Annotated in this window: 53 protein-coding genes and 1 tRNA gene (2 of these 54 running past the window's edge); 24 read left to right on the plus strand and 30 right to left on the minus strand. The window is 64.7% G+C overall.

Annotation, left to right across the window (positions count from 1 at the left end; genetic code table 11):
* On the plus strand, positions 1 to 931 hold the 3' portion of the coding sequence (locus J4G43_RS00755; RefSeq protein WP_208083775.1) for a PepSY-associated TM helix domain-containing protein. It extends 254 nt beyond the left edge of the window; only the last 931 of its 1185 coding nucleotides appear in the window; its start codon lies off the left edge, out of view; its stop codon occupies positions 929 to 931.
* Between the two features lie 190 nt (positions 932 to 1121).
* On the opposite strand, the gene J4G43_RS00760 is transcribed toward J4G43_RS00755, so the two are convergent.
* Positions 1122 to 1208, minus strand: a tRNA-Leu gene (locus J4G43_RS00760).
* Between the two features lie 163 nt (positions 1209 to 1371).
* Here J4G43_RS00760 and J4G43_RS00765 point away from each other — a divergent pair.
* A complete protein-coding gene (locus J4G43_RS00765) occupies positions 1372 to 2337 on the plus strand; it encodes a complex I NDUFA9 subunit family protein (protein ID WP_208083776.1) in 966 nt (321 codons plus the stop codon).
* A 184-nt stretch (positions 2338 to 2521) separates the two neighbouring features.
* Here the strand turns inward: J4G43_RS00765 and J4G43_RS00770 are convergent, their stop codons facing one another.
* The 3 genes from J4G43_RS00770 to J4G43_RS00780 form a co-directional block, all read right to left on the minus strand.
* Complete coding sequence (locus J4G43_RS00770; RefSeq protein ID WP_208083777.1) at positions 2522 to 3262, minus strand: SDR family oxidoreductase; 741 nt, start codon at positions 3260 to 3262, stop codon at positions 2522 to 2524.
* 3 nt (positions 3263 to 3265) lie between these two features.
* Entirely contained in the window at positions 3266 to 4591 is a 1326-nt protein-coding gene (locus tag J4G43_RS00775; protein WP_208083778.1) for an FAD-binding oxidoreductase, read from the minus strand.
* Positions 4592 to 4692: 101 nt separating this feature from the next.
* Positions 4693 to 5499: an undecaprenyl-diphosphate phosphatase gene (locus J4G43_RS00780; RefSeq protein ID WP_063980219.1), complete on the minus strand. Its 807-nt coding sequence runs from the start codon at positions 5497 to 5499 to the stop codon at positions 4693 to 4695.
* Positions 5500 to 5668: 169 nt separating this feature from the next.
* On the opposite strand from J4G43_RS00780, the gene J4G43_RS00785 reads away from it, so the two are divergent.
* From J4G43_RS00785 to J4G43_RS00795, 3 genes are all read left to right on the plus strand, one after another.
* Positions 5669 to 6361, plus strand: coding sequence for a glutathione S-transferase family protein (locus J4G43_RS00785; protein ID WP_063980220.1), 693 nt, complete (start codon positions 5669 to 5671; stop codon positions 6359 to 6361).
* The gene (gene queG / locus J4G43_RS00790; RefSeq protein ID WP_208083779.1) at positions 6310 to 7485 is read left to right on the plus strand and encodes a tRNA epoxyqueuosine(34) reductase QueG; all 1176 of its coding nucleotides are present in this window, start codon (positions 6310 to 6312) and stop codon (positions 7483 to 7485) included. The genes J4G43_RS00785 and queG overlap by 52 nt, the downstream gene beginning before the upstream one ends.
* A 204-nt stretch (positions 7486 to 7689) precedes the next feature.
* The gene (locus tag J4G43_RS00795; RefSeq protein WP_208083780.1) at positions 7690 to 8487 is read left to right on the plus strand and encodes an acyl-CoA thioesterase domain-containing protein; all 798 of its coding nucleotides are present in this window, start codon (positions 7690 to 7692) and stop codon (positions 8485 to 8487) included.
* 67 nt (positions 8488 to 8554) lie between these two features.
* Here J4G43_RS00795 and J4G43_RS00800 read toward each other — a convergent pair whose 3' ends face one another.
* Both J4G43_RS00800 and J4G43_RS00805 read right to left on the minus strand, forming a co-directional pair.
* Entirely contained in the window at positions 8555 to 9022 is a 468-nt protein-coding gene (locus tag J4G43_RS00800) for a nuclear transport factor 2 family protein (RefSeq protein WP_208083781.1), read from the minus strand.
* A gap of 193 nt (positions 9023 to 9215) precedes the next feature.
* A complete protein-coding gene (locus J4G43_RS00805; protein ID WP_208083782.1) occupies positions 9216 to 10004 on the minus strand; it encodes an alpha/beta hydrolase in 789 nt (262 codons plus the stop codon).
* Positions 10005 to 10252: 248 nt separating this feature from the next.
* Here J4G43_RS00805 and infC point away from each other — a divergent pair, with 248 nt between their 5' ends.
* Entirely contained in the window at positions 10253 to 10792 is a 540-nt protein-coding gene (gene infC, locus J4G43_RS00810; RefSeq protein WP_071917037.1) for a translation initiation factor IF-3, read from the plus strand.
* 63 nt (positions 10793 to 10855) lie between these two features.
* Here the strand turns inward: infC and J4G43_RS00815 are convergent, their stop codons facing one another.
* Positions 10856 to 11260: a hypothetical protein gene (locus J4G43_RS00815; RefSeq protein ID WP_085404991.1), complete on the minus strand. Its 405-nt coding sequence runs from the start codon at positions 11258 to 11260 to the stop codon at positions 10856 to 10858.
* 271 nt (positions 11261 to 11531) lie between these two features.
* Between J4G43_RS00815 and rpmI the strand changes: the two genes are divergently transcribed.
* On the plus strand, positions 11532 to 11732 hold the full coding sequence (gene rpmI / locus J4G43_RS00820; RefSeq protein ID WP_008539890.1) for a 50S ribosomal protein L35: 201 nt from the start codon (positions 11532 to 11534) through the stop codon (positions 11730 to 11732).
* 88 nt (positions 11733 to 11820) lie between these two features.
* Complete coding sequence (gene rplT / locus J4G43_RS00825; protein WP_014490867.1) at positions 11821 to 12180, plus strand: 50S ribosomal protein L20; 360 nt, start codon at positions 11821 to 11823, stop codon at positions 12178 to 12180.
* Positions 12181 to 12206: 26 nt separating this feature from the next.
* Here rplT and J4G43_RS00830 read toward each other — a convergent pair whose 3' ends face one another.
* Positions 12207 to 12614 (minus strand): hypothetical protein, encoded by a 408-nt coding sequence (locus J4G43_RS00830; protein WP_028148823.1) that lies wholly within the window; start codon positions 12612 to 12614, stop codon positions 12207 to 12209.
* Between the two features lie 136 nt (positions 12615 to 12750).
* On the opposite strand from J4G43_RS00830, the gene pheS reads away from it, so the two are divergent.
* From pheS to J4G43_RS00845, 3 genes are read left to right on the plus strand one after another with little or no spacing between them, the layout of a single operon-like run.
* Positions 12751 to 13833: a phenylalanine--tRNA ligase subunit alpha gene (gene pheS, locus J4G43_RS00835; RefSeq protein ID WP_038932708.1), complete on the plus strand. Its 1083-nt coding sequence runs from the start codon at positions 12751 to 12753 to the stop codon at positions 13831 to 13833.
* Positions 13830 to 16238, plus strand: a complete 2409-nt coding sequence (gene pheT, locus J4G43_RS00840) for a phenylalanine--tRNA ligase subunit beta (RefSeq protein ID WP_208083783.1) — start codon at positions 13830 to 13832, stop codon at positions 16236 to 16238. Before pheS ends, pheT begins: the two co-directional genes overlap by 4 nt.
* On the plus strand, positions 16235 to 17005 hold the full coding sequence (locus J4G43_RS00845) for a sulfite exporter TauE/SafE family protein (RefSeq protein WP_208083784.1): 771 nt from the start codon (positions 16235 to 16237) through the stop codon (positions 17003 to 17005). The genes pheT and J4G43_RS00845 overlap by 4 nt, the downstream gene beginning before the upstream one ends.
* Before the next feature lie 170 nt (positions 17006 to 17175).
* On the opposite strand, the gene J4G43_RS00850 is transcribed toward J4G43_RS00845, so the two are convergent.
* Complete coding sequence (locus tag J4G43_RS00850) at positions 17176 to 18564, minus strand: flavin monoamine oxidase family protein (RefSeq protein ID WP_208083785.1); 1389 nt, start codon at positions 18562 to 18564, stop codon at positions 17176 to 17178.
* A gap of 192 nt (positions 18565 to 18756) precedes the next feature.
* Between J4G43_RS00850 and J4G43_RS00855 the strand changes: the two genes are divergently transcribed.
* Positions 18757 to 19728, plus strand: a complete 972-nt coding sequence (locus tag J4G43_RS00855) for a YiiX/YebB-like N1pC/P60 family cysteine hydrolase (RefSeq protein WP_208083786.1) — start codon at positions 18757 to 18759, stop codon at positions 19726 to 19728.
* Positions 19729 to 19944: 216 nt separating this feature from the next.
* Here the strand turns inward: J4G43_RS00855 and J4G43_RS00860 are convergent, their stop codons facing one another.
* Complete coding sequence (locus tag J4G43_RS00860; RefSeq protein WP_007598521.1) at positions 19945 to 20220, minus strand: metal-sensitive transcriptional regulator; 276 nt, start codon at positions 20218 to 20220, stop codon at positions 19945 to 19947.
* Between the two features lie 50 nt (positions 20221 to 20270).
* Between J4G43_RS00860 and J4G43_RS00865 the strand changes: the two genes are divergently transcribed.
* Together J4G43_RS00865 and nikR are read left to right on the plus strand one after the other, a co-directional pair.
* Positions 20271 to 22736: a heavy metal translocating P-type ATPase gene (locus J4G43_RS00865; RefSeq protein ID WP_208083787.1), complete on the plus strand. Its 2466-nt coding sequence runs from the start codon at positions 20271 to 20273 to the stop codon at positions 22734 to 22736.
* A 57-nt stretch (positions 22737 to 22793) separates the two neighbouring features.
* Positions 22794 to 23240: a nickel-responsive transcriptional regulator NikR gene (gene nikR / locus J4G43_RS00870; protein WP_166347220.1), complete on the plus strand. Its 447-nt coding sequence runs from the start codon at positions 22794 to 22796 to the stop codon at positions 23238 to 23240.
* 173 nt (positions 23241 to 23413) lie between these two features.
* Here nikR and J4G43_RS00875 read toward each other — a convergent pair whose 3' ends face one another.
* Entirely contained in the window at positions 23414 to 25057 is a 1644-nt protein-coding gene (locus J4G43_RS00875) for a S53 family peptidase (protein WP_208083788.1), read from the minus strand.
* Between the two features lie 287 nt (positions 25058 to 25344).
* Here J4G43_RS00875 and J4G43_RS00880 point away from each other — a divergent pair, with 287 nt between their 5' ends.
* From J4G43_RS00880 to J4G43_RS00890, 3 genes are all read left to right on the plus strand, one after another.
* The gene (locus tag J4G43_RS00880; protein ID WP_208083789.1) at positions 25345 to 26517 is read left to right on the plus strand and encodes a phosphorylase family protein; all 1173 of its coding nucleotides are present in this window, start codon (positions 25345 to 25347) and stop codon (positions 26515 to 26517) included.
* Between the two features lie 65 nt (positions 26518 to 26582).
* Positions 26583 to 28610, plus strand: coding sequence for a S8 family serine peptidase (locus J4G43_RS00885; protein WP_208083790.1), 2028 nt, complete (start codon positions 26583 to 26585; stop codon positions 28608 to 28610).
* Positions 28611 to 28797: 187 nt separating this feature from the next.
* A complete protein-coding gene (locus J4G43_RS00890; RefSeq protein ID WP_208083791.1) occupies positions 28798 to 29538 on the plus strand; it encodes a sulfate transporter family protein in 741 nt (246 codons plus the stop codon).
* A 30-nt stretch (positions 29539 to 29568) separates the two neighbouring features.
* Here the strand turns inward: J4G43_RS00890 and J4G43_RS00895 are convergent, their stop codons facing one another.
* Genes J4G43_RS00895 through nth form a run of 3 tightly spaced genes read right to left on the minus strand, consistent with a single transcriptional unit; the run spans position 29569 to position 33147 of the window.
* On the minus strand, positions 29569 to 31197 hold the full coding sequence (locus tag J4G43_RS00895) for an MFS transporter (RefSeq protein WP_208083792.1): 1629 nt from the start codon (positions 31195 to 31197) through the stop codon (positions 29569 to 29571).
* Entirely contained in the window at positions 31184 to 32326 is a 1143-nt protein-coding gene (locus J4G43_RS00900; RefSeq protein WP_208083793.1) for an HlyD family secretion protein, read from the minus strand. Before J4G43_RS00900 ends, J4G43_RS00895 begins: the two co-directional genes overlap by 14 nt.
* A gap of 56 nt (positions 32327 to 32382) precedes the next feature.
* Entirely contained in the window at positions 32383 to 33147 is a 765-nt protein-coding gene (gene nth, locus J4G43_RS00905) for an endonuclease III (RefSeq protein WP_208083794.1), read from the minus strand.
* A gap of 22 nt (positions 33148 to 33169) precedes the next feature.
* Here nth and J4G43_RS00910 point away from each other — a divergent pair, with 22 nt between their 5' ends.
* Together J4G43_RS00910 and J4G43_RS00915 are read left to right on the plus strand one after the other, a co-directional pair.
* Positions 33170 to 33703 carry a DUF2244 domain-containing protein gene (locus J4G43_RS00910; RefSeq protein WP_208083795.1) on the plus strand — a complete coding sequence of 178 codons (534 nt, stop codon included), beginning with the start codon at positions 33170 to 33172 and terminating at the stop codon, positions 33701 to 33703.
* 55 nt (positions 33704 to 33758) lie between these two features.
* Positions 33759 to 34655 carry a methylated-DNA--[protein]-cysteine S-methyltransferase gene (locus tag J4G43_RS00915; protein ID WP_038932694.1) on the plus strand — a complete coding sequence of 299 codons (897 nt, stop codon included), beginning with the start codon at positions 33759 to 33761 and terminating at the stop codon, positions 34653 to 34655.
* A 121-nt stretch (positions 34656 to 34776) separates the two neighbouring features.
* Here the strand turns inward: J4G43_RS00915 and J4G43_RS00920 are convergent, their stop codons facing one another.
* The 13 genes from J4G43_RS00920 to dnaK all read right to left on the minus strand — a co-directional run bounded on the left by J4G43_RS00920 (position 34777) and on the right by dnaK (position 49316).
* A complete protein-coding gene (locus J4G43_RS00920) occupies positions 34777 to 35400 on the minus strand; it encodes a 2,3-bisphosphoglycerate-dependent phosphoglycerate mutase (RefSeq protein WP_014490847.1) in 624 nt (207 codons plus the stop codon).
* Positions 35401 to 35506: 106 nt separating this feature from the next.
* On the minus strand, positions 35507 to 36322 hold the full coding sequence (dapB, locus tag J4G43_RS00925; RefSeq protein ID WP_028148808.1) for a 4-hydroxy-tetrahydrodipicolinate reductase: 816 nt from the start codon (positions 36320 to 36322) through the stop codon (positions 35507 to 35509).
* Between the two features lie 103 nt (positions 36323 to 36425).
* Positions 36426 to 37436, minus strand: a complete 1011-nt coding sequence (locus J4G43_RS00930) for a M23 family metallopeptidase (protein ID WP_225004565.1) — start codon at positions 37434 to 37436, stop codon at positions 36426 to 36428.
* Positions 37437 to 37453: 17 nt separating this feature from the next.
* Complete coding sequence (locus tag J4G43_RS00935; RefSeq protein ID WP_225004567.1) at positions 37454 to 38536, minus strand: helix-turn-helix transcriptional regulator; 1083 nt, start codon at positions 38534 to 38536, stop codon at positions 37454 to 37456.
* A gap of 178 nt (positions 38537 to 38714) precedes the next feature.
* On the minus strand, positions 38715 to 40076 hold the full coding sequence (locus J4G43_RS00940; RefSeq protein ID WP_085404977.1) for an HlyD family type I secretion periplasmic adaptor subunit: 1362 nt from the start codon (positions 40074 to 40076) through the stop codon (positions 38715 to 38717).
* Positions 40073 to 41788, minus strand: a complete 1716-nt coding sequence (locus J4G43_RS00945; protein WP_225005634.1) for a type I secretion system permease/ATPase — start codon at positions 41786 to 41788, stop codon at positions 40073 to 40075. Before J4G43_RS00945 ends, J4G43_RS00940 begins: the two co-directional genes overlap by 4 nt.
* Before the next feature lie 122 nt (positions 41789 to 41910).
* Entirely contained in the window at positions 41911 to 43212 is a 1302-nt protein-coding gene (locus J4G43_RS00950) for a calcium-binding protein (RefSeq protein ID WP_210387293.1), read from the minus strand.
* A 409-nt stretch (positions 43213 to 43621) separates the two neighbouring features.
* Complete coding sequence (locus tag J4G43_RS00955; RefSeq protein ID WP_063980243.1) at positions 43622 to 43924, minus strand: DUF1330 domain-containing protein; 303 nt, start codon at positions 43922 to 43924, stop codon at positions 43622 to 43624.
* A 73-nt stretch (positions 43925 to 43997) separates the two neighbouring features.
* Positions 43998 to 44711 (minus strand): orotidine-5'-phosphate decarboxylase, encoded by a 714-nt coding sequence (gene pyrF, locus J4G43_RS00960; protein ID WP_208083797.1) that lies wholly within the window; start codon positions 44709 to 44711, stop codon positions 43998 to 44000.
* A 6-nt stretch (positions 44712 to 44717) separates the two neighbouring features.
* The gene (locus tag J4G43_RS00965; RefSeq protein WP_208083798.1) at positions 44718 to 45296 is read right to left on the minus strand and encodes an NADPH-dependent FMN reductase; all 579 of its coding nucleotides are present in this window, start codon (positions 45294 to 45296) and stop codon (positions 44718 to 44720) included.
* Positions 45297 to 45353: 57 nt separating this feature from the next.
* Positions 45354 to 45953: a class I SAM-dependent methyltransferase gene (locus J4G43_RS00970; protein WP_028148799.1), complete on the minus strand. Its 600-nt coding sequence runs from the start codon at positions 45951 to 45953 to the stop codon at positions 45354 to 45356.
* Positions 45954 to 46041: 88 nt separating this feature from the next.
* Positions 46042 to 47169 (minus strand): molecular chaperone DnaJ, encoded by a 1128-nt coding sequence (gene dnaJ, locus J4G43_RS00975; RefSeq protein ID WP_063980245.1) that lies wholly within the window; start codon positions 47167 to 47169, stop codon positions 46042 to 46044.
* 245 nt (positions 47170 to 47414) lie between these two features.
* Entirely contained in the window at positions 47415 to 49316 is a 1902-nt protein-coding gene (gene dnaK, locus J4G43_RS00980; protein ID WP_028148797.1) for a molecular chaperone DnaK, read from the minus strand.
* A 395-nt stretch (positions 49317 to 49711) separates the two neighbouring features.
* Between dnaK and J4G43_RS00985 the strand changes: the two genes are divergently transcribed.
* Together J4G43_RS00985 and pncA are read left to right on the plus strand one after the other, a co-directional pair.
* Positions 49712 to 50653 carry a hypothetical protein gene (locus J4G43_RS00985; protein WP_208083799.1) on the plus strand — a complete coding sequence of 314 codons (942 nt, stop codon included), beginning with the start codon at positions 49712 to 49714 and terminating at the stop codon, positions 50651 to 50653.
* Positions 50654 to 50695: 42 nt separating this feature from the next.
* Positions 50696 to 51400, plus strand: a complete 705-nt coding sequence (gene pncA, locus J4G43_RS00990; protein WP_208089221.1) for a bifunctional nicotinamidase/pyrazinamidase — start codon at positions 50696 to 50698, stop codon at positions 51398 to 51400.
* Between the two features lie 71 nt (positions 51401 to 51471).
* Here the strand turns inward: pncA and grpE are convergent, their stop codons facing one another.
* Together grpE and hrcA are read right to left on the minus strand one after the other, a co-directional pair.
* Positions 51472 to 52077, minus strand: a complete 606-nt coding sequence (gene grpE, locus J4G43_RS00995; RefSeq protein ID WP_208083800.1) for a nucleotide exchange factor GrpE — start codon at positions 52075 to 52077, stop codon at positions 51472 to 51474.
* A 96-nt stretch (positions 52078 to 52173) separates the two neighbouring features.
* On the minus strand, positions 52174 to 53262 hold the full coding sequence (gene hrcA / locus J4G43_RS01000) for a heat-inducible transcriptional repressor HrcA (RefSeq protein ID WP_208083801.1): 1089 nt from the start codon (positions 53260 to 53262) through the stop codon (positions 52174 to 52176).
* A gap of 168 nt (positions 53263 to 53430) precedes the next feature.
* Here hrcA and rph point away from each other — a divergent pair, with 168 nt between their 5' ends.
* The 3 genes from rph to hemW are packed head-to-tail and all read left to right on the plus strand — an operon-like array spanning position 53431 to position 55932.
* Positions 53431 to 54144: a ribonuclease PH gene (gene rph, locus J4G43_RS01005; protein WP_014490830.1), complete on the plus strand. Its 714-nt coding sequence runs from the start codon at positions 53431 to 53433 to the stop codon at positions 54142 to 54144.
* A gap of 11 nt (positions 54145 to 54155) precedes the next feature.
* On the plus strand, positions 54156 to 54791 hold the full coding sequence (rdgB, locus tag J4G43_RS01010; protein WP_208083802.1) for an RdgB/HAM1 family non-canonical purine NTP pyrophosphatase: 636 nt from the start codon (positions 54156 to 54158) through the stop codon (positions 54789 to 54791).
* Entirely contained in the window at positions 54778 to 55932 is a 1155-nt protein-coding gene (gene hemW, locus J4G43_RS01015) for a radical SAM family heme chaperone HemW (RefSeq protein WP_208083803.1), read from the plus strand. Before rdgB ends, hemW begins: the two co-directional genes overlap by 14 nt.
* A 120-nt stretch (positions 55933 to 56052) precedes the next feature.
* Here hemW and J4G43_RS01020 read toward each other — a convergent pair whose 3' ends face one another.
* Positions 56053 to 56900 carry the 3' portion of a penicillin-binding protein activator gene (locus tag J4G43_RS01020; RefSeq protein ID WP_208083804.1) on the minus strand. Its footprint extends 388 nt past the window's final position, so only the last 848 of its 1236 coding nucleotides appear in the window; its start codon lies off the right edge, out of view — the gene reads right to left on this strand; its stop codon occupies positions 56053 to 56055.

The following is a 56900-nucleotide window of genomic DNA, read 5'->3' on the forward strand; positions in this document are numbered from 1 at the left end:
GCTGGCGCGACACCCCGGCGATACGATGATCTCACTCGAATTTGCAAAGCGGTGGCCGATCGTAGAGACGCGCTCGGCGCCAACCCCGGATGCCGGCCCCACCCGGATCCACCGCGAGGCGATCGACCTTCGCACCGGTCAGCTCACAACGATGCCGCAACGGCGTAGTCCCGTGATGCAATTCCTGCATACGCTGCACGCGGATTTGTATCTGGGGCTGCCCGGCGGCTTGTTCCTTGCCGGCATGGCACTCGTCGTCATCGCCTCTGTCGTCTCGGGCTTGATACTCTATCCGCCATTCGTCCGCCGATTTGGATTTGGCACGGTTCGCACGAACAAGAGCCGAAAACTATTGTGGCTCGACCTGCACAATCTGACGGGCATCATTACGATGGCATGGCTGCTCCTCGTTGCCACGACCGGAGCAATCAACACCCTGCATGGCCCCGTTTCCACTTCGGTAAGGACAGCCATGTCCGACGAGATTCGGCGGCGGGTCGCCATGACACCGGCAGGGCAAATGGAAGAGGTCGATCGGCCTGGGTCAATCGAAGCTGCGATTGCTGCTGCCCGCGGCAAGGTGCCAGCAGCGCGAGTGATGTCGTTGTTGTTCCCGAACGCTGAGATCAGTCCGTCCAACCACTACGTCGTTCTGATGAAGGACGGACAAATGATGACACAGGAGCTGTTCTACGCGGTGCTCATCGACGCCCGTACCGGTGGCGTGTCTGACGTATTCGAGCCGACGGGTGTCACGAAGGCGCTGCTTATCGCCGAGCCGTTGCATTTTCCGACGACGTTTCCCGGCCTGGCGCCCAAGCTCGTCTGGGCGTTTTTCGACATCGTGACGATCATGGTGCTGGTGAGCGGTTTGTATTTGTGGGCCAGCACACCGGGCGGTCGCATCCAGCGCAAACGCCCTGCGAAATAGGAAGCGCGGGTGCCGACACGGCGAGCGTATTCTTGCAAGCCAGGAGCCCGCGGCCGCCATCGTCGCCAGGAGGGAGCGGATGGGTTGAGCGCGCTCGCCGGGCGAGACAAAACCACCCGTGGCCAAGGGAGCCGTCCAAGCACGCAGATGGGGCTCAACTAACTGGAATTGCTCATTTTCCAGAATTGTATGGTGCCCAGGAAAGGACTCGAACCTTCACGGCCGTTAAGCCACTGGCACCTGAAGCCAGCGCGTCTACCAATTCCACCACCTGGGCATGCCGTTTGGGGCACGGAGGCGGTTACTACGGTTCGGTGACGCGGTTGTCAAATGCTGCTTGGCACCTGCGCGGGGATGCGGATTGCGCATCGCAAACCGGCCCGATACAAGCCTGATAACACGCACTCTTTCCGCAGGAATGGACCCCAGGAATGGATCCCATGGCATCGAATCTGGAAACTCTCGTCACGGTTTTCGGCGGATCGGGGTTTTTGGGCCGGAATGTCGTCCGCGCGCTGTGCCGGCGGGACTACCGGGTCCGCGTCGCGGTGCGGCGGCCGGAACTGGCCGGGTACCTCCAGCCGTCCGGCAAGGTCGGGCAGGTCCACACCGTGCAGGCGAATCTGCGCTATCCGGCGTCGGTCGAGGCGGCGCTGCGTGATTCGCATGTCGTGATCAATCTGGTCGGCATCCTCACCGAGGGCGGCGCGCAGAGCTTTGACGCCGTCCAGGCCAGGGGCGCCGAGACCGTCGCCAAGGCAGCGGCCGCCGCCGGCGCGCGCCTGGTGCATGTCTCCGCGATCGGCGCCGATGCGGAATCGCCCTCGCGCTATGCCAAGGCCAAGGCGGCCGGCGAGGCGGCGGTGCTGGCCGCGGTGCCCTCGGCCACCATCTTCCGTCCCTCCGTGATGTTCGGCCCCGAGGACCAGTTCACCAACCGTTTTGCCGCGCTGGCGCGGATGTCGCCGGTGCTGCCGCTGATCGGCAGCGAGACCAGGATGCAGCCGGTCTATGTCGGCGACGTCGCCACCGCGATCGCGGATGCGGTCGACGGCAAGGCCAAGGCGGGCGCGACCTACGAGCTCGGCGGTCCGGAAGTGCTGACCATGCGCGAGATCATCGAGGCCATTTTGGCCATCACCGACCGCAAGCGGGCGCTGGTCCCGCTGTCGTTCGGCCTTGCTCGCTTCCAGGCCAACTTCCTGCAATTCGCGCCGGGCGCGCTGAAGCTTACGCCGGACCAGGTCACGCTGCTCGAGCACGACAATGTCGTGTCGGAGGCGGCCAAGGCGGCGGGGCTGACGCTGGAAGGCCTCGGCATTGCCGCGGATTCGCTGGAGGCCATCGCCCCGCAATATCTCTGGCGTTTTCGCGCGGCCGGGCAGTTCCAGCGAATGAGCGTTTGAGGCTTTTCTTCACCTCGCCCCGCCTGCGGGGAGAGGTCGGATCGCTCTTGCGATCCGGGTGAGGGGGTACAGGTCCCTCGCCAGTTGTATGCGCGGAGAGAGGCCCCTCACCCCAACCCTCTCCCCGTAAGAACGGGGCGAGGGAGTGCACCGCCGACGTGGCCGCGGTGCGAACCTTCAAGCCTCAAAACTTCAGCTTCTTGAACACCGCTTCCGGCAGCGTCTTGATGATCAGCATCACGAGACGCCATTTGCCGCTGACATAGATGACGTCGGTCTTCTTCTCGACGGCGTTGAGGATCGCATCGCCGACGACCGGCGCCTCGACGGTGAGCGGGCCGATCAGCTTCATGCCCTCCGTCATTTTTGTGCGGACGAAGCCGGGCTTCACCGTGACGACGTGAACGCCACCGCGGCTGGCGCGGGCGCGCAGGCCCGACAGGAAGGCGGAGAAGCCTGCTTTCGCCGATCCGTAGACATAATTGGAGGCACGGCCGCGATCGCCGGCGACCGAGGACACGCCGACAATCGTGCCACTGCCGCGCGCCAAAAATTTCTCTGCGAACAGGCCGAGGATCAACGACGGGCCTTCGTAGTTCGAGCGCATGATCGTGGTGGCGTGCGCGAGATCGCTCTCGGCATTTTGCTGCACGCCCAGTAGGCCGACGATCGAGATGACGACATCAGGCAACGCAGCAAGGCCGCTCACAAAGCCCTCGAACGAAGCGGTATCGAGCACATCGAATGTGCGGAGGCCAACCTCGACATTGTAGCGCGCGCGCAGATCGGCCGCATCAGGCTCGAGTGCGGCGACGTCACGGCCCGCGAGGGCGACATCGTATCCGGCCTTGGCAAAGGCGCGCGCGGCGGCGCGGCCGATATCGGAGGAGCCACCGAGCACAATTGCGGATTTGCGTGACGTCACGGCTTAAACCTCATCGAACAGGCGTTGTGAAAGTTTTGAGCGGATGGTCCCGGCGGGATCGAGCGATTTGCGGATCGCGTTGAAGCGCCGCAAGGCCGGATAGCCGGCTTCGAACGTGGCGCGCGACTGGCGGGCATCCTTGGCCAGATAAAGCCGGCCGCCGGCGGCGACGACCAGGCGGTCGATCTCGTCGAGGAAATTCAGGATGTCGCCCTTCACCGGGAAATCCAGCGCCAGCGTGTAGCCGGGCAGCGGGAACGACAGGATGCCGTCGCCCTGACCAAGTTTCTTGAGCACCGCGAGGAAGGAGGCATCGCCGCGCCGGGCGACGCGATCGAGGATCTCGCCGAGCACGGCGCGGGCGCCCAGCTCCGGAATCACGCATTGATGCTGGAGGAAGCCGCGCCGGCCGTAGATGCGGTTCCAGTCGGCGATGCTGTCGAGCGGGAAGAAATAGGGATAAAGCGAGACCACATGGCCGCCGCCGGCGCGCCGCGCGCCCATGCGGTAGTAGAGCTCGTTGAAGGCGCGGATGCTGTAGCGGTTCAGCGTCATCGACGGCAGGTCGACGGGCACCGCGAGGCCGGGATTTTTGCCGGCGGGAAATGCACCGGCGCCGTCGGCAATCTCGCCCGTCCTTGCGTGCTCGCCGAGATAGATCAGCGAGCGGCCGAGATCGCTGCCGCGTGCGGCACAATCGATCCAGGCCACCGAATAGGTCGCGGAATCGCCCGCATCGAGCGCGCGCATCGCGGCATCGAGATCGGATGCGGAGATCACCCGCTCGCGGATCCACCCCGTTTCGACCGGTCGTAGCCGCATCGTCGCCTCGAGGATCACCCCGGTGAGGCCCATGCCGCCGACGGTCGCGAAGAAGGCATCGGAATTCTGTTCGCGCGAGGCCTCGATGGTCTCGCCCTGCCCGGTGCGCAGCAGGATGCTGTCGACATAGCGGCCGAAACCGCCCTCGCAATGATGGTTCTTGCCGTGGACATCGGCGGCAATGGCACCGCCGACCGAGACGAAGCGCGTTCCGGGAACCACGAAGGGCAGGAAACCGCGCGGACCAAAGGTGTCGATTAGGTCTGACAGCAGCACGCCGGCTTCGAGGCGGATGCGCCCGGTCACGGGATCGAACGACCGGACCCGGTCGAACCCCGTCATCGCGACGGTTCTGATGGCGCCGATCGCGGCATCGCCATAGGCGCGGCCATTGCCCCTGGCCACGGAGCCCGTCACCACGGCTTCGCCCACGGCCTCGAACGACCGCGGCCGCAGCAGCTCGCTATCGACGACCGGGAAACGCCCCCAGCCGCTGACGAGGGTCATGGCTCAGCTCCTGTGCCGGGCGCGCGCCGCCCTGCTCTGGAAACTGCCTACCGATCAAAAGCTTATATTGCGTTGAGGCGCGTCAGTGAGTTTTCGAGAGGTTAACGGCCGAGCGCCAGCGCGATCAGGCCGAGCGTGCCGACGATGACGCGCCACCAGGCGAACACCGCGAAGCCGTGGCGGGTGACGTAGCTCAAGAACGTCTTCACCACGATGATCGCGGTGATGAACGACACCACGAAGCCGATCGCGACGATGCCCATGTGGTCCATCGTCATCTCGGAGCGGTTCTTGTAGAAATCGTAGGCGAACGCGCCGATCATGGTGGGGATGGCGAGGAAGAACGAGAACTCCGCCGCCGCGCGCTTGTCGGCGCCCAGAAACATCGCGGCGACGATGCTGGCGCCGGAGCGCGACACGCCCGGGATCATCGCGATGCACTGCGCGATGCCGATATAGAGATACATCAGCAGCGGAAAGCGGGTGGCGTCATGCTCGCGCGCCTTGAGATCGAGCCGATCGACCCACAGCAGGATGGCGCCGCCGACGATCAGCGAGAAGCACACGACCCAGGGATTGAACAGCAGGCTCTTGATGTATTTGCCGGCGACGAGACCGACGATGACCGCGGGCAGGAACGCCACCAGCACGCCGATCACGAAGCGGCGCGCATAGGCGTCGCCGGTGAACATGCCGATCGCGACGTCCCACAATTTCTTGAAGTACAGCACAACGATCGCGAGGATCGCGCCGAGCTGGATCAGAACGGTAAACGAATCCCAGAACGCGCCTTCGCCGAGATGGAAGAAGCGCTCCGCGAGCAGAAGGTGGCCGGTCGAGGACACGGGAAGGAACTCGGTCACACCCTCGATGATGCCGAGGATCACTGCCCGTATTGCGTCTGACATATTTACGGTCCATTTCCGCTGGAAAAGCGGGGCTCTTCTCGCCTATTCGTCCTGCTCTCGCAATCGCAAAATGCGACGTAACGCCCTTGCCTCGCGGTTTTGAAGGACTAGTGTGGCGCCGCACAAACATTGATGGAATCTTAATCACCATCAAATAGTCAAAGGCTTCATGTTTACGCTGTTTCATCATCCGTTCTGCCCGCATTCGCGTTTCATCCGCCTGATCGCGGGAGAATACGGGCTCGAATTGCGGCTGGTCGAAGAACGCAGCTGGGAGCGGCGCGAGGCATTTCTGCTGCTCAATGCGGCCGGCACCACGCCCGTCCTGGTGGACAAGGAACAATCGCCCATACCGGGCGCGGCGATCATCGCCGAATATGTCGACGAGGCCTATGGCGCCGACATGGGACCGAAGCGCCTGATGCCGGAAACGGTCGCCGAGCGCGTCGAGGTGCGCCGGCTGATGGCCTGGTTCAACGAAAAGTTCTTCGAGGAGGTCTCGCATCCTCTGGTCACCGAGCGCATCTACAAGCGCTTCATGAGCGAGGAGAACGGCGGCGGCGCGCCCTCGGCCGACGTGATGCGAGCCGCCAAGGCCAACGTGCGCTATCATCTGGCCTATATCGGCTGGCTGGCGCAGACGCGGAACTTCCTCGCCGGCGACCGGCTCACCTACGCGGATCTCGCCGCCGCGGCGCACCTCTCGGCGATCGACTATCTGGGCGACGTGCCATGGAGCGAGGACGACGCAGCAAAGGCGTGGTACGCGCGGGTGAAATCCCGCCCGTCGTTCCGTCCGCTGCTGAGCGAATGGCTGGCGGGCGTGCCGGCATCGCGGACCTACGTGGACCTGGACTTCTGAATTCCGATCCAACCGAATTGAAGGCAGCGCTTGCAAACGAGGCACGCGCGCTCGGCTTCGACTGCATCGGCATCACCGCATCCGGCACGATCGAAAACGCCGGAAAGCATTTTCTCGAATTCATCGCCTCGGGCGGCCATGGCGACATGGACTGGCTTGCAGCACACCCCGAGCGCCGCGTCGATCCGCGCGGGCTGTGGCAGGACGTACGCAGCGTCATCATGCTCGGCGTCAATTACGGGCCCGACCAGGATCCGCTCGCGATCCTGCAGCAGCGCACGCGCGCGGCGATCTCGGTCTATGCGCAGGGCGACGACTATCACGATCTCATCAAGAAGCGTCTGAAGGCATTGGCGCGCTGGCTGGTGGCGACCGCGCCATCGGACGTAAAGGTGTTCGTCGACACCGCGGCGGTGATGGAGAAGCCGTTGGCGCAAGCCGCGCATCTCGGCTGGCAGGGCAAGCACACCAATCTCGTCTCGCGCGAGTTCGGCTCCTGGCTATTCCTCGGCGCAATCTACACGACGCTCGAGCTGCCGCGCGACGACGCCGAGATCGATCATTGCGGCTCGTGCCAGGCGTGCCTCGACATCTGCCCGACGTCGGCGTTTCCGGCGCCCTACAAGCTCGATGCACGGCGCTGCATCTCGTATCTCACCATCGAGAACAAGGGACCGATCCCGCGCGAGCTTCGCAAAGCCATCGGCAACCGCATCTATGGCTGCGACGATTGCCTTGCGGCCTGTCCCTGGAACAAGTTCGCGCAGGAGGGACGCGAGGCAAAGCTCGCCGCGCGCGACGAATTGCGCGCGCCGTCGCTTGCCGAACTCGCACGCCTCGACGATGCATCGTTTCGCGCGCTGTTCACGAAGTCGCCGGTCAAGCGCATCGGCCGCGACCGCTTTTTGCGGAACGTGCTGGTCGCGATTGGTAACTCCGGTGAGGCAGCGCTGGCGGAAGAAGCGCGGCGATTGCTGGGCGATGAGAGCGCGTTGGTACGTGGCGCTGCGGTGTGGGCGCTGGAACAGCTGGTGTCGCGGGAAGAGTTCGATGCAATGAAGTCCGCGGCGGCGAGCATAGAGCACGACGACAGCGTGCGTGAGGAGTGGCAGGCCGCTTCCTAATTCTCGGTGTCATGCCCCGGCTTGACCGGGGCATCCAGTACGCCGCGGCCCATCGGTTCAATCACGACCGCCTCGGAGTACTGGATCGCCCGATCAAGTCGGGCGATGACAGCGTTGTTGTGGCGACAGCGCTCTGCTTCTGATCCTCACCCTGAGGATTGAGGGACCTTGATTTCCTCACGCGTTTCCTCAAAGTCGCGCGTCATGACAAACATGCCTTTCTTCACCCGCGACGGCGATACATACCATCCGACGGAAGTGGCCAACGGTCCCTGGGATCCGAAATCGCTGCACGGACGCGTCATCGTCGGACTGCTCGGCTTCGCCATCGAGGAGCGCCATTCCGGCCCCGAATTCGTCCCCGCGCGGCTCACGGTCGACATGTTTCGGCTGCCGACCATCGACAAGCCGATCGAGGTGACGACGCGGCTGGTGCGCGACGGACTACGCATTCGCGTGGTCGAGGCCGAATTTGTCTCCGGCGGCGTCAGCATGGCGCGTGCCTCGTGCCAGCTGCTGCGCAAAACGCAGAATCCGGACGGCAACGTCTGGTCGCCGCCGAACTGGGATGTGCCGAAGCCGGATGACATTCCCAAGCCCACCGATCCCAGGCTCGGCATGAACGGCAAATGGACGACGCGGCCGATCGTCGGCCATATGGGCTCGCTCGGTCCGCGCCGGCTCTGGATGAGCGAGGTGCGCGAGCTCGTGGCCGGCGTGCCGATGACGCCGTTCGTGCATGTCGCTGTCGGCGCCGATTTCGCAAGCCCCTTTGCGAACGCCGGCGACAACGGGCTCGGCTACATCAACAGCGACGTGACGATCTATCTGCATCGCCTGCCGGTGACGAACTGGATCGGCTTCGACGTGGTCAATCACCAGGCGACCGACGGTGTCGCGATCGGCGAATGCTGGCTCTACGACGAGCAAGGCCCGATCGGCACCGCCACCGTCGCCGCGCTGGCGCAGCGCAAGCCGATGGCGAATCCGTCGAAGCGGTAATCGTTACTGTCATTCCGGGGCGCGCGCAGCGCGAGCCCGGAATGACAAGAGGAGAGGGGCCGCGCGGCTACGCCAGGTGCCGCTTCATCTCCGGCCGCGCTTTCAGCTCGGCGCCCTGCTTGCCGACGATCTTCGCAATCCGTTCCGGCGCAAACTTCAGATCGACGAACGCCGGCGCGGTGTTGGCGACCTCGTGATAGCTCACGATCCTGCCGTCGCGCAGCGTCATGATCGCGACGCCCTCGAACATCGCCCGCGCGCCGTTCGCTTCCGGCAGGGTCGAGCGATAACTGAAGGTGTATCGCGCATAGAGCGTGGTGCCGTCGGTGACGGGATCATGCATGTCCCAGCGGAAATCGGTCGCCGTGCGATAGAACCAGTCGTCGACCATCGCTGCGATCTTTTCGCGGCCTTCGAAGGCGCCGTAGAAGACGTCGTGATAGACGCCGTCCTCGGTGAAGAGATCCGCGAAGGCTTTTCCGTTACGCTGTTCGACGGCGTCGCAAAAGGTGCGCAGCATCGTGGTGGCGGTCATTGTATTTGCCTCCCAGTGTTTCTTGTTGTGCCCTCTCCCCTTGTGGGAGAGGGCAGCTCCGCTCGTTGACACGCATTCACTTGGGTGAGGGGTCTGTCTCCGCGAGTCCAACTCTCATTCGGACGTGCAGAGACAACCCCTCATCCGGCGCTTCGCGCCACCTTCCCCCACAAGGGGGGAAGGAAGAAAACTCTCACCCGATCTCGGCCACCGCGGCAAGAATGCGGGCGATGTCCTGCGAGCGGGAGAGGCGGTGATCGCCGTCCTGGATCATGGTCAGCACGACGTCGTCGGCCGGCAGGCGATGCGTCAGCGCGAATGCGTGCTGCCAGGGCACATCCGGATCCTGCGCGCCCTGGAGGATGCGGACGGGACAGCCGAGATCGATGGCGCTGCCGAGCAGCAAATGATTGCGGCCTTCCTCGATCAGATTCCGCGTGATCGGATAGGGCGAGCCATCGCCATAGTCCGACGGCCGCAGCCAGAAGCCCTTGGTCTCGATTTCTTTCTTCACCGCGGGCGAAAAATTCTTCCACATCAGCTCCTCGGTGAAGTCGGGTGCCGGCGCGATCAGCACTAGGCCCGCAAGCGACGCTTTACTGGCCCGCTTCCTGATCTCGCGCGCGAGCAGCAGCGCCATCCAGCCGCCCATGGAGGAACCGATCAGAACCTGCGGGCCGTCGCAGAACCGCTCGAACACCGCCCCGCTGTCCTCGAGCCAGCTTCCGATGGTTCCATCGGCGAAATCGCCGCCGGATTCGCCATGGCCGGAGTAGTCGAACCGGACCGCGGCGCGGCCGTGGTCCGCGGCCCAGGCATCCAGCGCCACGGCCTTGCTGCCCTGCATGTCCGACTTGAACCCGCCGAGCCAGACCAGTCCGGGTCCTCGACCGGCGCGGCTGCGCACCGCGATCCTGCGTGCGGACGGGCCCTCGCCCACATCGATGAAGCCGAGCACGGCTTCAGGAATTGCATTGCTCATGGAACGTTTACTCTGGTTGTTCGGTTTGAACTGTCTGGATGCGTTCCGAGGCCCAGCCCAGCATCGCTATTGCCCTTTGGGACGCTTGCGGAACAGAAGCAAGGTGTCTATGTCCTGCAGCGTGCCCATGGGCGTGACCAAAATGCCTCGCATTTGAGGCTTTTTCGCCTCCCGCACGCGACTTGCTTGCCCGCAAACGCATCTTCCTTCAGACTAGCCGCCTCTTTCACAATTTTGGAGAACCACCCATTCGCCGTCCCAATAAAGCCCCGCCCGTTGCCAGCAAAGACGGGCCGCGCATCAATGATGATATTCGCAATGCGCAAATCCAGCTGATCGATCAGACCGGTGACAACAAGGGCACGGTCGAAACCGTCATGGCCATCCGTATGGCCCAGGAAGCTGGCATGGATCTGGTCGAGATTTCGCCGAATGTCAGCCCTCCCGTCTGCAAGATCATGGACTACGGGAAGTACAAGTATTCCGCCCAGAAAAAGGCCGCCGAAGCCCGCAAGCGGCAGAAGATCGTCGAGATCAAGGAGATCAAGCTCCGCCCGATGATCGACGACCACGATTACGACGTGAAGATGCGCGCGATGCAGCGGTTCTTCGAAGAGGGCGACAAGGTCAAGATCACGCTGCGCTATCGCGGCCGCGAAATGGCGCACCAGGAGATCGGCACCAAGCTTCTGGACAAGATCAAGAACGACGTCGCCGAGCTCGCCAAGGTCGAGCAGGACGCCAGGTTCGAGGGCCGTCAGGTCGTCATGGTGCTGGCGCCGCGCTGACGTCCGTTTTTCAGGACTGAGAGTTCAACGGCCCGTCCGGATTTCCGGCGGGCCGTTTGTGTATCAGGACCGGGTCGCATGCCAGATGCCGCTGCAGCGGTCGCCGGAAATGATGCCGTTCCAGGAGCCTGCACCGGCCACCCCGCCGAGCCGGCCGCCTCCACTGGCGTGGGACGCGCCGACCGAGACCTGGACCGCGACGGCGCCGCCGCGACGAACCGTGCCGGAGACCCGGCCGCCGCCGGCGGATGACACCCGGCCGCCGGTGACGGTGAAGGGGACGCTGTAACCGGAACTGCAATTGCCCCGCGTGGTGGCGAAAGTGACATTCCAGATGCCGTCATAGCTGCCGATACGGGCGTCGGCGGTCGAGGGCAGCATGGCCGTGGCGAGCACGGCAAGCAGCGCCAGGCGGCGCGGGCGGGCGAGGTCCGTCAAGGACGAAAGCGATCGGGGAAAATGGGCCATTTTGGTCTTGCTCCAGGCGACACGGCTTGGACATATGGGCGGTAACTCCGAATAGTCGCCGGGCAGGTTTCGGCGGTTCAGCGTTGCCATTTGGCTTGTCCTCTGTCATAAGCCCAGCCTTCATCGCCCGGCTGATTAAGGGCTGCCGTGGCGGTGTCCGTGCGGGTTTCGCGCTTGTTCGTAAAACCTGAGCACAATCAACGCTCTAACGAGCATTTTTGACGGCCAGCCGCCTTCGCGGGCGGATTTCTGTGGCCATTAGGAGAGCCAAATGCCCAAGCTGAAGACCAAATCGGGCGCTAAAAAGCGCTTCAAGGTGACTGCTACCGGCAAAGTGATGCACGCCCAGCGCGGCAAGCGTCACGGCATGATCAAACGGACGAAGAAGCAGATCCGTCAGCTGCGCGGCACTCGCGTGCTGTTCAAGACCGACGGCGACAACGTCAAGAAGTACTTCTTGCCGAACGCCTGATCGCGTCCAAGATCGTCGAAGATCATTGCCACCTCCGCCGCGCTCGCGCGGCGATCCGAAAACCAAGTCATCTCTGAAGGATTTTGTCATGTCTCGCGTCAAACGCGGTGTGACCGCACACGCCAAGCACAAGAAAGTCTACAAGGCCGCCAAGGGCTTCTATGGCCGCCGCAAGAACACCATCCGCGCCGCCAAGCCGGCCGTGGAAAAGGCCCAGCAGTACGCGTTCCGTGATCGCAAGCGCAAGAAGCGGACTTTCCGCGCGCTCTGGATCCAGCGTCTCAACGCCGCTGTGCGTCCGTTCGGCCTGACCTACAGCCGATTTATCGACGGTCTCGCCAAGTCGGGCATCACCGTGGACCGCAAGGTGCTGTCGGATCTCGCGATCCACGAGCCCGCGTCGTTCCAGGCGATCGCCGAGAAGGCCAAGGCGGCGCTGGCCGCCTAAGCGGCTGCTTCAGAGCAAGCCCAGCACTAACGGCCGGCTCCGCCGGCCTTCAGCGCACGTCGCGAGTAACGCTGGGCGACCTCCGCCCGGCAGAAGGCCGTGGCCGAGATATACATGGTGCCGGACTTGTTTCGGTACTTCCGGTCGCAGACCCGCAACTCGCGCTGATAGCTGAGCTTCTGCGGCGTTCTCAGCCGGCCGACAAAATCGGCCTCGCACTTCTTCTCGACCGCTTCGCCGAATTGCACGTCGCCGCTGGCGCCGTATGCGCAAGCATCGAACAGCGTCATGGCACGGTCGCAGCTCGGCGCCGCGTTCAGGACCGCGATGATGTCATCCATCGACGTCGATTTGGCCGGGCATTCCTCCGCGGCGTGAGCCGCGCTCCCCAAAAGAACCAAGCTCAAGCCGACCACCCAGGATCGTAAACGCATCGTCTTCTCCCTCGACTTCAGGTTGGTGCCAGCCATGCCTATAGGGTTCAAATGCCCTGCATTTACGACGGCTATACGGCTTGACGTTCCGGCCCGGCTGCGGCCACAACCGGCAGCGTTTTGAAAGGATCCGACCGTGTCCGACCTCGCCAGTCTCGTCCAATCCATCCTCGCGCAGATCAGTGCTGCCGGGGACGAAGCCGCCCTCGAAGCCGTCCGCGTCGCGTCCCTCGGCAAGAAGGGCTCGATCTCGGCGTTGCTTGCAACGCTCGGCAAGATGTCGCCGGACGAGCGCAAGACGCAAGGCGCCGCGATCAACCAGGCCAAGGACGAGGTCACCCAGGCCCTCGCCGCGCGGCGCGACGTGTTGAAGTCGGCGGCGCTCGATGCGCGGCTCGCATCCGAGACCATCGACGTCACCCTGCCGCTGCGCGATGCGCCGACAGAGGCCGGCCGCATCCATCCGCTGAGCCAGGTCTGGGACGAGTTGACGACGATCTTCGCCGACATGGGATTCTCGGTCGCGGAAGGCCCCGACATCGAGACCGACGACTACAACTTCACCAAGCTGAATTTCCCGGAAGGCCATCCCGCCCGCGAGATGCACGACACCTTCTTCTTCCATCCGAAGGAGGACGGCTCGCGCATGCTGCTGCGAACCCACACCTCGCCGGTGCAGGTGCGCACCATGCTGAGCCAGAAGCCGCCGATCCGCGTGATCTGCCCGGGCCGCACCTACCGCATCGATTCGGACGCGACCCACACGCCGCAATTCCACCAGGTCGAAGGCCTCGTCATCGACAAGCACTCGCATCTCGGCCACCTCAAATGGATCCTGCACGAGTTCTGCAAGGCGTTCTTCGAGGTCGACCACATCAACATGCGCTTCCGGCCGTCATTCTTCCCGTTCACCGAGCCGTCGCTGGAAGTCGACATCCAGTGCCGCCGCGACAAGGGCGAGATCCGGTTCGGCGAGGGCGAGGACTGGCTCGAGATTCTCGGCTGCGGCATGGTGCATCCGAACGTGCTGCGCGCCTGCGGCATCGATCCCGACGAGTACCAGGGCTTTGCCTGGGGCATGGGCATCGACCGCATCGCCATGCTGAAATACGGCATCGCCGATTTGCGCCAGCTGTTCGACAGCGACGTCCGCTGGCTGTCCCATTACGGCTTCAAGCCGCTCGAAGTGCCGACGCTTGCGGGAGGACTGAGCTCGTGAAATTCACCCTCTCCTGGCTGAAGGATCATCTCGACACCGACGAGCCCCTGGAAAAGCTCGCCGACAAGCTCACCATGATCGGGCTCGAGGTCGAGAACATCGAGGACAAGGCGAAGGCGCTGAAGCCGTTCACCATCGCGAAGGTGATCTCGGCCGAGCAGCATCCGAATGCGGATCGCCTGCGCGTCTGCATGGTCGACACCGGCGATGGTGGCGCACCGGTGCAGGTCGTGTGCGGCGCGCCGAATGCGCGCACGGGCCTGGTCAGCGTGTTCTCGCCGCCGGGGACCTACATTCCCGGCAAGGACATCACGCTCGGTGTCGGCACCATCCGCGGCGTCGAGAGCCGCGGCATGCTGTGCTCGGCGGCTGAACTCCAGATCTCCAACGACCATGACGGCATCATGGAGCTGCCGGCGGATGCGCCGATCGGCGCTGCTTACGCCGCATGGGCGGGCCTCGGCGATCCCGTGGTCGAGATCAATCTGACGCCGAACCGGCAGGACTGCACCGGCGTGCACGGCATCGCGCGCGATCTCGCCGCCGCCGACATGGGCAAGTTCAAGGACCCCACGATCAAGCCGATCAAGGGTGAATTCCCGTGCCCCGTGAAGGTCACGGTCGAGGACGCCACGCTGTGTCCGGGTTTCGCGCTGCGCCTGGTGCGCGGGGTGAAGAACGGGCCGTCGCCGGAATGGCTGCAGAAGCGGCTGACCGCGATCGGGCTGCGTCCGATCAATGCGCTGGTCGACATCACCAACTTCATGACCTACGACCGCGCCCGTCCGCTGCACGTGTTCGACGCCAAGAAGGTGAAGGGCAATCTCGTCGTGCGCCGCGCCCGCGATGGCGAGGCGCTGCTCGCGCTCGACGGCCGCACCTACAATCTCGATCCCGCCATCTGCGTGATCGCAGACGAGCACGGCGTCGAATCGCTCGCCGGCATCATGGGCGGCGAGGCCTCGGGCTGCGACGAGAACACCACCGACGTGCTGATCGAATCGGCGCTGTGGAACGAGATCAACATCGCCCAGACCGGCCGCAAGCTCGGCATCAATTCTGACGCGCGCTACCGCTTCGAGCGCGGCGTCGACCCGGCCTTCATGGTGCCGGGACTCGAGCTCGCGACCAAGCTGGTGATGGAGATGTGCGGCGGCGCGCCGTCGGAGAACGTCGTGGTCGGCAAGGCTTTCGGCGACGACCGCGTGATCGATTTTCCTGTTACCGAGGTCAAGCGGCTCTCGGGCATCGAGGTGCCGCAGCCGGAGATGAAGCGCATCCTGACCCATCTCGGCTTCATGATGGCCGGCCCGGGTCCGGTGGTGAAGGTCGCGGTGCCCTCGTGGCGCACCGATGTGCATGGCAAGGCCGACATCGTCGAGGAGATCGTGCGCATCTACGGCGTCGACAAGGTGCCGATGACGCCGTTCGAGCGCGGCGAGGACGCGCGCAAGCCGGTGCTGACGCCGCTGCAGCTCCGCACACGTCGCGCCAGGCGCGCACTCGCGAGCCGCGGCATCATCGAAGCGGTGACCTGGTCCTTCATCACGAAGTCTGCGGCAACCCTGTTCGGCGGCGGCCAGCGCGAGCTCGAAGTCGCCAACCCGATCGCCTCGGATCTCTCCGACATGCGTCCGACCCTGTTGGCGGGCCTGATCGCAGCGGCGCAGGCCAATGCCGATCGCGGCTTCGGCGATGTCGCGCTGTTCGAGGTCGGCCAGCTGTTCAAAGGCGACCGCCCACAGGATCAGTTCATGGCGGCCAGCGGCGTGCGCCGCGGCTTTGCCTCCTCCGAAGGTCTGGGACGGCACTGGTCGGGTTCGGCGCAGGCCGAATTGTTCGACGCCAAGGCCGACGCGCTCGCGGTGCTTGCCGTTGCCGGTGCGCCGATGCAGGCGCTGCAGATCGTCGCGGGCGGACCAGCCTGGCTGCATCCGGGTCGCTCGGGCACGATCCAGATCGGCCCGCAGAACGTGCTCGGCTATTTCGGCGAGATGCATCCGCGCGCGCTCGAGGCGCTCGGCGCCGACGGCCCGCTGATGGTGTTCGAGGTGATCCTCGACCGCATCCCCGAGGCGAAGAAGAAGCCGACCCGCGCCAAGCCCGTGATCGAGCTGTCGGCCTTCCAGCCGGTGTCGCGCGATTTCGCCTTCATTGTCGATCGCACCGTCAAGGCCGGCGACATCGTTCGCGCCGCCCAAGGCGTCGACAAGAAGCTGATCACCGGCGTGAATGTCTTCGACGTCTACGAGGGCAAGGGCATCGATGACGGCAAGAAGTCGATCGCGATCGCCGTGACGATCCAGCCGCGCGAGAAGACGCTGACCGATCAGGAGATCGAGGCCGTCGCCGGGAAGATCGTGGCGGAAGTCACGAAGAAGACCGGCGGCGTCTTGCGCGGATGACCCTTGCGGATGTTCTTCCGAAGGACGTCAGCCTCACCATTGCGATGGCGCTCTGCGCCGTCGCTTTCGTTTCGGGCACCGTGCGCGGCTTCTCCGGCTTCGGCTCGGCGCTGATCTTCATGCCGCTGGCGAGCAGCATCGCGGCGCCGCGTCTCGTTGCCGCGCTGCTCCTTGTGATCGATTTCGTCGCGGCCCTGCCGCTGCTGCCCGACGCGTGGCGGAAGGCGGACCGCAAGGCCACCGCGGTAATCGTGCTGGGCGCGCTGGTCGGCGTGCCGGTGGGCACCTATTTCCTCAGCGTGCTCGAGCCCGTCACCACGCGCTGGATCATCTCCTGCTTCGTCGCCGCGCTGTTGCTGCTGCTGCTGTCCGGCTGGCGCTATCGCGGCAAGGACCACGCCTGGCTCTCGGTCGGCATCGGCGGCCTCTCGGGCTTCTGTAGCGGTCTGGCGCAGACCGGCGGCCCGCCGATCGTCGGCTACTGGCTCGGCCGCCCCGTCGCGCCGATCGTCGCGCGCGCCAATATCGTGCTGTTCTTCGGCGCGTCGGATTTCTTCTCGATGGTCAGCTACGCGACGACCGGCCTGATCTCACGCGAATCGCTGGTGCTGTCGCTGATCGTCGGCCCGGTCTATGCGATCGGCGTCGCGTTCGGTGCGTCGCTGTTCGGCCGCGCCAGCGAAAAAGTATTTCGCGCGATTTGCTACGGTCTGATCGCGATGGCGGTGATCGCGGGGCTGCCGGTGCTGGACGGGATTCTGCGGTAACAATCTCCGCTGTCGTCCCTGCGAAAGCAGGGACCCATTACCCCGGTCAGCGTTTATTGTGCGAGCTGGTCACCACGAGTCTTCGCCAAACCACTTCCTGTGGTTATGGGTCCCGGATCTGCGCTTCGCTTGTCCGGGACGACGGCGGAGTGTGTAGAGGCTTAATTGCCCTACTGTCGAGGCGCGCGGCGCTTCTTCGTCGACTGCGTCGGCACGTCGGCCGACTCGTCCTTGAGCGCTCCGATCTTGCGCAAGGCCGCATCCGCCGCGCGCTCGCCGCTTTCCCAGGCGCCGTCGACGGTGCCCCACAGCGTCTCGTGCGTGGCTTCGCCGGCGAGGAACATGTTGCCGATCGGCTCGGTCAGGATTTTTCGCGAGAGCTGCCCGCCGGGCGAGGCCGCCGACATCGCGCCCATCACGAAAGGCGAGGCGTTCCAGCGCGTCGCGGTGGTCTTCTGCACGGCGGCCGCAGCCTCGCTGCCGAACAGCTTCGTGATCCATTCCCTGGCGAAGGCGACCATCGCCTTCTCGCCCTGCTCGGAGAGATCGCGGCCGAACGAGCCGCCGACATCGATCGAACACAGTGAGGAGCCGCCGATATTGGCGAGCATCAGCGCCGTGCGCGTCGAATTGCTCTGCTCGATGAGGATGTCGTCGCGCGAGAGCCCCAGCGGATTACCCGGCAGTTGCAGCACAATGCGATCGTAGCTGCCGAGCGTGAGCTTCGACGCGGCATCGAGCGTCCGCTTGGGAATATCAGGCCCGAACTTGATCGCGCCCGATGTCAGCACATTGGTCGAGACCGTGACGATGGCGGCGCGTGCGGCGATCCTGCCGGATGACGTCTCCACGCTGACATCGCGATTGCTCCAGGCAATCCTGCTCACCGGCGTCGACAGCGCCACCGGCGCCTGTTCACCGAGCCTGGTGATCAGGGTCCCCAGGCCCTGGCGGCAGGCGATCGCGGTGTTGCGGTCCTGCGCACGCGCCTTGTCGATCGCCGACAACTCCTTGAGGTCTTTGCCCGCAAAGCTCGCACCGAGCACGAATTCGGCCGCACCGGCCCAGTCGCCGAGATCCTTCGGCAGCACCGAGGCGCAGGCCGTATCGAGCTTGCCGCGCCCGGCCTCGTCGATGGCGCGGTTGGCCCGCACCAGCGCCGCCAGGAACTGTTCGGTCTCGCCCGCGCGCGCATTGCGGCGGCCAATACGCATCTTCTGGCCGGTCGGTGCCGGCAGCACGTCGAGCCCGGCACTGCGCGCCAGCCGGATCATTGGATTGGTCTCGGGATTGTGCATCCAGCGCGCGCCGCGATCGAACGGCACGTCGAAGGTCGTGCTGTCCGTGATACAGCGGCCGCCGATCCGGGATGCGGCTTCCACGACCACGACCTTGCGGTTGGCGGCCATGATGCGCCGCGCCGCGGCAATTCCGGCCGCTCCCGCGCCGATCACGACGATGTCGGCCTCACGCGGCAGGGGTGCGGCAGTCGCGCGCAGGACCGGCATCGCGGCAAGAGCCGCCGACGCCGATAGGAAGCTGCGGCGCGTGATTGTCATGTCATGGTTTCCGGGAACTTGCGGCGAACGGGAACGGCCCGCGAACCTTGCTGCATCTGGTGTTGCACGGCAACCATCATGGTGAATCAATCGTGCTTGATCTCACAGAGTGATGAACCGAATTGCAACACGTTTCGACCATGATAGAGAAGGGAAAAAGACGGCCGGAAAAGGCCGTGGGGGGAGTTTGAAATGGGGACGGTTCTGGACTCAGTCGGCAAGCTGATTGCCGCGTACCTCTCGAAGGAGGTGCCGGGCTACGAGCCGTTCACGCCGAGCGACCCGGAGCACCTGCGCGGCGTCATTGAGCCCGGCGACGTGCTGCTGGTCGAGTGCAACAACCGCATCTCCGGCATCATCAAATATCTGACGCAGTCGACCTGGTCCCATGCCGCGCTCTATGTCGGTCCGGTCGAGGGCGCCACGGAGCCCAACGGCGAGCCGCACGTGCTGATCGAGGCCAATATCGGCGAGGGCGTCACCTCGGCGCCGCTGTCGAAATATTTCCCGTATCACACCCGTGTCTGCCGCCCGGTCGGGCTGTCCTATGAGGACCGCACCACGGTCTGCCGCTATGCGATCAATCGCATCGGCTTCGGCTATGACACCAAGAACATCGTCGACCTGATGCGCTTCCTGTTCCCGTTGCCGATCCCGCAACGCTGGCGGCGGCGCATGATCTCGATCGGTTCGGGCGATCCGACAAAAATCATCTGCTCGGCGCTGATCGCGCAGGCCTTCGATGCCGTGCGCTATCCGATCCTGCCGAAGATCACCAAGGCCGGCAGCCGCGCCGCCCGCCGCGAGATCCTGCACATCCGCGATTCCTCGCTCTACATGCCCCGCGACTTCGACATCTCGCCCTATTTCGAAGTCGTCAAACCCACCATCGTGCACGGCTTCGACTACACCGCGCTGCATTGGGCCGACAAGCAAAAGCCGCTCGAGGAGGTAGCGGGCACATTCAGTGTGTTTCCAGAAACGCTCAGTGCGCCGCCGCTCGTTCCTGAGACGGTTGACGAAGAAGCGCCGACTGAAGTTCCGGCTGAAGAAGTGAGCGCGCAGCCCGCGGAGATGGGCGCCGCCTGCTCCGAGCATTTTGTGCTGCTGAACGAACTGGCGATGTACCGCGCGCGGGGACGCGCGCAGGAGATGGCGGCGTAGCCCCGCTGTCGTCCCCGCGAACGCGGGGACCCATACCGCGTAATCTATCGAGTGCGGGCAGTCTTTGTACCGACCCGGGATCGACTTCTAGTCTTCGCCAAATCCCTCCCTGGGGTTATGGGTCCCTGCGTTCGCAGGGACGACACCTGTGGCCGTGGTGCGATCTCGCATCAACAACCGTCATTGCGACCGTAGCCAAGCAATGACTGCGGAGACCTACCGTTCCGCCCGCCCGATCACCGCCATCAGCTCCGCGATCTTCTCGCGCTGATCGGCCTTGTCGCCGCTCGCGATCGCGTGCTCGACGCAATGGGCGACGTGATCCTTCAGAACCTCTTCCTCGACCCGGCGCAGCGCGGCACGCACGGCCGAAATCTGCGTCACGATGTCGATGCAATAGCGGTCCTCCTCGACCATCTTCGAGAGGCCGCGAACCTGACCCTCGATCCGGCCAAGACGTTTTCCGACGGATGCCTTGATGTCCTTGCGCATGCGTTCTATATACCCCCCTAGGGTATATGTTGCAAGGCCGGAGCATGGCAATGAACGACACCGACCACGGGCACCATCACACGTCGGAAACACCGTCCGGATGCGGCTGTTCCGCCAAGGCCACCCCCAAGGCTGCTCCCGAGGCCGCCCCGCCAGCCAACAAGCCTGCGGCGTCCTCCTGCTGCGGCGGGCACGGCGATCATGTGCATGACCATGGCGCCGCCGCGACAAAAGTCCTCGATCCCGTCTGCGGCATGACGGTCGATCCCGCGACCTCGAGGCATCACCACACACATCACGGCGAGACCTTCCATTTCTGCTCGGCCGGCTGCCGCACCAAATTCGCCGCCGATCCCGCAAAGTATCTCGCCAGAGAGAAGGCGCCCGAACCCGAGATGCCCGCGGGCACGATCTACACCTGCCCGATGCATCCGGAGATCCGCCAGGTCGGACCCGGCAACTGCCCGATCTGCGGCATGGCGCTGGAGCCGGAGGTCGCGAGCCTCGACACCGGCCCCAATCCCGAGCTTGCCGACATGACGCGGCGGCTCTGGATCGGTGGCGCGCTGGCGCTGCCGGCGGTGGTGCTGGAGATGGGCGGCCATCTCGCCGGCCCTCACGACTGGATCGATCCGGCGCTGTCGAACTGGATCCAGCTCGTCGTCACCACGCCCGCCGTGCTGTGGGCCGGCTGGCCGTTCTTCGTCCGAGGTTGGCAGTCTCTGGTCACCCGCAACCTCAACATGTTCACGCTGATCGCGATGGGCACAGGCGTCGCCTATGTCTACAGCGTCGTCGCGACTGTCGCGCCGCAGATTTTCCCGGCGACCTTCCGCAGTCATGATGGCGCCGTTGCCGTCTATTTCGAGCCTGCTGCTGTGATCACCGTGCTGGTGCTGCTCGGCCAGGTGCTGGAGCTGCGCGCCCGTGACGCGACGTCAGGTGCGATCAAGGCGCTGTTGCAGCTTGCGCCAAAAACTGCGCGCCGCGTCGATGCCGATGGCGGCGAGCACGAGGTCGAGATCGATGCGCTCCACGCCGGCGACCATTTGCGCGTCCGCCCCGGCGAGAAGGTGCCGGTCGACGGAATTATCCTCGAGGGACGCTCCGCGCTCGACGAATCCCTCGTCACCGGCGAATCGATGCCGGTGACGAAGGAGCCAGGTGCAAAAGTCATCGCCGGCACGCTCAACCAGTCGGGCGGCTTCATCATGCGCGCCGACAAGGTCGGGCGCGAGACGTTGCTGTCGCAGATCGTGCAGATGGTCGCGGACGCGCAGCGCTCGCGCGCGCCGATCCAGCGGCTGGCCGACCAGGTCGCTGGCTGGTTCGTGCCGACCGTGATCGCCGTCGCCATCGCCGCCTTTGCCGCCTGGGCCTGGTTCGGACCGGAGCCGCGGCTGGCGTTCGGCCTCGTTGCTGCCGTCAGCGTGCTGATCATCGCCTGCCCCTGCGCGCTCGGCCTGGCGACCCCGATGTCGATCATGGTCGGCGTCGGCCGCGGCGCGCAGGCGGGCGTGCTGATCAAGAACGCCGAGGCGCTGGAGCGGATGGAGAAGATCGACACGCTCGTGGTCGATAAGACCGGCACGCTGACCGAGGGCAAGCCCAAGGTGGTCGCGATCGTCCCGGCTGCCGGCTTTGTGGAGGACGACATCCTCGGCATTGCGGCCAGCGTCGAGCGCGCCAGCGAGCATCCTCTGGCCGACGCCATCGTGCGCGCCGCGAAGGAGAAGCAACTCACCCTCGTTCAGGTCGAACAGTTCGACTCGCCGACGGGCAAGGGCGCGACCGGAATAATCGACGGCAGGAGCATCGTGCTCGGCAACGCAAGATATCTGGTGTCGATTGGCATCGACACCAGGGCGCTCGATGCCGAGGCCGAACGCATGCGCCAGGACGGCGCCACCGTGATCAACATGGCCGTCGACGGCAAGCTGGCCGGCCTGTTCGCGATCGCCGATCCGGTCAAGGCCTCGACCCCGGAAGCGCTGAGGGCGCTGGCCGATGAAGGCATCAAGGTCATCATGCTGACCGGCGACAATCGCACGACGGCGGAAGCGGTGGCGCGCCGGCTCGGTATCGCCGAGGTCGAGGCCGAGGTTCTGCCCGACCAGAAGAGCGCGGTGGTGACGAAGCTGCAAAAGGCCGGGCGCAGCGTCGCGATGGCGGGCGACGGCGTCAACGACGCGCCCGCACTGGCGGCCGCCGAGGTCGGCATCGCCATGGGCACCGGCACGGACGTGGCGATGGAGAGCGCCGGCGTCACCCTGTTGAGCGGTGATCTCACCGGCATCGTGCGTGCGCGAAGACTGTCGCAGGCGACCATGAGCAATATCCGGCAAAACCTGTTCTTCGCCTTCATCTACAACGCCGCCGGCATTCCGATCGCGGCCGGCATCCTCTACCCGGCGTTCGGCATCCTGCTGTCCCCGATCATCGCCGCGGCGGCGATGGCGCTGTCCTCGGCGAGCGTGGTCGGGAATGCGCTGCGGCTGCGCGGGACGCGGCTGTGAGGGGCGCGAAATCCGTGTAGAACAGGTCCATTCGGCGGTACGCGCGGAGAGGACCTGATGCAGCGGATTACGATCACCATCGAGGACGATCTTTTGGCGGAGATCGACGCGGCGGCGGAAGCGCGCGGCTACCAGAACCGCTCCGAGATCATCCGCGACCTCGCGCGCGCCGGCCTGCAACAGAGCACCGAGGACACCGCGCAGACCGGCCCCTGCGTCGCCGGCCTCGTCTACGTCTACGACCACGCCGCGCGCGATCTCTCGAAACGTCTGGTACAGGAATTCCACGGCCACCACGAGCTCGCGCTGGCCACCCTGCATGTCCATCTCGACGACAACAATTGCATGGAGATGACGGCGCTGCGCGGCGACGCCGGCGAGGTCAGGCATTTCGCCGACCACATCATCGCCGAACGCGGCGTCCGCTACGGCCGCGTAGTGATGATCCCGACCGGTGAAGGGAAGCAGGCGAAGGCGCGCAAGCACGGGCACCGGCACGAGTAGGAGCGAGTCGCACACGCGCTTAACCCTCTCCCCTTGTGGGAGAGGGTGGCTCACCGCGCAGCGGTGAGACGGGTGAGGGGTATTTCTCCGCGAATTCTGAACTCGCGGAAGCATACCCCTCATCCGGCGCTTCGCGCCACCTTCTCCCACAAGGGGAGAAGGAAGAGACAACCTCACGCCGACAGCAAATTCTGCAGCGCTTCGCCGTTGGGGACGCCGAGGCCGGAGCAGGCGTCCCAGCCGGGGCCGGCCTTGTACATGCCGTGCAGATCGCCGGTGATGTCGTTATTGCCGACCGTGATGTCGCGGAACACGCCTTGCGTGTGCGAGGCATAGATCAGCGGGTTGATGAAGCCGACGGTCTTGCCGAATTTCTTCGTCGTCGCCTCGTTGATGCGGGCGATCAACCCCGCCATCAGCGGCGCCACGGCACTTGTGCCGCCGATGGTGGTGCCGACGCCGTTGAGGAAGATCTGGTAACCGGTCGCAGGATCGGCATCGCCGGCAACATCGGGCACCCCGCGGCCGTTGTGATGCGTCGGTGATTTCGGCACATGGGCCTGGGCCTGGTATTGTGGCCGCGGGAACACGACGCTGACACCGCCGCCGCCTGCGCCGCCCTGCGGCCCGCCGTTCCAGACCACCTCGTTGATCTGGCCGTTCGGCGCCTTCAGATTGGTGCCGCCGCAGGCGAGTGCAAACGGGCTCGAGGCCGGGAAATCTGCATGTGGCTTGCCGTCCCAGTCCGCACCCATGTCAGCCGAACCATTGTCGCCGGAGGCAACGCAGACGGTGACGCCCATCGCGGCGGCGTCGCGGATCGCCTCGTTCAGGCCGTCGACGAATTGCTGCGAGCCTTCCTGGTCTTCCGGCCCGCCCCAGCTGATCGAGATCACCGAAGGTTTTCGCGCGGTGTCGTGGACGGCGGCCTTGACCGCATCGATGAAGCCGTTGGTGGTGTTGGGCGCGAAATAGACCACGATCCTGGCGCCGGGCGCGATCGCACCGGCCACCTCGATGTCGAGCACGACCTCGCCGTCGGCGTCGGAATGGCCGGGCTTGTTGGCGCCGCCGTCGACGCTCGCGGGTGCGATCTTCGGCATCGTGATGCCCGCCTTCTTGAAGAAGGTGCGCAGGTCTGACGTTTTGTAGCCGGCGCCCGTGGGATGGCCCTTCTGGTCGATGTCGTTGAGCTCGATGATGGCGATGCACTGGCCGGCGCCGGTCTCGCCGCCCGGGAAATTGTAGAGCTGGGCGATCTGATCGACCGAGAAGCTGCCGCCCTGCGCGGCGCGTGCGGCTGCGCCCTTCTGCGGCAGCTTGCGGCGGAAGTGGGGTTGCGCCACCGGCCGGTTGTCCAGGCCGTGCACGCCGACCACGATACCTGCGAGCTCGGCCGGGATCTGCACGCTACCTTTACGCATGCGATGGGTCGCGCCCTCGTATCTGACCTTGTTGAGCTTGACGCCGAAGGCTGCGCTCATGGCCTTCACCGTCCCGGTCAGCTTCACGGTGCGGGAGGCCAGATGCACGCTCTTGACGTTGAGATCGTGGTGATGAGCGAAATCGTCGATCTTGGCGACGTCGGCGGTATCCGCGCCCATCTCTGCGCCGAACTCGGCACGCGAGAGATACTGCCGCTCGCGCGGCGGTTGCGCGCCGAGCGTCATCACCTGCTCATCGTCGGCACGCTTCGCGCGCAGGCGGACGCTGATCTCGATTTCCTGCTTGGGATCGGCCGCACCGACGAGCTTGGCCCCCTTCGGCAATTTCCGTGCGCTGTTCGCCAGCGTCACGCGCGTGGTCGAGCTTGCCATGACTTCCTCCGTTTGTGATTGGAAGGCAGATTGTCGCACCTCAACTATAGGTGTAATCTCGAACCCAAATTGGTTCAGGCATTTGAGCGATATTTTTTCAGAAAACCTCTTGTTTGGCAGGGGCAACATCCGACTGGCTCAGATCGGCACGGAATCGGTCAATATTCACGACCATTCGACGACAAGGATTTCGATTTAAAATTGCAACCGTTGGCTTGTCTGGCCGACCAACGGAAGACGTTTGTCGAAATCAGACGTCTGGAAATCAATTTGGCGGAGACAATGCGATGCGTGCTGACCGCAAATGGGTTGAGAGAAATCTCGGTTTCGATCCGATCACGACGCCACCCCCGCCCGACACCTTCGCGGTGAAACGCGTGGCCAAGGGCGCGGTGAAGAAATCCGCGAAGGTCACGACCGAGGACTTTCGGCGCGAGATCATCGATTTCGATTCCGAATCGAGCGAGGGCCGCGAGTTCATGGCCTTCTCGACCTCGACCGGGCTGTCGCGCTTCACCGACATTGCCTGGCCGAAAGGGCTGGCGCCGCAAACTGGGCCGAAGCCGAAGGGCAACGGCAAGGGACCGCTGCCGCGCGCCGACGTGCTGGTCGTGACCTGGACCGTCGACGAAGGGCACGCCCTCAGCCGCGTGCTGACGCCGGGCAAGGACTCCCGCAACGATTACCTACCCTACACGCACAATTACGCGGCCATCTCCAAGAAGATGCGCAACGGCTGTCCGGCCAAGGAGCTGAAACGGCTCGGCACCTACTGGACCACCACGATCGGCAAGAAGAAGGTCGTGATCTTCAAATCCGATTCGCACATGTCGCAGGACGGCCCGCAGCTGCCGAACATCGACGTCTGGCGCCAGATCATCACCGAGGTGCAGCCGACGCTCGTCATCACCACGGGCACGGCCGGCGGCATCGGCAAGGAATTCGAGGTCGGCGACGTCGTCGTCAGCCCGATCGTTCGCTTCGACTGCCTATCGAAGTTCAAGAAGCAGCCGTTCGCGCAGGAGCATTTTTCCAGCAGATCCGCCGTGACGAAGAAGTTCGCGCAGGCCAAGACGCTGTTCAAGGCCAATGCCGGGCAATTGCCGAAGGACAATACAAGGGCGCCGAAGATCTTCGTCGTGAAGCCGAGCGGCCTGTCCTCCTCCGTGGTCACCACCGACTTCTTCGGCTTCGACACCTCGGACGACCACTTCCATCTCCAGGGGCTCGGCGACGTCTCGGAAATGGGCGATGCCATCCTTGGCCTGGTCGCGCAGGAGATGGGCGACAAGGCGCCGCGCTGGCTCGCGATCCGCAACGTCTCCGATCCGCAGATCAAGGCCGAAGGCACCCTGCAGCAGCAGGAGCAGATCGCCGCCCAGATCTACAAGGGGTTCGGCCGCTGGAGCACGGTCTGTAGCGCCATCACCTGCTGGGCCAGCATCGCGGCGGAGCCTTGAGCCGAGCGATCCGGCCAGCGCAGACGACAAAGGACGGGCGATCAATCAGGGAAAGTGGAACGGCCATGGCGCAGATCACGATCAACGGCATCACGATCGATCCTTCGGCTCCGCACGCGGAACGCGCCGCGCTGTCGCTGGATCATGCGAATGCGAAGGAATCCGACTACATCATCGTGCAGACCAACCAGCCGCTCAACGCCGAGCGCAGAGGGCAGCTCGCCAAGGCCGGCGCCGAGATCCTGGAAGCCGTCCCGGGCAGCGCCGTCATCTGTCACTTTCCAGCGGCCGGGCTCGACAAGGTGCGGAAACTGCCGTTCGTGACATGGGCAGACCTCTACCCGGGCATCGTGAAGATCGCGCCGGCACTGCGCAACCTTCACACCCAACCCGGAGGCGTCGCTGCGGCGCGCGCGCTTGCGGCAAAGCCGGCGGCGCTCGACCGCACCAGCGTGACCGTCGACGTCATGCTCCACCGCAATGTCGGCGTGAAGGCCGCTGCAAAGAAGATCGCGGAAGCGGCGCATGTGCAGCTTGACGACGTCGTTCCGGGCACGGCCAAGGTGCGTGTGACGCTGAAGATGCGCCGTCTTGCCGACGTCGCGGCGCTCGACGAGGTGCGCAGCGTCGAGAAGGTCTTTCCACGCAAGCTGCTCAACAACATCGCGCGGGGCATTCTTCGCGTTCCCGCGGCGACGCCGAGCAATGGCGGCGAAGGCGCGGGCGAGATCATCGCGATCGCCGATACCGGTTTCGACAAGGGATCGACCACGAACACGCACCCGGCCTTCAAGGGGCGCGTCAAGAAGCTCTACGCGCTCGGCCGGCCGGGACGCAAAGACGATCCTGATGGTCACGGCACCCATGTCGCGGGTTCTGCCCTCGGCGACGGCGTATCGAAAAGCGACGGCCCGATCCGCGGCACGGCTCCCGGCGCCAAGCTGGTTCTGCAATCCGTGCTCGACAGCGGCGGCAATCTCGGCGGCCTGCCCGACAGCCTCGATGCGCTGTTCGGCCCGCCCTACAAGACGGACAAGGCGCGAATCCATTCCAACTCCTGGGGCAGCGTCGGAAATTTCGGCGTGTACGACTCCCAGGCCAACGAGCTCGACACGTTCGTCTACGCGCACCGCGACATGCTGATCTGCTTCGCCGCCGGAAATGAGGGCAGCGACAAGGATGGCAATGGCCAGGTCGACCCCAACTCCGTTACACCGCCCGGGACCGCCAAGAACTGCCTCACCATCGGCGCCTGCGAGAACAATCGTCCCAACGAGGCCATGACCTATGGCGAGGCGTGGCCGGACGATTTTCCAGCCCTTCCCATCAACCCTGATGCTGTCGCCAACAATCCCGAAGGAATGGTGGCCTTCAGCAGCCGGGGACCCACCAACGACGAACGCATCAAGCCTGACGTCGTGGCGCCGGGATCCTTCATCCTGTCGACGCGCTCCCGCGCCACGAAATCGACGGGATGGAAGCCCTCGAAGGACCCGCTCTACATGTTCGAGGGCGGCACTAGCATGGCGACGCCCCTGGTGGCCGGATGTGTCGCCGTGGTCCGGGCATTCCTAAGGAAAAGCCAGGGACTGAAGTCGCCGAGCGCTGCGCTGCTCAAGGCGCTCATCATCAACGGAGCGCGCAGTCTTGCCGGACAATACAATCCCTCGGAGGCGGGCTCCGTCGCGAACAACAGTCAGGGCTTCGGCCGGGTCGACGTCCAGGCCGTGGTCGGCCCGCTCGCTGCGAAGGAAGCCTTGCAGTTCTTCGACGAGAAGAAAAAGCTGGACGCCGGCGACCGCGAAGACCGCACGGTGACGATACCCGCGGGAGGCCGTCGCCTGAAGGTGACGCTGGTCTGGACCGATCCGCCCGGCGAAGGCCTGCAAAGCGACCTCGATCTCGTCGTGGTGGCCAACAAGCAGGAACGCCATGGCAACATGCCGGCCGGCTCGAAGGACTTCGACCGCCGGAACAATGTCGAGCAGGTCATCTTCGAGAATCTGCCAGCAGGCGAAGCGGTGATATCGGTCATCGCTCATTCCATCGCCGTCGCGCCGCAGAACTACGCCCTCGTCATCAGGGTAAGCTAGAGCGTCTTCAAGCGAAGTGGCTGCTCGCGTCAAGAAGACGCCTCAAAACAACAGCCCGAAGCTTCCGTTCTGATTCACTCAGAACCCAAGCTCCAGGCGCGGCAATCTGCCCCGGAAGGCTCGACCTCTTGTCGAACCTTCCGCGCATGTCTACCTCTCGCGGGTGGTTTTGCTGAGAGGTACTCCGATGCTCGATGCCGCCGTAAAGGCGCTGTCGCAATTGATCTCGCCGCCGATGCGCTCGATCCTGTGGCGATCGATCGGGCTTGCACTGGTCCTGATCATCGTGCTGGCGATCGGCTTGCAGCGGCTGCTGAGCTGGTTTGCGACCTATGGTGAGGTCTGGCTGGAAGGCCTGCTCGGGCCGAGCTGGCATTCCTCGCTCGAGGTCCTCGCCTGGATCGTCTCGATCACGGCGGGCCTCGGCGTCGTGTTCGGCGGCGTGTTCCTGATGCCTGCGATCACCTCGCTGGTGGCGAGCCTGTTCGTCGACGACGTCGCCGACATCGTCGAGCGCGAGCACTATCCCGCCGAGCGGCCGGGCGCTGCGCTGCCGTTCAGCCAGGCGATCTACGAGGGCGTCAAGACCGCGCTGCTGACGATCGTGGTCTATCTGGTGGCGTTGCCGCTGGTCCTGTTCGCTGGTGCCGGATTCCTGATCTTCTTCGTCGCCGCCGCCTGGCTACTCGGGCGCGAATATTTCGAGCTCGCCGCGATGCGCTTCCGTTCGCCGGAGGAAGCCAAGGCGATGCGGCGCGACAACGCCGCGACCATCTTCACCGCCGGCCTTTTCATTGCGGCCTTCGTCTCGATCCCGATCGTCAATCTGGCGACGCCGATCTTCGGCATGGCGTTCATGGTCCACATGCACAAGCGCCTGTCGGGGCCGCGGCCCGAGCTGATCGAGCCGGCGCGGCAGATGCGGTGAGGCCTCTCAGCTTACCTCTCAGTTCACTTCTCAGTTCACTTGCACCCCGCATTTGCGCAGCAGCATCTTGGCGAAACCGAACGGCGCCGGCGTGAACGGGCCCGGTGGCGCCCGGGTGATCAGTGCGACGACGCCGAGCGCGACCATCGCGAGCCAGAAGCACAGCCAGAAGCCGTCGATATAGGCGAGCACATTGGCCTCTCGCTGCACCAGGCCCGCGAGCGCGCCGAACGCGCGCGCCTGCGCCATGCCGGTGCCATGGGCCGCGAAGTAATCGGCGAGCTGCTTGAGCCTACCCACCACGTCGGCATTGCCGACCACAAGGTCCTGGCCGAGATAGAAGGAATGGACCTGCTCGCGCACGCGCAGCCACGTTCCCATCAGCGCCACGCCGATCTCGGCACCGCCGAGTCGCATGATCTGGATGTAGGCGGCAAAGGAGGTGGCACGGCTCGGATCGGCGTTCGACAGCAGCGTGATGATGAGCGGCAGCAGGATCAGCGACTGCCCGATCGCCTGGAGCAGCACGATGCCGACAAAATCCTCGCGCGCCCAGACATGGCTGAGCTGCGTGCCCCAGAGATTCGCCGCGGCAAAGCAGGCAAAGCCCAGCACCACGACGAGCCGCGTATCGAAATGCCGCAGCAGCCAGATCGAGATCGGCACCAGCACGAACATCGGCAGCGCACCATAGGTGAGCAGCAACATCCCGCTCTGCTCCGGCCGGAGCAGAACGACATTGCCGAGGAAATTCGGCACCAGCGACGAGTTGGAGAGGCTGGTCAGCGTGTAGAGCAGGATCAAGACCAGCCCCAACCCGACATTGCGCGAGAACAGCACGTTCACATGCGCCCAGGGCCGTCGCACCAGCGCCTCGTTGACGAGGAAGCCTGCGAACAGCACCACACCGCTGACGAGCAGCGCCATCACCGTGCCGGAGCCGAGCCAGTCCAGGCGATTGCCCTGATCGAGGCCGGCATAGATCATCGAGACCGCGGCGCCGAGCAGCAGCATGCCGCCCCAATCGGCCTCGTGCAGCAGCGTGCGGTTCACCGGCTCGCTCGGCGTGCCCAGATAAACCATCAGGCCCATCAAAGGCGCGATCACGACGCTCTGCCAGTACAACCATTGCCAGCCGAGATGGTCGACATAGAAGCCGACCAGGGAGCTCGACGTATCCAGCGCAAAGCCGACCCGGATCGAATAGAGCGAGATCGCCGGCACCCACCATCGGATCGGCAGGTTTCGTAGCACGATCATGAGCGTCGCAGGCACGAAGGTGCCGAGCAGCAGGCCATGCACGACGCTGAGCGCGAGCAGCGTCGGATAATCGTGCACGAAGGGAATGATCAGCGACACCACGGCGTAGACGAGGCTCGGGATGCCGAGCACGCGGCGCAGGCCGAACACCGTCGCGAGCCACGCCACCGCCGGCGCAATCAGGATCTGCGAGCCGATGCCGGCGGTCGAAAGCCAGGCGCCCTCGTCGAACGAGAGCGAGAACGCACCGCGCAGGTCCGGCAGGCCGACCGTGGTCAGCCGGCTGTCGAAATTGGCGAGGAACGAGCCGAGCAGCACCGCCGCCACGGCAAACAACGGCTGTGGCGCGATGCCGCCGCGCGAGAGAGGTCCGCGGCCGGCATCGTCATTTTCCGCCATTCGCGGCCTTCGTGTCGATGCTGGTGACGACCGACATGCCCGGCACCAGCCGCGCCAGCAGCGGCTGGTTGTCGTCGAACTGGATGCGCACGGGAATGCGCTGCACGACCTTGGTGAAATTGCCGGTCGCATTGTCCGGCGGCAGCAGGGCCACTTGCGCGCCGGTCGCGGGCGCAATGCGCTCGACCTTGCCGCGCAGCTTCTCGCGCGGGAAGCCATCGACGGTGATCTCGACCGGCTGGCCCGGCGCCACATGAGTGAGCTGGGTCTCCTTGTAATTCGCGATCACGTAGACCTTCGGCAGCGGCACCACGTTGATGAGGTTGGTGCCGATGTTGACGTAGTCGCCGGGCTGCACCTGGCGCTCGCCGACGACGCCGTCGAACGGCGCGGTGATCCTGGTATAGCCGAGCTTCAGCTTCGCGCTCGCCAGCGTCGCCTTGGCCGCCGCGACATCGGCGGCGCGCTGCTTCTTGGTGCCCTGCAGAACTTCGAGTTGATGCTGCTGCGCGGCGATGACGGCGCGACTGGCACGTACGTCGGCCTGCGCCTTCGCATAGCCCGCGACGGCCTGTTCCAACCGCTGCCGCGTGCCGGCCTCCGTCTGCGTCAGCGATTTCTGGCGATCCTGCTCCTGCCGGGCCTCGACTTCCAACGCTTCCGCTGACAGCTGCGCGGCCTGCGCCTGCGCGATGGTCGCATATTGCAGCTCGACCTGGTTGCTCAGATTGTCGAGCACGGCCTGCGCGGCGGCGACAGCGGCCTCGGACTGCGCGACCTGGGCCTGGTAGTCGGCGGGATCGATCTGGATCAGGAGATCGCCGGCCTTGACGCGCTGGAAGTCGGAGACCCCGACGGTTAGCACTTCGCCGGAGACGCGGCTAGCAAGCCGCGTCAGGTCGGCGCGCACATAGGCGTCGTTGGTGGTCTGGACCACGGCGTTGCCGACCCATTCGTCGAAGCGGAGCGTCGCCAGTGCCACGAAGGCGAGCGCGACGATCACGGCGAACAGGGGGATCGCGAGCCGGCCCCAGAGCGAGCTCGCCGGCCGCTGCGTCGGCTTCGGCGGCGGAGCCGGTGCCGCGGCCGGCGGTGGCGGTGGCGACGAGACTTGTTCCTGCTGACTCACGACATGCCCCCAAACCCGGCTTGCTTCACATCGCCCCCCGAAACGACGGTGCCACCTCAGACCGTCTTCTCCGGCCACCGGCAGAGATCGTTGATCAGACACACCTCACAGCGCGGCTTGCGGGCGAGGCAAGTATAGCGGCCATGCAGGATCAGCCAATGATGGGCGTGCAACATGAACTCGGCCGGGATCACCTTTTCGAGACCAAGCTCGACTTCGAGCGGCGTCTTGCCGGGCGCCATCCCGGTGCGGTTGCCGACGCGAAACACATGCGTGTCCACCGCCATGGTGTGCTCGCCGAAGGCCATGTTGAGCACGACATTTGCGGTCTTGCGCCCAGCGCCGGGCAGCGACTCGATCTCGGCTCGCGTGCGCGGCACCTCGCCGCCGAAATCGCTGAGCACTTTTGCCGACAGCGCAATGACGTTCTTCGCCTTGGTGCGATAAAGGCCGATGGTCTTGATGTATTCGCGCAAGCGCTCTTCGCCGAGGTCGAGCATCTTCTGCGGCGTGTCGGCGATCTCGAACAATGCGCGCGTCGCCTTGTTGACCCCGGCATCGGTGGCCTGCGCCGACAGCACCACCGCGACCAGCAGCGTGAACGGATTGACGTGCTCGAGCTCGCCTTTCGGCTCCGGATTGGCTTTGCGGAAACGGCTGAAGACCTCATGGATCTCGGCCGGCGTCCAAGGTTTGGAATTGGGTCTTGTGGCCTTGAGCGATTTCCTGGCGGGAGCCCTCGGCTTCGCAACAGTGGCCTTTGCCTTTTTCTTCGGCACGGACGCTTTGCGCGGGGCCGGCTTGCGGGTGATTTTCGCCATGATCCGGATATACTGAGGGACGATGAGCACAGGCAACGAAATTGAGCGCGAGCGATCTGAGAGCGAGACGGAGCCTCAGATCTTTTCCGCGCTCCTGACGCCGCACCGCTCGCTGAACCGCACCGGCTTCCTCGCCGTGATGCTGTTCCTGAGCGTGGTGAGCTTTGCCACCGGCCTCGCCTTCCTGATGATGGGTGCGTGGCCGGTGTTCGGCTTCTTCGGCCTCGACGTGCTGGTGATCTGGTGGGCCTTCAAGGCTAATTTCCGCACCGCGCGGGCGCGCGAGGAGATTTCGGTCACGACGTCCGAGCTGCGGGTGCGGCGCGTCAGTCATCGCGGCCAGGTCGCCGAATGGACGTTCAATCCGCTCTGGGTCCGCCTCGACATGGAAGTCGACGAGGATTTTGGCATCGAGCATCTCTATCTGATCTCGCGCGGCCACCAGATCCAGATCGCCCGCTTCCTCGGTCCGGACGAAAAAGCACCTTTTTACAAAGGCTTGGTTGAGGCCCTGAACGCTGCCAAGCGCGGCCCGACCTACAACCCGGTCTCCTGAGTCCGGATCGGAAATCGGGTGGTTTCGGCCCGGCGCCACGCCTACATTTCCAGTCATGATGACACTCGCCATAAATGACCAGCGCCTGGCCAAGCCGGGCTCCCAGAACGCCGCGTTGCGCGATTACGACTCCGTGCGCCGGGCGATCGCATTCATCTCGGAGAACTGGCGCACCCAGCCGGCCATCGAAGCGATGGCCGATGCGGCGGGCGTCACGCCGGATGAGCTGCACCATCTGTTCCGCCGCTGGGCCTCGATCACGCCGAAGGCGTTCATGCAGGCGCTGACGCTCGATCACGCCAAGGGACTGTTGCGGGACTCCGCGAGCATTCTCGATGCCGCGCTCGACTCAGGTCTTTCAGGACCGGGCCGGCTGCACGATCTCTTCGTCACCCATGAAGCGATGTCGCCCGGCGAATGGAAGAACGGCGGCGCGGGTCTCACCTTGCGCTACGGCTTCCATCCCTCGCCCTTCGGCACGGCGATCGTGATCGCCACCGACCGCGGCCTGTCAGGCCTTGCGTTCGCCGATCCCGGTGAGGAGAAGGTCGCGCTCGCCGACATGACGCGGCGATGGCGCAACGCAACTTACGTCGAGGATCACGAAGGCACCGCGCCGCTCGCACAGCGCATCTTCGACACCAAGCTGTGGCGGCCGGACCAGCCGTTGCGCGTGGTGATGATCGGCACCGATTTCGAGGTGCGGGTGTGGGAGACGCTGCTGAAGATCCCGATGGGTCGCGCGGTGTCCTATTCCGACATCGCCTGCAACATCAACAGCCCGAAGGCCTCACGCGCCGTCGGCGCTGCGGTCGGCAAGAACCCGGTCTCGTTCGTCGTGCCCTGCCACCGCGCGCTCGGCAAGAGCGGCACGCTCACCGGCTATCACTGGGGCATCACCCGCAAGCAGGCGATGCTGGGCTGGGAAGCCGGGCAGCTGGGGATGCAGTGAGCGAGATGCCGTAGGGTGGGCAAAGGCGCATAGCGCCGTGCCCACCATTCTTCCGCGATCGCTGACACATGGTGGGCACGCTACGCCTTGCCCACCTACGACTCCGCGCTTGTGGCGAAGCTCAGCCCGCCAGATCCAGCTTCGACGCCACCGTCGAATCCGCATTGAGCCGGTAGATGATCGGCACACCGGTCGCGAGCTCGCGCTTCAAAATGCCTTCGGGCGAGAGCTTTTCCAGCACCATGATCAGCGCGCGCAGCGAGTTGCCGTGGGCGGCGACCAGCGTGCGCTTGCCGTTGAGCACGCCGGGCAGGATCTCCTGCACGTAATAGGGCAGCGCGCGCGCCAGCGTATCCTTCAGGCTTTCGCCGCCGGGCGGCGGCACGTCGTAGGAGCGGCGCCAGATCAGCACCTGGTCCTCGCCCCATTTCTTGCGGGCATCGTCCTTGTTGAGGCCGGAGAGATCGCCGTAGTCGCGCTCGTTCAGCGCGAGGTCTTTGGAGGTCGGCAGGCCCTTCTGGTCGAGCTCGCCGAGAATGAGATCGAGCGTGTGCTGCGCGCGCGTCAAGACCGAGGTGTAGGCGACGTCGAACACGAGGCCCTGCGCCTTCAGCTTGCGGCCGGCTTCCGTGGCTTCCTTCACGCCCAGCTCGGTGAGATCAGGATCCTTCCAGCCCGTGAACAGGTTCTTCAGATTCCACTCGCTCTGACCGTGGCGGACGAGCACGAGGAGACGTTCGCTCATTGACTGCTTTCCATTCAGGTTATTGTTGGGGAATGATCTTGGCGGAAAGCCGCTTCACATCTTGCGCTGACGCGGCCCTTCGGGTCCGGTTCATGCTCCAGCTCGCTCAGATGTCTGCGAGACCGAGCACGTCGGCCATGGAGTAGTGCCCCGGCTTCTTGCCATGCGCCCACAGCGCCGCCTTGAGCGCGCCGTGTGCGAACAGCATGCGGTCTTCGGCGAGATGCGACAGTGTCAGGCGTTCGAACGGACCGAGGAAGGTCACGCTGTGCTCGCCGGCGACGGTGCCGCCGCGCAAGGAGGCAAAGCCGATGTCGCCCGGCTTGCGCGCGCCGGTGATGCCGTCGCGGCCGCGGTCCGAATGCTCATCGAGCGAGATGCCGCGGCCGGCGGCAGCGGCCTGGCCCAGCATCAGCGCAGTGCCCGAGGGCGCATCGATCTTCATGCGGTGGTGGGTTTCCACGACTTCGATATCGAAGCTCTCGTCGAGTGCCTTGGCGACGCGCTTGACCACCGCCGCGAGCAGATTGACGCCCAGGCTCATATTGCCCGACTGCACCACGACCGCACGGTTGGTGACGCTCTTGATCACGGCGTTGTCGGAGGCCGACAGTCCGGTGGTGCCGATGACGTGCACGATGCCGCGTTCGGCCGCGATCGCGACATTGGCGATGGTCGCGGCCGGCACGGTGAAATCCAGGATGCCGTCGGCGTCCTTCGACATCGCCCAGAGGTCGGCCGAGAGTTTGACGCCGTTGGCCGGCAGGCCCGCGAGTACGCCGGCATCCTTGCCAAGCAGCTCCGAGCCGGGCGCCTCCAGGGCTCCCGCCAGCACCGCGCCTTCGGTGTCGGCAATCGCTCGTGCCAGCGCCCGGCCCATCCGGCCGCCTGCCCCAGCAACAATCAGACGCATATCGGACATGGTTCACCCTCTCCACGCCCTATAGCGGGAGCGGGCCGTTCCGGCAACCGATCAGGCCTTCAAAAGGGCCGTGGCGCGGGTCTCCCCGCGCACAGACGCAATGCTAGAGCATGAGCTCCAAGTCTTTCCTGAGCACGATCTGGCCATCGCGCTCGACAACATAAGTGGCCTTGTAGGAGCCGCGTTCCCACCCCCCGGGAGGTCGCTTCTTCCCCGCGAAGAGCATGAATTGCGCCTTGTTGGCCTGAAGTGGTGCAGACCGATTTTCCGCGATGACGTTGTCGAGGGGATCCTTGATGACCAGCCATTGCGCATCGCCTGCCTTCAGCCCGATGGCCCGCACGAACGCGACGATTGCCATCGAACCGGCGGACGGCTTTTGGCTCTCGGCACTGCCGTCCTCGATGAGTTCCATCGTGACCGGCCCCGTCGTAAAGCCTGCATTGAGGATGGCTCGTTCCTGGTACTCGAGTTTCGGGCGGAGGGCAGCAAGCCAGAGCGATTGACCGCCCTCGCAAGACTCGGGACGAACGCCATACGCAAAGGGATCGACCACCGCGCCATTGTGCCTCACGGTGAAATGCAGGTGAGGATACTCAGTGAGGCCGGAGAGTCCGACACGGCCGATCGGCTGTCCGAGGTCGACCTTGTCTCCAGGCTTGACCAGCACACTGCCGGCGGCGAGGTGGCAGTACTGGGTTTCCCACTGCTCCGGATGTTCGATGACGACGCCATTGCCACATTCGGCCTCGCGCACCGCTTCGCGTCCCGATTTTGTGAAAGCGCCGTCCGGAGCGTCATTGCGTGTACGAAGAATGCGGCCGCCCGCCGCTGCGCGCACGTCCACGCCGGCCTTTTGCACTGCCAGTGAGGGCAAACGAAAATCGGTGCCGTTATGGTCGTCATAAGTCAGCGTGCCGCACTTGTAATCTCGCGCCGACCGCGATGGATCGAGATCCGTGTAATTCTGGATGTAGCAGGTGTGGCCAGGCTCGCAGGCAATCGGCAGCGCCAATTGAATGCTCTGGGCATGGGCAGGGAAGCCGGCCCCGGCCAATGCCAGGGCAGCAAACATCCGGTAGAGGAAACCTGCGCAGCCCATGCGCCTCGACATCGCGGAGAACCCCGTACTCAGTCAGGCGAACGTTTGCCGGCCGTCCGCAATCTCATCGGATCCTCTTCGTCCAATCGACAGTCGGAGGCCGGCCGGCTCACCCAGTTCTCGCGCCTGCCAGCGCCAAAAGGCGACTGGGTGAGATGATACAAGAGAAAGAACTCCGACTGTCGGTTGATCCCCAGTTTGAGCATGATCCTCTTGGTGTAGGTTCGCACCGTTGCCTCGGTCAGCCCAAGCTCGGCTCCAATATCGCGAGGGCACTGGAATTGAAGAATCCGGGCGACGATTCTTTCCTCAGCCCAGTTCAAGCCGAAGGCAGATGCGATGCAGTGCGCGCCCTGCACGTCATCGAATTGCGGCACGACGATGAGGGCCTGTCCCAGCTTGTCATGCGTTGGAACAGCGCCGATCTTGGCGAAGGCGAACTGCTGACGATCCGTCGAGAGCGGTACCGTAGTGTTGAACCATCCATGAGTCCCGCTCTCGATGAGCACTTTCCCGATTGCCCCCCGCAAGCTCTCGGTCACGGAAGCGCATGAGCCAGCAAGCCTGCCTCCTTCCATCCTGAGCAACTCGCGCTTGGCAAGCAGCACGCGTCCACCACGATTGACTGCGTAAATGTGCAGGCCCTGGTCCACGACGATGGCGGGAAAGGTCAGCTCTTCGAGCCAGAGTTGCGCATCGACCTGCCCCGGCGTTTGCCGGGCAAGTGAATGAGCAGCCTTCCATAACGGGCGCACGGTATGCGCCAAGCCGGGAATCTCCGATGCCGCAAGCGCGGCCGGTCGCCATCCGGCCACGAACACGACCGTGGTTCGCTCATCGGAAGCAAACCTGCCAATGACTGAATGACTCTTTACCGGGGGTTCCGCGCCGATCAACTTGCGGACGAAGGAGGTCCGGGAATTGATCGGCTCGAGCGAGGCGACGTCCTCGGCCGTACCCTTGCGCGCAAATCGCTCAACCATCGCCGCGCATGACGGATCGGCAGGAGCATCTCCGATCCTGGCTTCTTCCAGCCCGGAGGCGGATAGCATGGCTACGTAGCAGCTCCGGCAGCCGAGCAATTCCGCCATGGCCTTCGCGAAATATTCCATTGCGGCCTGTTGCGGGCGTGGCTCCGGACAAGACCCAGACGGACCGCATCCGTCATTGCCTTGCTTCGAGGCGCGCTCGACGCAATCGGAACGAAAATCATCCTGTGCGGAAGGTAGTGCCTTACTGCACTCATGCACGGTCGCCTCCCTCATAGGCCGGCCCACCCCTTACCAGCGCTTAATTCTCCCTGAACGCACGGTTGATCCGTAACGTCATCGGCTGCAAAAGATATTCCGCAAAGGTTCGTTCCCCCGTCTCGACAAATATCTCGACAGGCATTCCAGGCATCAATGTGGAGATGTAGGAGGCCGTCGGCGCGTTGGGGTCGAGCTCAACCTCGGCCAAATAGGAGCTGTCGCCGGAATGGGTGTCGGTCAGTGCGTCTGCCGCAACGCCGACCACCCTTCCCTCAAGCATCGGCCGGCGGCGAATGTTCAGCGCGTGAACCCGCACACGCGCCATCTGTCCGACATAGACCTCTTCCCGATCGGCAGGCTTCAATGTCGCCTCGATGACAAGCCGATCTTGCATCGGAACGATTTCCAAAAGGGTTTCCCGAGGTCCAAGCACGGCATTGAGGTCCCTGCTGTTGAGGCCGACGATCCTTCCACTTTCCGGGGCACGCAATTCAGACCGGACAAGCTGGGCACGCAACGCGGCAATTCGATGTCTGAGGTCGCCGATCTCCTCGCTCGTCGCATGCCGCTGCTTGGCGATATCCTGATTTTGGTTGAACCCCAGTTGCCTGCGTCTGTCCTGCAACTCCGCGATCTTGCCCTGCATCTCCGAGATTGACGCGGCATTGCGATCGACCTGTCCGGTGGCCTCGGCTTCGGCCCGTTGCAAGGCCAGCAAACGTGGTTTCCGGGCGAGGCCCTTTGCGAGGAGATAACTCGTGTCGGCGATTTCTTCCCGCAACAGCTTGAGTTGCTGTTCAAGCCCTTGGGTGTTGCTCTGCAGGCCGCGGATGGTGTCCGCGTTTTGCAGCATCTGCTGATCGATCACCTTGCGCTCGTTCTCAATCGCGGCCAGTCGCGCGGCAAATTCGGCCTCCTGGGTTTGAATGGCGATACGTGCGGAGAGACGCGTCGCACTTTCCCGCAATTCGTCCGGAAACCGGATTGACTTCGCGGCGTCCTGCTCCGCCGCCAGCCGGGCCTCCATCGCCAGATCAGCAAAGAACTTGGTTTCGAGGGAACCAAGGCTCCCTTCGATCTGCGCGGTGTCGAGCCGTGCAATGAGTTGACCGGCTTCGACGTGATCGTTCTCCCGGACATAGATCGATTTGATGATTCCGCCTTCCAGATGTTGCACAGCCTTGCGCTTCGAATGGACCTTGATGAATCCTGGTGCCACGACAGCGCCGCGGAGCGGAACCGTGGTTGCCCACAAGCCGAAGCCGCAAAATTGCAGGACGAGCAATACACAGCCCCATGCGATGATCCGTCGCATGTCGGATCGCGGTTGCTCCGTCGGCCAGGTCTTCGACGGACCTGCAACAGGCGCGGACATCGCGGAGGCATGACCGGTCTGCGTCATGGAATGACCCTCCTGCCTGGCAACCTCTGAGGTTCGACATTGCGCGGGAGCCCTGGCGAACCCGGTACCGGTGCCGGCCGCTGGGCGCGAAGAACATCATATGGCGGTCCGAAGGCGACCTGGTTGCCGTCCCTCAACAGCAGCACGGCATCGGCGATGGTCAACAGCCGCGGCCGGTGGGTGACGATCACCGACGCCGCGCCGCGCGCTTTGGCCGATTGAATGGCGGAGCACAACGCTTCTTCGCCGTCCGGGTCGAGATTGGCATTGGGCTCATCCAGCAGGATCAATTTGCGATCGCCGAAGAAGGCGCGTGCAAGACCAATGCGCTGACGCTGGCCACCGGATAGCCTGCAGCCGTCGCGGCCGATCTCGGTCTGGTAGCCGGCCGGAAGGGACAGGATCATCTCATGCGCCTGCGCGAGCATGGCCGCGGCGACGATGGCCTCGTCCCGAGCGTATTCATCAAACCCGGCAATGGCTTCGGCCACCGTTCCTTCCAGGAGCTGCACGTCCTGGGGGAGATAGCCGACGAATTGCCCAAGCTGGTCGGGATCCCAGGTATGGAGTGCTGCGTGGTCCAACCGGATCGTACCGCTGGTCGGCCGATCGAGGCCTGCCATCAAGCGCAGCAATGTGGATTTTCCGGCGCCGGTCGGCCCGATCACGACGACAAGCTCGGACGGCCGGCATTGAAATGATATGCCCGCGAGGATGGGACGCTGCGTCCCGCCAATCCGGAATGTCACCCGTTCGACCTTGAGCATGCCGGCTGGCGGCGGAAGCAACGTCTTCCGCGGACGCGCAAGCACCGGCATCGCGGCGTTGCAGACCTGCGTCCAGGCGTCCTGCGCAGATGCCAGCGCGCGCCAGGCCGAGACCAACCCTTCCATGGGCTGCAATGTGCGCGCTATCAGGATCGAGCTCGCGATCAGACTGCCGGACAGCACCTCGTTCTGGAGCACGAGCCAGGCACCGCATCCGATCGCGGCAATCTGCAGAATGGTCCTGACCATTCGCGCGGCGGCGCTGATCGTGTAGATGCGTTCGCTGGCCCGCACCACCGGAGCCAGGGCTTCGTCATTGAGGCTCATGAACGCGCGGATGGCGCCCCGGGTCCAGCCCATCGCCCGCACCACGCTGGAGTGCCGGACGATTCCATCGAGCAACGCCTGCGTCTTCAACGCGGCCTGCGAAGCCTGCGCAATTTCCCCGCGCGCGATCCAGTGGCTTGCAACACCCATCGCCAGCAGGACCCCCACCCCGATCAGGGCTATGACGCAATACCAGGGGTGCAGGAAGAACAGGATGAGAATGAACACCGGGAGGAATGGAGCATCTATCAGCGATGTGACCGTTCCGCTCGACAGGAAAGTTCTCAACTCGCGAAGCTTGACCAGATCGTGCTGCCGGCCGTCGCCCGGCGCCGCGCCGGTGATGCTGCCTTCAAGGATGATCGGAGCGAGGCAGTGCTCGAACCCGACCGCGAACCGGCTCAACAGGCGGTTACGAAACGTGTCGAAGGCGGCGCTGAAGGCGAGAGCGCCGACGGCGATGACGGTGAGGCCGACAAGCGTCTCGACGCTTCCGCTGCTGAGCACGCGGTCGAACACTTCGATGGAAAAGAAAGGGACGACCAACAGCAGCAGGTTTACGGACACGCTGAAACAGACGATCCACACCAATGCGAATCGTCCCGGAATCAAGGCCACCAGCAATCTCTGACCAGATGCTGGGATCACACCACGGTTACGCGAGTACATAACTTGCCGGCACTATCACTGACTGAAATGAGGGCGGGGCGGCCTGACAGCCGCCCCGCTACTAGTCGGGACTAGACAACGTCGACGGCCGTATAACCGGCGGCAGTGTTGATTTCGGCGATCGACTCGAACGGTGTCGCGCCGCCCGTGATGCCATCGAGCTGGATGGCGCCGAAGCCGAAATCCAGCACGGTGTTGGTGCCGTCGTCGTCCACTACCACTGTAGCCGGGTCAAAGCCTGGCGGAGCGTCGACAACAACAGCATCGCCATCGGCAAAGCTGAGATCGGTGACTTCATCGTTGCCGAAGTTCGTCGCTGTGTTGTCGCCGAAATTGTGCGTATCGGTACCAGCACCGCCCGTCAGCACATCATCGCCGAGTCCACCGTTGAGGACGTCGGCGCCATTGCCGCCGGACAACTCGTCATCGCCGTTACCGCCGTTCAGGGTGTCATTGCCGGCGCCGCCCGACAGGATGTCAGCCCCAGCCCCGCCGTTCAGGACATCGGTGCCGTCGCCGCCATCGAGCGTGTCATCTCCGGCGTCGCCGTCGAGCGTGTCGTTGCCGGTTCCGCCGCTCATTTCGTCATCACCGGCGCCGCCGCTCATGGCATCGTTGCCCGCGCCGCCGGCCATCTCGTCGTCTCCGGCATCGCCGAACATCGTATCGTTACCGGCGCCGCCGTCCATGATGTCGTCGCCCGCGTCGCCGTGCATGGTGTCGTTGCCATCGCCACCGTCGAGCGTATCGGCGCCCAAACCGCCGTTCAGGATGTCGTCACCGGTACCGCCGTTCAGCAGGTCATTGCCAAGTCCGCCGTTCAGCGTGTCGTTGCCGGCATCGCCATTCAGAGTGTCATCTCCGAATCCACCGTTGAGTAGGTCGTTACCGTCGCCGCCATTCAAGACGTCATTGCCGGCGTCGCCGCTCAACGTATCGTCGCCGGCGTCGCCCCACAGGGTGTCGGCACCCGCACCGCCATGAATGTCATCATTGCCGTCGCCGCCGTGGATGCTGTCGTCGCCGGCGTCACCAAAGAGCTGGTCAGCGCCGTTTCCGCCATCGATGGTGTCGTTGCCTTGGTCGCCATGGATGATGTCGGCGCCGGCATTTCCGTTCAGCGTGTCGTCGCCCGCGCCGCCGTTGATCGTGTCGTCGCCGGCGCCACCGGTGATCGTATCGATACCGGCATTTCCATCAAGGATGTCGTTGCCGGCACCGCCATCGATGGAATCATTGCCCGCACCGCCGCTTACGTCATCATTGCCGTCCAGGCCAGTAATGGTGTCGTTGCCTTGAAGGCCAAAGATCTGATCGTCTAAATTCGTGCCAGGCAACACATCGTCGCCTGCTGTTCCGATGATCAGTGCCATGATCTTCACTCCCTTTGCATGGAAATGCGCGATGCGGGTCGCCTTGCGGCCCGTCACGGACGTCGCAGATTTCGGGTTGGCTTGATGCCCATCACCGATCGATGTGGGCTCCGATCAAGCAACCTTGGATGAAAGGAGAGCGATCCAGCAATCCCCATTTGGGGACAAAAGAATACGGCAAGCTGGTGGACCCAATGACGGCCACAGCCTTCGTCTCAGGCGCGAGCGGCACTCACGCGTTCAAGCGAATGAGTCCGTCAAGGTGATGCAAGACGATGTCGGCGTGAGTGCGAGCGGAAATGTCTACGACGCTCTCCCGATCGCGTGCGATGATCGCACGCGCGTGCTGTCCGCTAGAGCCGGATGATGCTCGCGTCAATCCAGGATCGGCTCTCGCGACGATCCGTCTTCAGGGCTGCGGGCCGTCATAGCCCTCGATGATGATGAGGTCGGCGATGGAGTGCGGCTGGCGCACCTTGATGTTGGCCTGATATTCCGGCGAGTTGTAGCAGGCGATCGCGGTCTCGTAGTCGGGAAATTCAATCACGACGTTGCGCGAGCGGCTGGCGCCTTCGACGGTGGTGAACTTGCCGGCGCGAACGACGAAGCGGCCACCCCATTTCTTGAAGATCGGACCGTTGGCGACGGCGTAGGGCTTGTAGCCCTCGTCACTGCTCACATCCACGCGCCCGATCCAGTAGCCCTTTGCCATTGTTCTTCTCCCTGTTTGTTGATGTCTATCTAAGCATGATCCGACCGGAAAACCGCTGCGCGGTTTTTCCGAATCATGCGCCGAACGCCTGCGCAATTTCGGCCTGGATGGCTTCCGCGATCGCCTTGGGGTCGGTGGCTTCAACCACCGGCCGTCCGACGACGAGATAATCGGCGCCCGCGGCAATTGCGCGGCCCGGCGTCATGATGCGTTTCTGGTCGCCGCTCGCAGAACCCGCCGGCCGGATGCCGGGGGTGACGAGATGCATCTGGTGGCCGACGATCTTGCGCAAGGCGCCGACCTCCTCGGGCGAGGACACCAGCCCGTCGACGCCAAGCACCTGCGCCTGCTGCGCGCGCGCTTCGACCAGCTCGGAGACGCTGAGCCGATAGCCGGCCGCATGCAGATCGTCGTCGTTGTAGGACGTCAGCACCGTGACGGCGAGAATCTTCAGGCTCGCGCTACCGCGGCCTTCGACCGCGCCCTTCATGGTCTGCGGATAGGCGTGCACGGTGACGAAGGTTGCACCCAGCCTGGCCACGCTCTCCACACCACGCGTGACCGTGTTGCCGATGTCGTGCATCTTGAGATCGGCGAACACCTTCTTGCCCTTGTCGGCGAGCTTGCCGATCAGCGGCAGGCCGCCGGCATAAGCGAGCTGATAACCGATCTTGTAGAAGGTGACGCTGTCGCCGAGCCTTGCGATCATCGCCTCCGCGGCGTCAACGCTGGGCAGGTCGAGCGCTACGATCAGGCGGTCCTTCGGGGCGATCTCGGCTGGCGTCATGTCACCTCACATCATGCGTTGGGAAATGTCGATCAATTGCCGCACCAGCTCCTTCAACGCGGCGATGTCGCCCTCGTTCTTCAGCCTGTCCATATCGTCATAGGCCTGGTCGGCAAAGGCGAGCGTGAGCTGGCTGGCAATCACATTGGCGTGGCAGGAGGTCAGGATCAGCCGCAGCGCCTGGAGTGCACGGGCCGCACCGAGCCGGCTCTGCGAGGCGCCGGCGAGCGCGAAGGCGCGGTTGCGAAACACGTCGCCGCGCGTCTCGTGCAGCTCATGTACGCGGCTGATCCAGTCGATCGCGTTCTTGAGCAGCGGCGGCACCGAGGCGTTATATTCGGGCGAAACGATCAGCACGCCATGATGCGCGCCGATCATGCGCTTGAGATTGATCGCGTGCTTGGGCACGCCGGACTTGGCCTGGAGATCGCCGTCGTAGATCGGCAGCGGAAAATCGGCGAGCGAGATACGGGTGACGTCGACGCCGGCCTGGGCGAATTCATAGGCGGCGACCGCCGCCAGCTTCGCATTGTGCGAGCCGGTGCGCAGCGAGCCGGGAATGACCAGGATTTTGGGTGCGGACATCCACTTCCATGCGTTCGGCGAAACGAGTCCGCCGCGCAATAGGGAATGCCGACGGAATTAGTCCTTGCGATACACCCAGACGCGGGCCGGCGGAAGGTTCATCCAGATCCGTTCCGAGGCCTCTGTGGACACGCCGGGCAGCGATTTCGGGATCGGCGGCACCACCGCATAGGTGAACTGCACGAAGGGCGCGCCCGGGGTCAGCGCCGCGAAGGCGTCGCGGACCAGCCGGAGCCGCGTCAGCATCGGTTTTGTCACGAGCGGCAGGCCGGAGACGACGGCGGAGGCCGGCGCGCTGAGCACGTTCCAGAGCGTGTCGCGCAGGCGATACGCATCGCCCTGCACCACCTTGGCTTGCGGATAGCGGTCGCGCAGCAAGGCGCAGAAGCCGGGATTGTATTCGACGAGGACGAGGCGCTTCTGGTCGACGCCGCGCTCGACCAGGGCCGAGGTGATGGCGCCGGTGCCGGGCCCGAGCTCGACCACGGGTGCGTCTGAATTGACGTCGACGTAATGCGCCATGGTCCGGGCGAGCAGCTTGCCCGAAGGCATCACTGCACCCATGTGCAGCGGCTTTTCGATCCACGACCTTAGAAAGCGCACCTCGTCGTCGAGACGGGGCTTCTTCAACGCACGCGCGGACGATGGCAATGGCATGTCGGGACCGGACGGGACCGCGGGACCGCGGCGTGTCAGAAAATGGTCATAAACAGGTATAGGCCGAAGGCGATACGGTCAAGACGAGTCAGGTTGCCCGATTACTGAATAGATCCTTGACCTTGGCGAAGAAGCCGACCGATTCCGGCTGGGTATTGCCGGAGGAGAGCTTTTCGAATTCCGCCAGCAATTCCTGCTGCTTCTTGGTGAGATTCTGCGGGGTCTCGACGGCAACCTGGACGTACATGTCGCCCATCTGGCGCGAGCGCAGCACCGGCATGCCTTTTGATGCAATGCGGAATCGGCGGCCCGACTGGGTTCCGGCCGGCACCTTCACCTTGGTTTTGCCGCTGTCGATGGTCGGCACCTCGAATTCGCCGCCGAGGGCGGCCGTCACCATCGAGATCGGCACCCGGCAGTGCAAATCGGCGCCGTCGCGCTGGAAGAGCTGGTGCTGGGCCAGCGACAGGAAGATGTAGAGGTCGCCGGGCGGGCCGCCGCGAACCCCGGCCTCGCCCTCGCCGGCGAGCCTGATCCGGGTGCCGTCCTCGACCCCCGGGGGAATGTTGACCGACAGCGTTCGCTCGCGGGTGACCCGGCCCTGGCCGGAGCAGGACGGGCAGGCATCCTCGATCATCTGGCCGCGGCCCTGGCAGCTCGGACAGGTGCGCTCCAGCGTGAAGAAGCCCTGCGACTGTCGCACGCGGCCGGCGCCGCCGCAGCTCGAGCAGGTCTTCGGCTTGGTGCCGGCCTTGGCGCCGATGCCCGAGCAGGCCTCGCAGGTGACCGAGACCGGAATCTCGATCTGCGCGGTCTTGCCGCCAAAGGCTTCCTCGAGCGTGATTTCCATGTTGTAGCGCAGGTCGGCGCCACGCTCGCGGCCGCCACGGCCGCGCTGCCCGGCCATGCCGAACAGGTCTTCGAAGATGTCGGAGAAGGAGGAGGCGAAGCCCGCGCCGAAACCGGCGCCGCCGCCGCCCTGCTCGAAGGCCGCATGGCCGAAGCGGTCATAGGCCGCGCGCTTGTCCTTGTCCTTGAGGACCTCGTAGGCCTCGTTGATTTCCTTGAACTTGACTTCGCTGGTGTCGTCCCCGGGATTGCGGTCCGGGTGGAATTTCATCGCAAGCTTGCGGAAGGACGATTTCAGGACGGAATCGTCGGCAGTGCGTTCGACTTCGAGCGTTTCGTAATAGCAGCGCTTGGTGGACGTGGACATGTTGAACTCGGTCTATCCAATCGCGATTCAAGTCGGAGCGGAACAACGTCGCCAGGAGACGATATAGGCAGCCCTTTGCTTCGCGGCAGAGGGCGGCACGGCGACGTTCATCATAACGGCTGGGAATTGATCGATCGTAACGGGGACACGCCCCGCCGAGCCCGACACGACGGCCTCCCCCGTGAGGGGGGAGGCCGGTAGCGCGTGTGGGGTCCAAGCCGTCCGCATCATCACCCTCTTGGGGATCAGGCGGACTTCTTGTTGTTCTTGTCGTCGTCGACTTCGGTGAATTCCGCGTCGACGACGTCGTCCTTGGCCGCATCCTTCTTGGCGTCGGCCTCGGCCTGCTGCTTGTACATGGCCTCGCCGAGCTTCATCGAAGCCTGGGCCAGCGTCTGGGTCTTGGCCTTGATCGCCTCGGCATCGTCGCCCTTCAGCGCTTCCTTGAGGTCGCTGACGGCATCCTCGATGGCGCGGCGCTCGGGCTCGGCGACCTTCGAACCGTGCTCGGCGAGAGCCTTCTCGGTGGAGTGCACCAGGCCATCCGCCTCGTTCTTGGCGGTGACGGCCTCGCGGCGCTTCTTGTCCGCCTCGGCGTTGGCCTCGGCGTCCTTGACCATCTTCTCGATGTCGGCTTCCGACAGGCCGCCGGAGGCCTGGATGCGGATCTGCTGCTCCTTGGCCGTGGCCTTGTCCTTGGCCGAGACGTTGACGATGCCGTTGGCGTCGATGTCGAAGGTCACCTCGATCTGCGGCATGCCGCGCGGAGCCGGCGGAATGCCCATCAGGTCGAACTGGCCGAGCATCTTGTTGTCGGCCGCCATTTCACGCTCGCCCTGGAAGACGCGGATGGTGACCGCGTTCTGGTTGTCCTCGGCGGTCGAGAACACCTGGCTCTTCTTGGTCGGGATCGTGGTGTTGCGGTCGATGATGCGGGTGAACACGCCGCCCAGCGTCTCGATGCCCAGCGACAGCGGGGTCACGTCGAGCAGCAGCACGTCCTTGACGTCGCCCTGGAGCACGCCGGCCTGGATCGCGGCACCGATCGCCACGACTTCGTCCGGGTTGACGCCCTTGTGCGGCTCCTTGCCGAACAGCTGCTTCACGACTTCCTGGACCTTCGGCATGCGCGACATGCCGCCGACCAGAACGACTTCGCCGATCTCACCGGCGGTGACGCCGGCGTCCTTCAGCGCCTTGCGGCAGGGCTCGACCGTCTTCTGGACGAGGTCGTCGACCAGCGCCTCGAACTTGGCGCGGGTGAGCTTCATCGTCAGATGCTTGGGGCCGGTCTGGTCCGCGGTGATGAAGGGCAGGTTGATCTCGGTCTGCGTCGTCGACGACAGCTCGATCTTGGCCTTTTCAGCGGCTTCCTTCAGGCGCTGCAACGCGAGCTTGTCGTTGCGCAGGTTGATGCCCTGCTCCTTCTGGAACTCGTCGGCCAGATAACCCACGAGGCGCATGTCGAAGTCTTCGCCGCCGAGGAAGGTGTCGCCGTTGGTCGACTTCACCTCGAACACGCCGTCGCCGATTTCGAGAATGGAGATATCGAACGTGCCGCCGCCGAGATCGTACACGGCGATCGTGCCGGTCTTGGTCTTGTCCAGACCATAGGCGAGCGCGGCCGCGGTCGGCTCGTTGATGATGCGCAGCACTTCAAGGCCGGCGATCTTGCCGGCGTCCTTGGTCGCCTGGCGCTGGGCGTCGTTGAAGTAAGCGGGAACGGTGATGACGGCCTGGTCGACCTTCTGGCCGAGATGGGCTTCCGCGGTCTCCTTCATCTTCTGCAGGATGAACGCAGACACCTGCGAGGGCGAGTAGGTCTGGCCGTCGGCCTCGACCCAGGCGTCGCCGTTGGAAGCCTTCACGATCTTGTACGGAACGAGCTTCTTGTCCTTCTCGACCATCGGGTCGTCGTAGCGGCGGCCGATGAGGCGCTTCACTGCGAAGAACGTACGCTCGGGATTGGTAACGGCCTGGCGCTTGGCAGGCTGGCCGACGAGGCGCTCACCGTCGTCCGTCACGGCGACGATCGAAGGCGTCGTGCGCATGCCTTCGGAATTCTCGATGACTTTGGCGTTCTTGCCATCCATCACGGCGACGCACGAATTCGTGGTGCCGAGGTCGATCCCAATGACCTTTCCCATGGTCCTGATATCCTTGTTTTTGCGGCAGGTTGGCTGGGCCCAAGAGGCACCCGCTCCAAACCCCCTAAGATCAAACATCCGCGATATTGCGATGGTTGACGCTCATATAGGAGGGGGGGAGGGGCCCGCAAGGACCGAACGCAAGTTTCGGCCATGAAAACATTGGGTTTTGGAAGATCATATCCGGGCTCAACCGCCCTTGCGGGTGAGGAATTATTAACAGGTTCAGGCGTCAGCCGGCCCCCGCCACCATGATCTGCCCCGCCCTGTTACCGGCGGGCCAAACCCGTTAAAAGGCGGGCGGCCGGACCGCCGCCATCAAGGCGGCTTTGCGCGACAAAGCGGCCCAATGGCCGACCATCGAACGGCCTCAATGTGAACCAATCAGAGTGCCCATGAAGCTCATTCGCCCCCTCGCCGCGCTCGCCGTCCTCGTCGCCACGGCGCTTCCCGCCCTTGCGGCCGATGCCGTTTTCCCGCCCGGCTTGCGCCTCGGCATGGTGCCGCTGGTCGGCCTGAGCACGGCCAAGACGTTTCCGGGCTTCGAGAGCGAGGACGGCAGCGTCAAGGTGCTGATCACCGAGCTACCGCCGGCGGCCTATGGCGAGGTCGTGAGCGCCTTCAATTCCAATCCCGGCGGCACCGCCGGCGTCAAGCAGGACAAGATCGAGACCCCCGCGGGTCTTGCCTATTTCACCATGGAAAGCGGCAAGGCCGGCGAGACGCCGGTGAAGCGCTACTCGATGATCGTGCCGGGTGCCGGCTTCTCCGGCTATGTCGCGGTGCAGATCCCGGAGAACGCGACCAAGATCTATACCGACGAGGCGGTGCGGCAGATGTTTGCGAGCGCCGTCACCCGCAAGCAGGTCTCGGCCGAAGAGCAGATCGGGCTGATGCCGTTCAAGATCACCGATCTCGCCGATTTCAAGGACATCCGCACCCTGGCGCCGGGCTCCAGCATCATCCTGGCCGACGGCAATGAGAGCTCGGGCTATGAATCCAAGCCGTTCATGATCCTCGGCCTGATCGGCGCCACCCCGCAGCAGGCCGACGACCGCGCCCGCTTCGCCCAGGAGGCCGCGCTCCAGATCCCCGGCGTGCGCGAGTCGCGCGTCACCATGTCCGAGCCGATCCGCATCAACGGCCAGCAGGGTTTCGAGACCCGGATCGACGGCGTCAGCGGCAAGGACAAGACGCCCGTGACCGTGGTGCAGTGGATCCGCTTCTCGAGCGGCGGCGCCTCGCTGCGCATCATCGCCAGCGCCCCGCGCGACCAGTGGTCGGCCGCCTTCACCCGCTTCCGCGCCGTGCGCGACGGCATCCAGCCCAAGGGTTAGTCCAAGGGTTAGTCCAAGGGTTAGCTCAAGGGTTAGCCCAAAATCCTCGCGGCGCTTGGGACAAGCGCTCTCGTAGCCCTTGCTCCAACCGCGCTCCTTGCGGCCGCATCGATCAAGCCGGACGATGCCTCCGCGCTGCTCGTGATCGACGTGCAAAACTGCTTCCTGCCCGGCGGCAGCCTCGCCGTGAAGGAAGGCGAGCAGGTCGTTCCCGTCATCAACAAGATGGCGAAAGCGTTTGCGAACGTGGTGATGACCCAGGACTGGCACACGCCGGGTCACATCTCGTTTGCGTCGGTGCACTCCGGCAAGAAGCCGTTCGAGACCGTCGACCTCCCCTACGGCAAGCAGGTGCTGTGGCCCGACCATTGCGTGCAGGGCACCGATGGCGCCGCGCTGTCGAAGGATCTTGCGATCCCGCATGCCGAGCTCATCATCCGCAAGGGTTTTCACAAGGACGTCGACAGCTATTCGGCCTTCCTGGAAGCCGACGGCAAGACCTCGACCGGCCTCGCCGGTTACCTGAAGGGCCGCAAGATCAAGCGCGTGTTCGTCGCCGGCCTCGCGACAGACTTCTGCGTCGCCTGGACCGCGCTCGATGCGCGCAAGGCGGGCTTCGAGGTCTATGTGGTGGAGGACGCCTGCCGCGGCATCGACACGCAGGGTTCGCTCGCAAAAGCCTGGGCCGACATGGCCAAGGCCGGCGTGAAGCGGATCCAGTCCGCGGATATCGCGGTGAGCGCGTAAGATAGCAATCGGTCGTTCCGGGGCGATGCAAGGCATCGAACCCGGAATGACGCCAAGGCTTAGTTCGCCGCTCAGTTCACTTCGTTGCTGTTCGCAGCCGGCGCAGCCTTCGTGCCGCCCTTGGCGACACCGACCAGCGCCGGGCGCAGCACGCGCTCGCCGATGGTGTAGCCGGCCTGCATGACCTGCACGACGGTGCCCGCAGGCACCGACGCATCCGGCACCTCGTACATCGCCTGCTGGAAGTTCGGGTCGAACTTCTGGCCCTGCGGATCGAACTTCTTGACGCCGTGCTTTTCCAGCGCATTGAGCAGCGAGCGCTCGGTGAGCTCGACGCCCTCGATCAGCGAGGTCAGGCCGGGATCGGCCGTGGCACGGGCCTCGGCCGGAACGGCATCGAGCGCACGCTGGAGATTGTCGGCGATGTCGAGCACGTCGCGGGCAAAGCCGGTGATGCCGTAGAGCCGGGCGTCGGCGACCTCCTTGGTGGTGCGCTTGCGCAGATTTTCCATCTCGGCCAGCGTCCGCAGCATGCGGTCACGCGCCTCGGCGGCTTCCTTCTGCAACAGCTCGACCGAGCCGGGCTCCGGATCGTCGGGCATGATGTAGGGTTTTGACACCACCGGCTCATCGGTCGGTGGGGTCGTGTCGTCGGGCTGCCGGTCTCGATCGGTCATCGGCTCTCTTCTCGAACTCGTCTCAAGGGATTGTTGGCCCGGATATCGTGCCTAAGCTCACGAAAATCAAGCGCCCGTGATCGGAGGAAACGCCGGTCAGCCCCCCAAGAGGCGGCTGACGATGCGCGCGGCGTAGTCCACGGTCGGGATTACGCGGGCATAATTCAGCCGCGTCGGCCCGATCACGCCCAAAACACCGACGATGTGGCCGGCGGCATCCCGATAGGGCGAGATGATGGTGGAGGAGCCTGACAAGGAAAACAGTTTGTTCTCCGAACCGATGAAGATCCGCACGCCCTCGGCGGTCTCGGCGCGCCCCAGAAGGTCGATCACGCCGCGCTTGGTCTCGAGATCGTCGAACAGCAGGCGAACGCGCTCGAGCTCCTCCAGCGCGTGCAGATCCTCGAGCAGATTGGCGTGGCCGCGAACAATCAGCTGGCGGTCCTCGTTCTCGCCGCCGGACCAGCTCGCAATCCCCGCCGAAATCACCTTCTGCGTCAGTTGATCGAGCTCGGCACGGGCTTCGCCGAGCGCGGTTTCGAGCTCGAGCCGCGCCTCGGCCAGCGTGCGGCCCCGGATCCGCGCATTGAGGAAATTACCGGCTTCCGTGAGCGCCGAGGAGGGAACTCCCGGTGGCAGCGACAGCACGCGGTTTTCGACCTGACCATCCTCGCCGACCAGGATCACCAGCGCTTTTTCGGGTTCCAGCCGGACGAATTCGATGTGTTTCAGCCGCGCATTGGATTTCGGGGTCAACACGACCGCTGCGGCGCGGGTGAGACCGGACAGCCGCGTCAGCGCCTCCGACAGCGCTGCCTCGACCGATTGGGCGTGCCCCACCGACGTCAACTGGCTCTGGATCGACTGCCGCTCGGCGTCATTGAGGTCGCCGACCTGCATCAGGGCGTCGACGAAGAAGCGTAAGCCCAGTTCCGTCGGCAAGCGGCCGGCAGAGGTGTGGGGCGCATAGATCAGGCCGAGCTGTTCCAGGTCGGCCATGACGTTGCGGACCGAGGCCGGCGACAGCGGCATCGCGATCAGCCGCGAAATATTGCGCGAGCCGACCGGCTCGCCGGTCGCGAGATAGCTTTCGACAATTTGACGAAAGATGTCGCGAGAACGCTCGTTGAGCTGGGCGAGGCCTGCGCGCGGCGCGATCAGATGGATCGGATCGTGATGGGCCACGGACGGTAACTCCTCTCAGACGCTTATAATTTGTCCATCCCGGAGGGTTCTGACAAGCGTGGCGTTTGCGGGGTGGAAAACCCGGGGTGAAAAAGCCTTGCCGCCCACCCTCACCCCACCTACAAGCACCGCGAATAGCCCTTTTCCGAGAGTTTTGGAGGATTTCCCATGCGGCCAAGCCGCCGTGCGCCCGACGAATTGCGCCCCGTGACGCTGGAGCGCGGCGTGGTCAAATATGCGGAAGGCTCCTGCCTGGTGAAATTCGGCGACACCCATGTGCTGGTCACCGCCACGCTGGAAGACCGCCTGCCGCCGTGGCTGAAGGGCCAGGGCCGCGGCTGGGTCACCGCCGAATACGGCATGCTGCCGCGCGCGACCTCCGAACGCACCCGCCGCGAGGCCTCCGCGGGCAAGCAAAGCGGCCGCACCGTCGAGATTCAGCGCCTGATCGGCCGCTCGCTTCGCACCATCGTCGATCTCGAAGCGCTCGGTGAGCGCCAGATCACGGTCGATTGCGACGTGCTCCAGGCCGACGGCGGCACGCGCACGGCCTCGATCACCGGTGCCTGGGTCGCGCTCGCCGATTGCATCAACTGGATGAAGGCGCGCAACATGATCAAGGCCAAGGTGCTGCGCGACAACGTCGCCGCGATCTCCTGCGGCATCTACAACGGCACGCCCGTGCTCGACCTCGACTATGCCGAGGATTCGGAAGCCCAGACCGACGCCAATTTCGTCCTGACCGGCGATGGCCGCATCATTGAGGTGCAGGGCACCGCGGAACGCGAACCGTTCACACAGGACGAATTCCTCGCGCTGATGGCGCTGGCCCAGAAGGGTATCGCGCGGCTCGTGGACTTGCAGAAACTGGCTGTCGCGTAGTCAATAGGCCCATGCACCGCCGAATCACCGGAAAGCTCATCATCGCGACCCACAATCCCGGCAAGCTCGCCGAGATGAAGGAGTTGCTCGCGCCTTGCGGCATCGAGGCGGTGTCGGCCGGTGAGCTCGGCCTGCCCGAGCCCGACGAGACCGGCAACGATTTCCGCAGCAATGCCGCGATCAAGGCGATCGCGGCGGCGCAGGCGACCAAGCTTCCCTCCTTCGCCGACGATTCCGGCATCGTGGTCGACGCGCTCGATGGCGCGCCCGGCATCTACAGCGCGCGCTGGGCCGGACCGTCAAAAGATTTCGCTGCCGCGATGGCGCAGATCGAGCGCCTGTTGCAGGAGCGCGGCGCCGCCACGCCCGACAAGCGCACCGCGCATTTCGTTTCCGCGCTCTGCGTCGCCTGGCCCGACGATCATCTCGAAGAGGTCGAGGCGCGCGTCGACGGCAGCTTGGTCTGGCCGCCGCGCGGCACGGCCGGCTTCGGTTATGATCCGATGTTCCTGCCCAATGGCCACGATCGCACGTTCGGCGAGATGACCAGCATCGAGAAGCACGGCCTGCCGCCGCTCGGCCTCGGCCTGTCGCATCGCGCCCGCGCCTTCGTGAAACTGGCGGAGATCTGCCTTGAGCCGCGCTAAGCAAGCTTTCGGCGTCTATGTGCACTGGCCGTTCTGCCTGTCGAAGTGCCCCTATTGCGACTTCAACAGCCACGTCCGCCACGCCGCGATCGACGAGACGCGCTTCGCTTCAGCTTTCGCGCGTGAAATCGAAACGACCGCACAGCGTGCGCCCGGGCGTGAAGTCACCTCGATCTTCCTCGGCGGCGGCACGCCTTCACTGATGCAGCCCGCGACCGTCGGCGCGGTGCTCGATGCCATCGGCAAGCACTGGCACGTCGCCAGCGATGTCGAGGTCACGCTGGAAGCAAACCCGACCAGCGTCGAGGCCACGCGCTTTGCCGGCTATCGCGCCGCCGGCGTCAACCGCGTCTCGCTCGGCGTGCAGGCACTCGACGATGCCTCGCTGAAAGCGCTCGGCCGCATGCACAGCGCGCGCGAGGCGCTCGATGCGGTCGCCATCGCGCGCCGCTCGTTCGACCGTTATTCGTTCGACCTGATCTACGCCCGCCCCGACCAGACGCCGGCGATGTGGGCCGACGAGCTGCGTCTGGCGATCGACGAAGCGGCGGAGCATCTGTCGCTCTATCAATTGACGATCGAGGAAGGCACGCCGTTCTTCGGCCTGCACCAGGCCGGCAAATTGAAGACGCCGGACGAAGCGGTCGCGCGCGCGCTCTACGACGTGACGCAGGAGACCTGCGACAAGCTCGGCCTGCCCGCCTACGAGATTTCAAATCACGCGCGGCGCGGCGCCGAGTGCCGGCACAACCTGGTGTACTGGCGCGGCGATGAATATGCCGGCATCGGCCCCGGTGCCCATGGCCGCCTCGACATCGACGGGATCAGGCACGCCACCGCCACCGAGAAGCGTCCCGAGGCCTGGTTGATGCGGGTCGAGACCAACGGCCACGGCAACGTCACCGACGATCTCCTCAACAGCGAGGAGCGCGCCGACGAATTTTTGCTGATGGGGCTCCGCCTCGCCGAGGGCATCGACCCCGAGCGCTACAGCGCGCTGTCGGGCCGCCCGCTTGATCCCAAGCGCATCGCGCTGTTGCGCGAGGAGGGTGCGATCATCGTGGATACGACGGGGCGCCTGCGCGTGACCAGCAGCGGCTTCCCGGTGCTGGACGCCGTGGTCGCGGATCTCGCCGCGTAGCGAGCCGCCGTAGGGTGGGCAAAGCGGAAGCGTGCCCACCATTTTCACAGCGTTTGCAGGCAGATGGTGGGCACGGCGCGAAGCGCGCCTTTGCCCACCCTACGGCACCGTCGCCCCGAACTACGCCCCAAAACTCTTCGGCGAGCCCGCGACTGCCACACCACCACCCGTCGTCACCTTCATCACGGCGAGGCCGCGCTCGTTGGTGCCATCGGCGCGGAAGCGGAACAGGCCGTCGATGCCGGCGAAGCCGGAAGGGTTGGTGAGCACATCCGGCGAGAAGCGCGTCGGGCCCTGCGTGCGCGCGAGCGCGGCGACGAGGGCGACCGCGTCATAGGCGAGCGTCGCGGTGCGGATCGGCTCGGCACCGTATTTGGTGCGATAGCGGCCGGAGAAGGCGCGGAAGCCGGCCGGGTCCGGCGCGGCGTAGAGACCGCCTTGCAAGTTTGCATTGGCATAGACGCGCGGATTGTCCCACAGGCCGGTGCCGAGCAGCTGGATGTTGCGCAAATTCGCGCCCGCGGCCGTCATCGCGTCGGCCACCGCGACGACGGCATCGCCGTCATCGGCGATGAACAGCGCATCCGCGCTGCCGAGCTGCTGCGCCACTGTGCGTGCCGGCGTCGCGCGATCGGCGCCGTATTTCTCGAAGGCGACAATGCGGCCGCCGCGTCGCGGCACTGCCGCCTTCGCCGCGGCCTCGACGACATTGCCATAGGCATTGTCGGGCACGAGCACGGCAATGGAGCGCTTTCCGATGCTGGCGGAATATTCGACGATGCGGTTGACGTCGGACTCCGGCAGGAAGCTCAGCAGAAAGACGCCGCGGCCGGCGATGCTGGAATCGGTCGAGAACGCGATCACCGAGATGCCACGCGTGCGCGCGACCTGCGCCACCGCCGGCACCGACTGCGCGAACAGCGGGCCCAGGATGATCTCGGCGCCTTCGTCGACCGCCTGCTGCGCGC

This window comes from Bradyrhizobium barranii subsp. barranii (genome assembly GCF_017565645.3).
In the GTDB taxonomy this organism is placed as follows: domain Bacteria; phylum Pseudomonadota; class Alphaproteobacteria; order Rhizobiales; family Xanthobacteraceae; genus Bradyrhizobium; species Bradyrhizobium barranii.

Bases quoted from the DNA above. Each gene is read 5' to 3' on its own strand.
- rph (WP_014490830.1), top strand. From the start codon at position 53,431: ATGCGGCCAAGCCGCCGTGCGCCCGACGAATTGCGCCCCGTGACGCTG.
- dnaJ (WP_063980245.1), bottom strand. From the start codon at position 47,169: ATGTCCACGTCCACCAAGCGCTGCTATTACGAAACGCTCGAAGTCGAA.
- J4G43_RS00795 (WP_208083780.1), top strand. From the start codon at position 7,690: ATGACAAACATGCCTTTCTTCACCCGCGACGGCGATACATACCATCCG.
- J4G43_RS00775 (WP_208083778.1), bottom strand. From the start codon at position 4,591: ATGACCCTCGTCAGCGGCTGGGGGCGTTTCCCGGTCGTCGATAGCGAG.
- J4G43_RS00970 (WP_028148799.1), bottom strand. From the start codon at position 45,953: ATGCCATTGCCATCGTCCGCGCGTGCGTTGAAGAAGCCCCGTCTCGAC.
- J4G43_RS00955 (WP_063980243.1), bottom strand. From the start codon at position 43,924: ATGGCAAAGGGCTACTGGATCGGGCGCGTGGATGTGAGCAGTGACGAG.
- J4G43_RS00800 (WP_208083781.1), bottom strand. From the start codon at position 9,022: ATGACCGCCACCACGATGCTGCGCACCTTTTGCGACGCCGTCGAACAG.
- J4G43_RS00845 (WP_208083784.1), top strand. From the start codon at position 16,235: ATGACCCTTGCGGATGTTCTTCCGAAGGACGTCAGCCTCACCATTGCG.
- J4G43_RS00805 (WP_208083782.1), bottom strand. From the start codon at position 10,004: ATGAGCAATGCAATTCCTGAAGCCGTGCTCGGCTTCATCGATGTGGGC.
- J4G43_RS00890 (WP_208083791.1), top strand. From the start codon at position 28,798: ATGCTCGATGCCGCCGTAAAGGCGCTGTCGCAATTGATCTCGCCGCCG.
- dnaK (WP_028148797.1), bottom strand. From the start codon at position 49,316: ATGGGAAAGGTCATTGGGATCGACCTCGGCACCACGAATTCGTGCGTC.
- J4G43_RS00920 (WP_014490847.1), bottom strand. From the start codon at position 35,400: ATGAGCGAACGTCTCCTCGTGCTCGTCCGCCACGGTCAGAGCGAGTGG.
- J4G43_RS00860 (WP_007598521.1), bottom strand. From the start codon at position 20,220: ATGCGCAAGGACATCAAGGCATCCGTCGGAAAACGTCTTGGCCGGATC.
- queG (WP_208083779.1), top strand. From the start codon at position 6,310: ATGGCTGGCGGGCGTGCCGGCATCGCGGACCTACGTGGACCTGGACTT.
- J4G43_RS00885 (WP_208083790.1), top strand. From the start codon at position 26,583: ATGGCGCAGATCACGATCAACGGCATCACGATCGATCCTTCGGCTCCG.
- nth (WP_208083794.1), bottom strand. From the start codon at position 33,147: ATGGCGAAAATCACCCGCAAGCCGGCCCCGCGCAAAGCGTCCGTGCCG.
- J4G43_RS00915 (WP_038932694.1), top strand. From the start codon at position 33,759: ATGATGACACTCGCCATAAATGACCAGCGCCTGGCCAAGCCGGGCTCC.
- J4G43_RS00765 (WP_208083776.1), top strand. From the start codon at position 1,372: ATGGCATCGAATCTGGAAACTCTCGTCACGGTTTTCGGCGGATCGGGG.
- nikR (WP_166347220.1), top strand. From the start codon at position 22,794: ATGCAGCGGATTACGATCACCATCGAGGACGATCTTTTGGCGGAGATC.
- J4G43_RS00910 (WP_208083795.1), top strand. From the start codon at position 33,170: ATGAGCACAGGCAACGAAATTGAGCGCGAGCGATCTGAGAGCGAGACG.
- rpmI (WP_008539890.1), top strand. From the start codon at position 11,532: ATGCCCAAGCTGAAGACCAAATCGGGCGCTAAAAAGCGCTTCAAGGTG.
- J4G43_RS00855 (WP_208083786.1), top strand. From the start codon at position 18,757: ATGGGGACGGTTCTGGACTCAGTCGGCAAGCTGATTGCCGCGTACCTC.
- J4G43_RS00830 (WP_028148823.1), bottom strand. From the start codon at position 12,614: ATGCGTTTACGATCCTGGGTGGTCGGCTTGAGCTTGGTTCTTTTGGGG.
- J4G43_RS00875 (WP_208083788.1), bottom strand. From the start codon at position 25,057: ATGGCAAGCTCGACCACGCGCGTGACGCTGGCGAACAGCGCACGGAAA.
- J4G43_RS00880 (WP_208083789.1), top strand. From the start codon at position 25,345: ATGCGTGCTGACCGCAAATGGGTTGAGAGAAATCTCGGTTTCGATCCG.
- J4G43_RS00930 (WP_225004565.1), bottom strand. From the start codon at position 37,436: ATGTCGAGGCGCATGGGCTGCGCAGGTTTCCTCTACCGGATGTTTGCT.
- rplT (WP_014490867.1), top strand. From the start codon at position 11,821: ATGTCTCGCGTCAAACGCGGTGTGACCGCACACGCCAAGCACAAGAAA.
- grpE (WP_208083800.1), bottom strand. From the start codon at position 52,077: ATGACCGATCGAGACCGGCAGCCCGACGACACGACCCCACCGACCGAT.
- J4G43_RS00985 (WP_208083799.1), top strand. From the start codon at position 49,712: ATGAAGCTCATTCGCCCCCTCGCCGCGCTCGCCGTCCTCGTCGCCACG.
- J4G43_RS00950 (WP_210387293.1), bottom strand. From the start codon at position 43,212: ATGGCACTGATCATCGGAACAGCAGGCGACGATGTGTTGCCTGGCACG.
- J4G43_RS00895 (WP_208083792.1), bottom strand. From the start codon at position 31,197: ATGGCGGAAAATGACGATGCCGGCCGCGGACCTCTCTCGCGCGGCGGC.
- J4G43_RS00965 (WP_208083798.1), bottom strand. From the start codon at position 45,296: ATGTCCGCACCCAAAATCCTGGTCATTCCCGGCTCGCTGCGCACCGGC.
- J4G43_RS00785 (WP_063980220.1), top strand. From the start codon at position 5,669: ATGTTTACGCTGTTTCATCATCCGTTCTGCCCGCATTCGCGTTTCATC.
- J4G43_RS00865 (WP_208083787.1), top strand. From the start codon at position 20,271: ATGAACGACACCGACCACGGGCACCATCACACGTCGGAAACACCGTCC.
- J4G43_RS00815 (WP_085404991.1), bottom strand. From the start codon at position 11,260: ATGGCCCATTTTCCCCGATCGCTTTCGTCCTTGACGGACCTCGCCCGC.
- J4G43_RS00940 (WP_085404977.1), bottom strand. From the start codon at position 40,076: ATGACGCAGACCGGTCATGCCTCCGCGATGTCCGCGCCTGTTGCAGGT.
- J4G43_RS00935 (WP_225004567.1), bottom strand. From the start codon at position 38,536: ATGGAATATTTCGCGAAGGCCATGGCGGAATTGCTCGGCTGCCGGAGC.
- J4G43_RS00850 (WP_208083785.1), bottom strand. From the start codon at position 18,564: ATGACAATCACGCGCCGCAGCTTCCTATCGGCGTCGGCGGCTCTTGCC.
- J4G43_RS00780 (WP_063980219.1), bottom strand. From the start codon at position 5,499: ATGTCAGACGCAATACGGGCAGTGATCCTCGGCATCATCGAGGGTGTG.
- pyrF (WP_208083797.1), bottom strand. From the start codon at position 44,711: ATGACGCCAGCCGAGATCGCCCCGAAGGACCGCCTGATCGTAGCGCTC.
- rdgB (WP_208083802.1), top strand. From the start codon at position 54,156: ATGCACCGCCGAATCACCGGAAAGCTCATCATCGCGACCCACAATCCC.
- dapB (WP_028148808.1), bottom strand. From the start codon at position 36,322: ATGTCCGATATGCGTCTGATTGTTGCTGGGGCAGGCGGCCGGATGGGC.